Here is a 57,409-nt window from a genome sequence, read left to right on the forward strand (position 1 = left end):
CCTTGAATCGACAGCAGGTGGTAGAAGCCTTCGTAGCCTTCTGTATATTCAGGCGCTTCGTCTGCCGGCAGCAGGCTGTTCAGCTTCATTGCGATTTTTGCAGAGTTGATCATTTTCCCTTTTGCCGTGCCGGGATGTACGTTGTTGCCTTTGAGCGTGATTTTTGCGGCAGCGGCATTGAAGCTTTCGTATTCAAGCTCGCCGAGCGGACCGCCGTCAACTGTGTAGGCAAAGGACGCATTGAATCGTTTCACATCAAATTTGTGCGGGCCTCTCCCGATTTCTTCATCAGGCGTAAAGGCGACTCTGATTGTGCCGTGCTTGATTTCAGGGTGTTTGATGAGGTAATCCATGGCTGTCATGATTTCGGCAATGCCGGCTTTATTGTCTGCGCCGAGAAGGGTTGTGCCGTCTGTGGTGATGAGTGTGTGGCCCTTATAGCCGGACAGCTCAGGGAATTGATCAGGCGACAGGATGACCTGCAGCTGTTCATTGAGAACGATGTCTTTTCCATCGTAGCTTTCTACGATTTGGGGATTCACGTTTTTGCCGGTAAAGTCTGTGGCGGTGTCGACGTGGGCGAGAAAGCCGATTGTCGGCACATCTTTTTCAGTATTGGAGGGAAGAGTCGCCATGACATAGCCGTTCTCATCAATGGCTGCATCCTGCATGCCGATTGACTTCAATTCATCGACAAGCATGTTTCCTAACGTCAATTGGCCGGGTGTGGAAGGGCAGGTGTCGACGGATTCATCGGACTGTGTGTCGACCTTTACGTATGTAGTAAACCGTTCAATGATTTCTTCTTTCATTTCCAATCATCTCCTTTGTCTTATTTTATCATGGCGGGATGAGAGATTTCTATTGCACAATACCGTTTCGAATGGCAAAAACGACTGCCTGTGTCCGGTCTTGGGCGTTACATTTTTGCAGGATGCGGTGCACGTGGGTTTTCACCGTGCTTTCGCTGACGAAAAGCTTTTCAGCAATCTCTTCATTTCTCAACCCATAGGCCATTTGCTGAAGAACCTCGAGCTCTCTTTTGGTAAACGGCTCTGCCAGTTCTTCGGCTTGAGTCTGTTGCTTCGAGCGAAATGTCTCACTGATCATTTTAGCAGCTGTGGCCGTACGGAAAATCGCTTCGCCTCTGGCCGCGGCGCGAATGGCGTCTATCAATTCTTCAGGAAGCGTATTCTTTCAGCAAATAGCCGACTGCACCCGCACGGATGCCTTCAAATACATATTCTTCCGTGTCGAAGGTGGTTAAAATGACTATCTTTGTATCTGGGAGTGCGGACATAATGTCTTTTGCTGCTTCGATGCCTAAGCAATGTGGCATTTGGACATCCATGAGGATGACGTCGGGTTTTGTTTGCTTTGCCAGTGCAATGATGCCGTGACCGTCGCCGGCCTCACCGGAAACCGTCATATCCGGCTGTGCGTTGATGACATAGCGGAATCCTTCGCGCACCAGCGGCTGATCATCGGCAAGTGCGACGCGTATTTTATCTTTGTTCATCTTTTTGCTCCTTATTTGTTGTCGTGAGCGGCAATGCCAGCTCAATTTGCAGGCCGCTCGGCTGCACAGTGCTGAGGGACAGGGAACCGCCTGCTTTTTCAGCGCGCTATTTCATTCCTGTCAGGCCAAATCCATAAATAAGATTTCCGGTGAATTGTCCGTCTTATCGTATTGCCTACAAAAAATATGAAGAAACTATTAATAAACGATTAAACTTCTTAAAAATGGATGTAGGCCAGTTCTAAACACTATATAATAATATCAGGTCATTTTTTAGGAGGGTTTACATCATGGCAATACTTGTTACAGGCGGTGCCGGGTACATCGGAAGCCACACATGTGTGGAGTTATTGAACAGCGGCTATGAGATTGTCGTTCTTGATAATCTGTCCAACAGCTCGGCTGAGGCGCTGAACCGCGTCAAGGAGATTACGGGAAAAGATTTAACGTTCTATGAAGCGGATCTATTGGACCGGGAAGCGGTAGATTCCGTTTTTGCGGAAAATGAAATTGAAGCTGTGATTCATTTTGCGGGGTTAAAAGCAGTCGGTGAATCTGTGGCGATTCCGCTCAAATATTATCATAACAATCTGACAGGAACGTTTATTTTATGTGAGGTCATGGAGAAATACGGCGTCAAAAAAATCGTATTCAGTTCGTCTGCGACGGTGTATGGCGTTCCGGAAACATCACCGATTACGGAGGATTTTCCATTAGGTGCGACAAATCCTTATGGGCAGACGAAGCTCATGCTTGAACAAATTTTGCGTGATTTGCATACAGCCGACAATGAATGGAGCGTTGCGCTGCTTCGTTACTTTAATCCGTTCGGCGCGCATCCAAGCGGACGGATCGGTGAAGACCCGAACGGCATTCCGAATAACCTCATGCCGTATGTGGCGCAGGTGGCTGTCGGCAAGCTTGAGCAACTAAGCGTATTCGGAAATGACTATCCGACAAAAGACGGGACAGGCGTACGTGATTATATTCACGTCGTTGATCTTGCAGAAGGCCACGTCAAAGCGCTGGAAAAAGTATTGAACGATACAGGAGCCGACGCATACAACCTCGGAACAGGCACAGGCTACAGCGTGCTTGAAATGGTCAAAGCCTTTGAAAAAGTGTCAGGGAAAGAGGTTCCGTACCGTTTTGCGGACCGCCGTCCTGGAGACATTGCGACCTGCTTCGCAGACCCTGCAAAAGCCAAGCGGGAACTGGGCTGGGAAGCGAAACGAGGCCTTGAGGAAATGTGTGCTGATTCTTGGAGATGGCAGTCTTCTAATGTGAATGGGTATAAGAGTGCGGAATAAGAATAGAGGCCTTCTCAACAGAGAAGGCCCTTTTCAGCTATTATTTGATTTTCACAATAACATCATTACTGAATTTGAGTTTCCAAGTTCCTTTAGCGTAAGCATCCTTGTCCACTTCGAATGCTTTCACATCTGTTACTTTAATATTAGGATTTAGATCACTTAATATTTTAGAGTTGTCAACTTTTGTCTCAGTTGCATAGGTCGAAGAAGCATCGATATCGGAATCATAAGAAGTGCCATCGCTATCAACTAATTTAACAGTTGGAATTGAAAAAGAACTTATCGGCTTTTTAGATACGTTTTTAATTGTATATTGAACAGCTACAATAGTGCCTCCATCAGACGCTTTCTTTTCAATGTATTGAGTGCCGACAGAATCTCTGTCCTCTACTTTCGTAACCGTTACTTCAGTTTTTTCAGTTTTTACAGTATCACCGATATTGTATGTTTTTTCAGTTTCTGCTTTGCTGCTGCTTGATGTTTTGGAAGTGGCTTCTGAACCGCCTCCGCCGCCAATGTTAGCAATAATAATGATAACAACAACTGCGAGAATAAACGTAATGATCTTATGTCGCATAAAAAAGTTACGTTGATCCTTACCACAGTTAGGACATTTTTTTACACCCTTTGCAATTTCTTGACCGCAAGCTTTACAGGGTACTAGTTTTCCTGCCATTATATTTCCTCCTATGTAATTAAATGTACAAAACATATGTACTATAATGCCTATATTATTTCACTTAGTCAATATAAAATTATGAATTTCTTATAATTATTATCATTTATAGTTAATTTTACTTGTAAAATATATGCTATTTTTCTTATCGGTCATATCTATTATTTGTTAATAAATAAATCGCTTTATCTTGTAGCCCATCTGAATAAATCTCCGCAAATACCCCTTGAACCAATTCGAACCGTCCCTTATAATGCTAATATTGGAAAGTAAACAAGATATGATAAAAAACAGTGGTTTTCTAGGGTTCCGCAATGCAAATTGGTCTGTGACCGAGAGAAAACACATAACAGCCTGGCTGTTATGACACGGTGGGATAAAAGCCCAGGAGTTTCTGCTCTTTTGCGAGAGCGTACTCCTGGGTTTTTTTGTTGATACTATCTGGAGAAGGAGTGTTTTGTGATGAAAAAGAAAATGCTTGATGTGCTGATGCTTGTGATTGGTGCTTTTTTCTTCGCGCTTGCAGTGAATTTGTTTGCGATTCCCAATGACCTTGGGGAAGGCGGGGTCACTGGGATTACGCTGATTTTGTATTATGTGTTTCAATGGTCTCCCGGAGTAACGAACTTTATCTTAAATGCATTTCTGCTTTTAATCGGCTACAAGTTTCTAGACGGTAAAACCACTGTCTATACCATCATTGCCGTAGCGGCGAATTCGCTTTTTCTCCATCTGACACACGGGTGGAGCATTCCGTCTAATGAATTGATCATTAATACGATTTTCGCGGGTGTATTTGCGGGAGTCGGTATTGGCATGATTATTCGAGTCGGCGGCACAACCGCCGGTTCTGCGATTCTGGCCAGAATCGCTAATAAATATTTAGACTGGAATATCAGCTACGCGTTATTGTTCTTTGATTTAATCGTGGTATTTAGCTCTTATTTTATTATTGGTGCGGAAAAAATGATGTTTACGATCGTGATGCTGTATATCGGAACGAAAGTGATGGACTTCATTATTGAAGGATTGAATACGAAAAAAGCCATTACGGTCATTTCGGAAAATAAGAGTGAGATTGCGGAGCAGGTGAATACCTTGATGGATCGGGGTGTCACGATTTTATCAGGGAAGGGAAACTATACGGGCCAGTCGAAAGAGATTTTGTATATCGTCATTAACAAACAGGAGCTGTCCATGCTGAAGAAAATCATCAGAAGCTGTGACAAAAAAGCGTTTGTAATCGTTCATGACGTGCGCGATGTGTTTGGCGAAGGGTTTGTTGACATATCTAAATAATGAAAATCCCTCTGCACTTGAAGCAGAGGGATTTGTTCGTTTAGAACGGATATTTGCGGTATTGCTCCTGGATTGATATCCATTTCGTCACGGTAAATTCCTCGACTACCCATGGATTTCCGAAGCGGCCGACACCGCTTGCTTTGTTTCCGCCAAAGGCGATATTCGGCGAGTCATTAACGGACTGGTCGTTGACATGGGTCATGCCGCTGTCAATTTGCAGGGCAAACTTTTCGCCTTTTTCTAAATCAGAAGTGAAAACAGCCGAGCTGAGGCCGTATTCTGTATCATTTGCCATATCAATCGCTTCCTGATCGCTGGAGGCTTTGATAATGGTGGCAATGGGGGCAAACAGCTCCGTTTGGGCAATTTTGCTGTTGTTGTCTGCACCGACAAAGACATACGGTGTGAGCACGTTTCCGACGTGTTTTCCTTCAACCGCAAGCTCAATGCCGTCTGCCTTTGCCTGCTCAATGATCTCCAGCGCTTTTTCGATTTGGTGTTCGTTGATCAGCGGGCCGACAACGGTTTTCGGATCGGTTTGATCGCCGTACGGAAGCTGTTTGACACGGGCGGTGAATTTTTCAACAAACTCATCGTACACATCTTGATGAACGATGATCCTGTTGATAATCATGCAGATTTGTCCCTGGTGAATAAATTTCCCGAAAATCGCGGCGTCTACAGCACGATCGACATCCGCGTCTGATAGGACGGCAAATGGGTTGTTGCCGCCGAGCTCAAGGGCCATCCGCTTGAAGTTACGCCCAGCGATTTCACCGATGTGACGCCCGACTGCGGTTGATCCCGTAAAGCTGATTAATTTCGGGATTGGATTGGTCAGCATGTCGTCCCCGATTTCCTTTAAGTCCGTCAACATGACGTTGAGGACACCCGCAGGAAGGCCGGCGTGTTCAAATGCTTTTGCAATGATGGTTCCTCCGGAAAGAGCAGTTTGAATATCTGGCTTGTGAACAACACTGTTTCCCAGCGCAATCGCAGGTGCAATCGTTCTCATTGATAAATTCATGGGAAAATTAAATGGAGAAATTGATGAAATCACACCGAGCGGAAGGCGGTAAATCTTATTGATTTTTCCTTCAATGTTGGATGGAACCTCTTTGACGCCGCCCAACTCGCCGGTATACGTCATGGCTTCATCTAAAATCGCAATGGTTTGCTCAAGCTCGATCGTTGCTTTAATGATCGTTCCGCCGGTTTCGCGGGAGATCATCATGATGATGTCATCACGGTTTTCCTGTAAGTAGCCGCGCGCTTTTTGCAGGACTGCTTTTCGGTCTTCTGTTGTGCTCTTGGCCCACTCTTTTTGCGCCTGCTGTGCCATGTCAAACGCATCCTCCAGCTGTTTGCTTGTTGCCAACGATGCTGTTGTAATCACAGACTGGTCATATGGATTCAAAATGTTCTCCGTACGCCCGCTTTCCCCTTCTGTCCATTTTCCGTTGATAAAACTTTTGTTCAACGCTTCTAAACCCATTCATGATCACCCTCCTTTTTTTGTCCTGCATATCCTTTTCTATTTCCGCTGAAGCCAATATGTAAACGAACGAGGTTTCCCTTTCAGTTTCTCGTCTATCTATGCCGGATATACTCTTTTTTATTGGAGAACCTGTGCATTTCGCCTTATACTGAATATACAGATCCTTACATGAGAGAGGAGACCATATGAAATCGCTGCTGGCTATTTATCCCGGTTCGATTGTGTCTGATGAGCTTTGCGTAAAGGAAGACTGTCTATGCTTTTTTGATGAGAACAATAAGAGATATATCTTCATTCCGAAAAAGGAAATTAGCGAAAAAGAGACATTGCTGCTGCAGTCATTTTTGACGCCTGCGGATGAGGTCAATCAAATGTCTTTGAAGTCGCCGGAGGAAAACAAGTGGTTTGCGTTTCTTTTTTCTAAAGGGGAAGTGCCGGCGAACATAAAAAAGCGGACGAGATTTGTTCATTTTCATTTAATTGGCAAAATGGAGCGGGTGTCCTTTGCGGAAGCCGTTCGCCATTTTTGGCCGGTGTCTTTTGTCATTGTGTGGATGCATGAGGACAGAGGCGTGATTGTCGAGCAGGAAAGTGAAGCGGCGGCGGGGAAAGATGAACTGGAATCACTCGCTAAAGTTCTTGAGAGTGATTTCTACTTCAGTGTCCGTTTTTATGCCGGGAGATTTTATGAGCCGGATGAGAATCTGCGAACACATTACGCCCGTGAACAGACGTATTTCCTGTTTGCTGAAAAACGGCTGCCTCAGGTGCAGAGTGTGACCTTTGATATGATTTTTCCTTTTTTATTATTAGAAGCAGAAAAAGAAAAGCTGGAGACACTGCTCTCTGAAGAAGCGGAGCTTTTATTTGGAAATGAATCTGAGCTGAGGAAGACAATCAAGCTCTTTATTGAAAACAATTCAAACGTGACGTTAACGGCAAAAAAGCTGCATCTGCACCGCAACAGCCTGCAATATCGAATTGATAAATTTATTGAGCGGTCAGGGATAGACATTAAAACGTATAAAGGCGCGCTGCTCGCCTATTTTATCTGCCTGCAAAGCGAAGTTTCAGAATAAATTGGAAATATGCACGAAAAATGGCTGGCTGATTTTATGAACGCTGCCCATTCCAGCGATATGAAAAAGCTGTTACACTCAAATTAAGAAAGCGTTTACAATAACAAAGGGGGATGTTAGATGGCTGAATTGCGGATGGAGCACATTTATAAATATTATGATCAGAAGGAAGCGGCTGTTGATGACTTTAACCTTCACATTGCCGATAAGGAATTTATCGTATTCGTCGGCCCGTCAGGCTGCGGGAAATCAACGACGCTGCGGATGGTTGCAGGGCTTGAGGAAATTTCGAAAGGCGATTTTTATATTGAAGGAAAACGGGTAAATGATGTAGCGCCAAAGGACAGGGATATCGCGATGGTATTTCAAAACTACGCGCTCTATCCGCATATGACGGTCTACGATAATATCGCATTCGGGCTGAAGCTTCGAAAAATGCCGAAACCAGAAATCAAAAAAAGGGTAGAAGAAGCCGCTAAAATTCTCGGGCTGGAGGAATATTTGCACCGCAAACCGAAAGCGCTGTCAGGCGGGCAGAGACAGCGGGTCGCACTTGGACGGGCAATCGTGCGGGATGCAAAGGTGTTCCTGATGGATGAGCCTTTGTCGAATCTGGATGCGAAGCTGAGGGTGCAAATGCGGGCGGAAATCATTAAGCTTCATCAGAGGCTGCAAACCACAACGATTTACGTGACGCATGACCAGACAGAAGCGCTGACGATGGCGACACGGATCGTGGTCATGAAAGACGGAAAAATCCAGCAGATCGGGACGCCGAAGGATGTATACGAATTCCCTGAAAACGTATTTGTCGGCGGATTTATCGGATCACCGGCGATGAACTTTTTCAAAGGAAAGCTGACGGACGGCGTAATCAAAATCGGTTCTGCAGCATTAACCGTGCCGGAAGGAAAAATGAAGGTGCTGCGTGAAAAGGGCTACATTGGCAAAGAAGTCATCTTCGGGATCCGTCCTGAGGATATTCATGATGAATTAATTGTCGTGGAATCGTATAAGAACTCTTCGATTAAAGCGAAAATCAATGTCGCAGAGCTGCTCGGTTCTGAAATCATGATTTATTCGCAGATTAATAATCAAGACTTTATTGCGCGGATCGACGCCCGTCTCGATATTCAATCAGGTGATGAGCTGACGGTGGCGTTTGATATGAATAAAGGCCATTTCTTTGACAGTGAGACAGAAGTGAGAATTCGTTAAGTTCAAAAGCCGGACATGGAGACATGTCCGGTTTTTTTTGTGTACTCTTAAAGGTTTACAGAAAAAACCGCAGAGGGTAGTGGTTGGTAAGAAAGGGGAGATCGTGATGTGGCATGCGGCAATGTGGGGCGGGATCTCCGGCTCTGCAGTATTGCTGGGCGCGCTGGCGTCCATGTTTTTTTCGATTCGCAAACAGATCATCGGCTATATTATGGCTTTTGGCACAGGCGTCTTAATTGGCGCTGCCGCTTACGAGCTTCTTGGGGATGCAGTGGCAGAAGGCGGAATTGTGTCGACAGGCGCCGGATTTATTGCGGGGGCAGTCGTTTTTACGATTTTTGATTACGCGGTTTCCAAAAGAGGCGCGTCACAAAGAAAAAGATCGGGACAAGCAGCTGCCGGCGGCGGAGGAATCGCCATTTTTATCGGCACCATCATGGATGCTGTTCCGGAATCGATTATGATTGGCGCCAGCCTTCTCGAAGAAAAATCGGTCAGCTTCCTTTTGGTGATTGCCATTTTTATCAGCAACATACCTGAAGGGCTGTCCAGTACAGCAGGAATGAAAAACAGCGGGTATTCCAGAACGAAAATGATGCTGCTTTGGGCTGCAGTGTTCGTGATTTCGATTCTCGCATCATGGTCAGGATATTTCTTTCTCGACGGCGCTTCTGAAGAAGTGATGTCAGCAATCGCAGCGTTTGCGGGCGGGGGCATCATTGCAATGATTGCTTCGACGATGATGCCCGAGGCGTACGAAGACAGCGGTCCGATGACAGGTTTGATCGCTGCACTTGGCCTGTTAACCTCGCTGGTTTTGAATCAGTTTTCTTAAATGTGAGCCGGTCATGCTTCCATGTCCGGTTTTTTTGCTTGAAAATCTCAGAAACAAACCGATGAAAAAGGAGGAAGAAATAGACAGAAAGCAGGAGAACGATGAAACGATTGATTTTAAGCGCCTTTCTTTTAGGCAGCTGCTTTGCTCTCGCGGCTTGCGCTGATCAAGAGGCAAACGCGGAGCAGCAGATGCCGAAAGCAGAACAAAAGAAACCGGAAGAAAAGACAGTACATATTCAGAAAAAAGAAGACGATACATCCGCATGGATTAAAACAGAGAAACCGGCAAAGCTGCCGATTTTGATGTATCACAGCATTTCCTCAGGAAACAGCCTCCGTGTCCCGATGAAAGAATTCGAAGCACATATGAAGTGGCTGCACGATAACGGCTATCAGACATTAACGCCGAAAGAGGCGTATCTCATGCTGACGCAGGATAAAAAGCCGAGTGAGAAATGCGTGCTGATCACGTTTGATGACGGATACACAGACAATTATCAAGACGCGTATCCGGTGCTGAAGAAGTACGGGATGAGGGCGACGATTTTTATGATCGGCAAATCGATCGGACATAAACATCATCTGACAGAGGACCAAATGAAAGAAATGGCGAAGCATGGCATATCGATTGAAAGCCATACGATTGACCACCTTGAGCTGAACGGGTTAACGCCTGAACAGCAGCACAGTGAGATGGCTGATTCGAAAAAACTGTTTGACAACATGTTTCATCAGCAAACCTCTATCATCAGCTATCCGGTGGGGCGCTACAATGAGGATACGCTAAAGGCCGCCAAAGAAACGGGCTACCAAATGGGCGTGACGACAGAACCGGGCGCGGCATCGAGAGACCAGGGAATGTACGCCCTCCATCGCGTGCGCGTGTCCCCGGGCATGTCAGGCGCATCTTTTGGCGCGTACATCGAGTCGATGAAATAAAAAAGGAGGCGCTCAATCGCCTCCGCCGCCACAGCCGGAATCGCTGAAACCTCCGTCACTGCCGCATCCATCATGGTGCGAGCCATGATCTGAATAACCGAAAAACCCGTTGTCCGCCTGCTGGCGGCTTTTGTTTTCCAAGGGCTGCGGCTGAATGACTGAAAGAAAAACGATAATAGCTACAATCAATAAGATGATCACAATCATTTCTGGTCACTCCCTTTTTTCACCATATCTGTTATACGAATGAAACGCTGATCGGTTTCACTTCAAAGAGATCGATTGTTTCAGCCGGTCTCTGAGCCAGCGCATGAGGCAGGAACTTGCAAAAACACGGACATGCAAAAAAGCAAGCTCTTTCGTTTTACAAAGAACTTGCTTGCGGTATATCAATAAAACTGGTGAAGCAGCAATAAGGTTAAGGACACTGTAATCGCTCCCCCGATTCGGGTAGACACCTGGGCGAATGGCATCAGTTCAAGTCTTTCTGCGGCGCTTAAAATGGCGACGTCCCCGGTGCCGCCTTGCCCTGAATGGCACGCATTGATAATAGCTGTCTCAATCGGATACATGTTCAGCCATTTTCCAGTGAAAAAGCCGACGGCCATCATGGTCACAACAACAGACAGAATCGTAATGATATTGCTGAGGTTGAAGGCAGCGACAAGCTTGTCCCACGGCGTCATAGACACCCCGATCGCAAAGAGCAGCGGGTAGGTCACAGCGGTTGAAAAGAAGCGGGACACCCCAAACGCGCCATTTTCAATTGAGGCAGGCACCAATCTGAACAACTTAATCAGAACAGCCAGTAACAGCATGGCAACCGGTGCCGGAAATCCGAAAAAGTCGTGAGCGAGCATGCCGACTAAATATAAAGAAACGGCAAGGATACCACCTGACGCAAATAAAGAAAGGTTGAACATTTGCTGGCCGCTTTGTGATTCCTCCAGAGCAGGGGACACTTCTTCAGATCGGTCCACTTTGCCGTTGCCTGTCCATTCCGGTTTTTTCTTTCCAATTCTGTTCAGCAATCCCGCTAGAATGATCGCGCACAGGCTGCCAAGCATAATCGACGGCAGAACAAGTGCAAACGCTTCCCCTTGAGACATGGGCATAATGTCAGAATAACCGATGGACAGCGGGATAGCGCCTTCTCCGACTCCCCCTGCCATGATCGGAATGACAATGTAGAGCAGTGTATGCTGAAATCCGAGTCCGAGCAATGTGCCGACAGCCAGTCCGACAATAGCAGCCGCGACAGAACCGGCAATAAGTGGAATAAAAATTTTCATGAATGCTTTTACGAGTGTTTCTCTTTTCATGCCGAGGATGCTTCCCACAACAATTCCTGCGATAAATAAGTATAGAAAGTTTGAGTTTTCTGTAAATTCTGTGGTGGATTTGACGATATCATGAGGCAGCAGGTGATAGTAGACGACAGCGGACGGAATAAAAGTAGCTAGGATGGCCGGGCCGCCGATAGAACGAACAATCGGTATCGATTTGCCGATTTGGGCAAAGGTGAACCCGAAAAATGCCATGACGGCAATGGATGTCAAGATGTCACTTTTTACATCGTGATGCATAACAAAAACAGTGATTAATATAAACAGCAAGGCATACACAGGAAGCGGTATGATGCCTACTTTTATATTCATGGCTCTTGCAAACCAATTCTCTTTTCGAACCCCTTCGTGAATTGTATCCGTTTGCAATTGCATTTGTGTTTGAAGCTCTCCCATTGAAAAACCTCCCCTTTCTTGATGCAGTGAAATTGTTCACTACGTTAAGTATACTAAAAAATTGAAATTATTAATATATTAAAAATTTACTATTCAACTTTTCACTTCATCACGTTACTGATGAAAAGAGGCATTCTGACTAAAATCGATCTGTGACAGAATGCTGAGAAACGAGTGCTGGTGCCGGACAAGCATTTTATTCGCAAGGAACGATGTGTTGATGTACGATAATAAAGGGTCATTTATCCTAGCAGCCGTCATAAATCAGCAACGAAATAGACAATAATCCGTCACATCATTCAGGACTTTTTAGGTATTTTGGGCTTTATTTTTGAAATGAATCGTTGTAAAGTACTTAATATGAACCAGTCAGAGATTGTGTCATTTGGTCAGTCTGGCAATCTTGCATCATATTGAACGACTTTTTGACACATTTGTGAAATATTGAACAATATTTTTTTCGTCTATTTTGTGAATTACTGATCAAAGTTTCGGTTCTGCTTGTGAAGTAGTGAGCAAACTAACAGTTTCAACCGGAAATGGAGGATAAAGCATGAGTGAATTGGTATTAGCCCGTATTCAATTTGCATCAACAACGTTGTTTCACTTCTTGTTTGTGCCGATGTCTATCGGGCTTGTGTTTATGGTTGCGTTGATGGAGACTCTTTATCTTGTGAAGAAAAATGAGCTGTACCTCAAAATGGCAAAGTTTTGGGGGCACTTATTCTTAATAAATTTCGCAGTCGGTGTCGTAACAGGGATTTTGCAAGAATTCCAGTTTGGACTGAACTGGTCTGATTACTCCCGTTTTGTCGGAGATGTATTTGGCGCTCCGCTTGCGATTGAAGCATTATTGGCGTTTTTCATGGAATCTATTTTTATCGGATTATGGATTTTCGGCTGGGACCGCCTGCCGAAAAAAATTCACGCTCTCTGCATTTGGCTCGTGTCATTCGGAACGATTATGTCGTCTTTCTGGATTTTAACAGCGAACTCCTTTATGCAGGAGCCGGTCGGCTTTACGATCAAAAACGGCCGCGCAGAGATGAATGACTTTGGCGCGCTGATTACAAACCCTCAGCTTTGGGTTGAATTCCCGCACGTCATTTTCGGTGCGCTCGCCACTGGGGCTTTCTTTATCGCCGGAGTGAGTGCTTTTAAACTATTGAAGAAAAAAGAAGTGCCGTTCTTTAAACAATCTTTTAAACTCGCAATGATCGTCGGCCTTTGTGCCGGTCTTGGCGTCGGCCTTAGCGGGCACATGCAGGCTGAGCACTTGATGGAATCACAGCCGATGAAAATGGCTGCCAGTGAAGGCCTTTGGGAAGACAGCGGTGACCCTGCTGCTTGGACGGCTTTTGCCACAATCGATACAAAAAATGAAAAAAGCTCAAATGAAATCAAAGTTCCTTATGCCTTGAGCTACCTGGCATATCAAAAATTCAGCGGAAGTGTCAAAGGGATGAAAACACTTCAGGCTGAGTACGAAAAAATATACGGAAAAGGCGACTACATTCCGCCTGTCAAAACGACGTTCTGGAGCTTCCGCATCATGGTAGGAGCAGGTGTTGTCATGATTCTTGCTGCGCTAGGCGGCCTTTGGCTAAACCGCCGCAAAAAGCTTGAAAACAGCAAATGGTATTTGCGCATCATGATTGCTTTGATTTCCTTCCCGTTTATCGCGAACTCTGCGGGCTGGATTATGACAGAAATCGGGCGTCAGCCTTGGACGGTTATGGGCTTGATGACTACGGCTCAATCCGTGTCGCCTAACGTAACGGCGGGCTCCCTGCTATTTTCAATCATCGCCTTCGGAGTGATGTACTTGATTCTGGGTGTGCTGCTTGTCTTCTTGTTCATCCGTGAGATTAAAAAAGGTGCACATCATGATGAGCATCATGATGTGCCTGTATCAACAGATCCATTTAGTCAGGAGGTATACCATGGCATCTCTTCATGATCTTTGGTTTATACTCGTTGCTGTATTGTTTGTAGGATTCTTCTTTTTGGAAGGCTTTGATTTCGGGGTCGGCATGGCGACTCGTTTTCTTGGCCATAATGAATTAGAACGCAGAGTGCTGATCAACACGATCGGACCGTTTTGGGACGCGAATGAAGTATGGCTTTTGACTGGTGCAGGCGCCATTTTCGCTGCATTTCCGAACTGGTATGCAACGATGCTGAGCGGTTATTACATTCCGTTTGTCATTGTGCTGCTTGCGTTAATGGGCCGCGGGGTCGCATTTGAGTTCCGCGGCAAGGTCGATCATTTGAAATGGGTAAAGGTTTGGGACTGGGTCGTTTTCTTCGGCAGTCTGATTCCTCCGTTTGTGCTTGGCGTGCTGTTCACGACATTATTCCGCGGGATGCCGATTGATGCCGATATGAACATTCACGCGCATTTTTCTGATTATATCAATGTTTATTCTGTACTTGGCGGTGTGACTGTAACACTTCTTTGCTTCCAGCATGGATTAATGTTTATCACGCTGCGTACGATTGGTGATTTGCAAAACCGCGCCCGGAAAATGGCACAAAAGATAATGGGTGTTGTTTTTGTAGCGGTTCTTGCCTTCGCGGCCCTTTCTGCCTATCAGACAGACATGTTTACACGCCGCGGCGAGATTACCATTCCGCTTGTTGTTTTGATTGTCATCTGCTTTATGCTCGCGGCTGTATTTATCCGTAAGAAAAAAGACGGCTGGACATTCGGAATGACAGGCGCGGGGCTGGCGCTGACTGTAGGAATGATCTTTATTTCATTATTCCCTCGGGTAATGGTCAGCTCGCTTCAAAGCGCGTACGATTTAACAGTAGCTAACGCTTCTTCCGGTGATTATTCGCTTAAAGTCATGTCAATTGCAGCATTAACCCTATTGCCGTTTGTAATCGGCAGTCAGATCTGGAGCTATTATGTCTTCCGGAAGCGCGTCAGCCATAAGGAGCCTATGACTTATTAATGGGAAAAGACCTGTTTCGATATAAAGGAATGAAGCGGATTCTCACCGTGATTACTTGTTTAACGCTGATTCAGACAGCCGCCATCATTATGCAGGCAGAGTGGCTGAGTGAAGCCGTAACCGGGCTGTTCAACGGGAAGAGCATTGCCTCCCTGTTTCCGGTGATCGGCTTTTTCCTCATCGCTTTTGTCGCCCGGCAAGGGGTGACGGTGGCGCGCCAGAAAATCGTCTATCAGTATGCTGCCCGGACAGGAGCAGATTTGAGAAAGAGTTTTCTTGATCAGCTGTTCCGGTTAGGCCCCCGCTTTGTAAAGAAAGAGGGGACAGGGCAAATGGTGACGCTGGCAATGGAAGGCATCAGCCAGTTCCGGCGCTACCTGGAGCTGTTTCTGCCGAAAATGGTCAGCATGGCGATTGTGCCTGCGGCGGTTGTCATTTATGTATTTTTTCAGGATCGCACATCAGCCATCATTTTAGTCGCTGCTATGCCGATTCTGATTATTTTTATGATTCTCCTCGGCCTTGTCGCGCAGAGAAAAGCGGATCGTCAGTGGAAATCCTATCAGAGACTTTCCAATCATTTTGTTGATTCTCTTCGCGGGCTGGAGACATTGCGTTTCTTAGGTTTGAGCAAGTCACATAGCAAAAATATTTTCTACGTTAGTGAACGGTATCGCAAAGCAACGATGAGTACGCTTCGGGTGGCATTTTTATCTTCATTTGCCCTCGATTTTTTCACGATGCTGTCGGTGGCGACAGTTGCAGTGTTTCTTGGCCTGCGCCTCATTGACGGCGATATTTTGCTTGGGCCCGCTTTAACGGCGCTTATTCTCGCACCTGAGTATTTTCTGCCGGTGCGGGAGGTGGGAAATGATTATCATGCAACGCTAAACGGACAGGAAGCAGGCAAAACCATTCAAGAGATTTTGTCGCAGCCTGGTTTTAAAGAAGAGACGCCGCTTCAGCTTGGGACGTGGTCCGAACAGGATGAGCTGAAGCTGTCAGGTGTGTCAGTCGGCCGGTCGGTGTCCGATATTGACCTGTCATTCAAAGGCAAGAAAAAAATCGGCATCATCGGTGCAAGCGGTGCCGGAAAATCAACATTAATTGATATCCTCGGCGGATTTTTGGAGCCGGATGGCGGCATGATCGAGGTCAATGGTTCAGGGCGGTCCCATTTACAGGACGGCAGCTGGCAGAAAAACCTCCTCTACATCCCGCAGCATCCGTACATTTTTGATGATACGCTGGCGAATAACATTCGCTTCTACCACCCAAGCGCTTCGGCCGAGGATACAGCCCTCGCAGCTGCAGCGGCGGGACTGACGGAGCTGGTGGACAAACTTCCGGACGGATTAGAGGGCCGGATCGGGGAAGGCGGCCGGGCGCTCAGCGGCGGCCAGGCTCAGCGTGTCGCGCTGGCTCGCGCCTTTTTGGGTAACCGTCCGATTCTGCTGCTGGATGAGCCGACTGCCCATCTTGATATCGAAACAGAATATGAAATAAAAGAAACGATGCTGGATTTATTTGAGGATAAGCTCGTCTTTCTCGCGACTCACCGCCTTCACTGGATGCTCGATATGGACGAAATTATCGTGCTGGACGGAGGCAGGGTTGCGGAAGTCGGGACTCACGATGAATTGCTGGCGACAAACGGTGTGTACACCAAACTCGTGGAGGCACAACTGGGGGAAAGAGCATGAAGAAAGAAGAATGGATTCTGCCGTATATCAAGCAAAATGCCCGCCTGTTCGTTCTGGTTATCTTTTTGGGCGCGGTGACAATTTTTTCTGCTGCTTTTCTCATGTTCACCTCAGGGTTTTTGATCTCTAAGGCGGCGACAAGGCCGGAAAACATCCTGCTTATTTATGTGCCGATTGTCGCTGTGCGCACCTTTGGGATCGCGCGGTCTGTGTCACGATATGTGGAACGCCTCGTCGGCCATCACATCATTTTGAAAATCGTGTCCAACATGCGCGTCCGCCTTTACAACATGCTTGAGCCGGGTGCCTTGATGCTGCGTTCCCGTTTTCGTACGGGGGATATGCTCGGCATTTTGTCTGAGGATATTGAGCATTTGCAGGATGCCTTCTTAAAAACGATTTTTCCTGCGATCTCTGCCTTGCTTTTGTATGCTGTTTCAGTGATTGCACTCGGCTTATTTTCTTGGCCGTTTGCCATATTGCTTGCGTTTTATTTGTTTGTTCTTGTTGTGCTGTTTCCGGTTGTATCTTTGCTCGTGACGAGAGCGAGGAATGCGGAGCTGAAAAGCGGGCGAAATGTGCTGTACAGCCGTTTGACAGATGCTGTGATGGGTGTCAGCGACTGGATGTTCAGTGGACGCCGGCATGCGTTTATTGATTCCTATGAAAAAGAGGAGCATGATTGGTTTGAGCTTGAACGGGAAAAGCAACGCTTTACGAGATGGCGGGACTTTGCCGCGCAATGTCTTGTCGCCGGCCTTATTTTGCTGATGCTATTTTGGACGGCGGGTCAGCATACAGACGGTGAACTGTCCAAAACGATGATTGCGGCTTTTGTGCTTGTGGTGTTCCCGCTGACGGAAGCCTTTCTGCCGCTTTCTGATGCCTTGGGTGAAGTGCCCGGCTATCAGGATTCCATCAGACGCATGAACAAAGTGGCTCCTCAGCCGGAGGCGTCACAAACAGAATCAGCGGCTGAAACGCTCGATCTCCAAGATGTCACACTGTCCTTTCGTGATGTGACGTTTTCTTATGACGACAGCAGCCAAGTGCTGCACAGCTTTTCCTTTACGCTGCACCAAGGAGAAAAAATGGCGCTGCTTGGCCGGAGCGGGTCTGGGAAATCAACGTCGCTCGCATTAATCGAGGGCGCCTTAAAACCGGACTCAGGAACTGTGACGTTAAACGGAGTGGAGACAGCACTGTTAAATGATCAGATTGCTGATGCGGTGGCCGTGTTAAATCAAAAACCGCACCTCTTTGATACAAGCATTCTAAACAACATCAGGCTTGGAAACGGAGAAGCAAGCGACGAGGATGTGCGCCGCGCCGCAAAACAGGTGAAGCTGCATGACTACATCGAGTCACTGCCTGACGGATATCATACCTCTGTTCAGGAAACCGGCATCCGGTTTTCCGGTGGAGAGCGGCAGCGGATCGCACTCGCCCGTATTTTACTTCAGGATACGCCGATCATCATTCTCGATGAGCCGACAGTCGGCCTCGACCCCATCACCGAACGTGAGCTGATGGAAACGGTGTTTGAGGTGCTTAAGGGAAAAACGATTCTATGGATTACGCACCACCTCGCTGGAGTGGAAGCGGCCGATAAAATCGTGTTTCTCGAAAACGGAAAAACGGAAATGGAAGGAACGCATGAGGAACTGCTGGCGTCAAACGAACGGTATCGCCGCCTGTATCATCTTGACGTTCCTGTAAAATAGAAGACAGCCCCTGAGGCTGTCTTTCAGCATGTCGACAAACCCTCGCATTCGTTGTCAGTCCTGCGCGTTGGTGCTCCCGAATTATAACATTCGCTCCGCTCCAATGCTCGTCCTTCCTAGACTTCAAGGGTTTTCAATCACGCTGAAAAGATGACAAAATCCTAAAACAAAAACTGTTTCAGGATTTTGTCAACAATCTGGAAGACAGCCCCTGAGGCTGTCATTTTTTTGTTTGAAATAAAGAAGGTACAGGAAAAATAGGAAGAGAAAGAAGAGGAGGGATAGAGATGAATGTTCCAATTTGGACGGAAGAGCATGTGAGAGCCTCGCTCCCTGAAAGAGATGCGGAGAGCCATAAAGGAACGTACGGTACGGCTTTGCTGCTGGCGGGAAGCGACGACATGCCGGGCGCAGCGCTTCTTGCGGGGCTTGGGGCGATGCGGAGCGGTCTCGGAAAGCTTGTCATCGGCACGTCTGAAAGCGTGATCCCGCTGATTGTTCCTGTTTTGCCCGAGGCGACCTATTGGCGTGACGGCTGGAAAAAAGCAGCGGACGCTCAGCTTGAAGAGACGTACCGGGCCATCGCCATCGGATCAGGGCTTCCGCAAACTGAAAGCGTACAGCAGGCAGTTGATCATGTGCTTGCGGCGGATTGCCCCGTTATTTTGGATGCCGGAGCACTGGCGAAGCGTACGTATCCGAAACGGGAGGCGCCTGTCATCCTCACGCCGCACCCGGGCGAGTTTTCCCGCATGACAGGGGTGCCGGTGAAAGAATTACAAAACAAAAGAGCGGAATACGCAAAGGAATGGGCGGCTCAGCTTCAGGCTGTCATTGTGTTAAAAGGAAATCAAACCGTTATCGCGTTTCCCGATGGTGATTGCTGGCGCAACCCAACCGGAAACGGGGCGCTCGCCAAGGGCGGCACCGGCGACACGTTGACCGGCATGATATTAGGCATGCTCTGCTGCCATAAAGATCCGAAGCATGCCATATTAAACGGGGTTTATCTGCACGGTGCGTGCGCCGAGCTCTGGACGGACGAGCACTCCGCCCATACGCTGCTTGCTCACGAGCTTTCTGACATGCTGCCTCGCGTGTGGAAGCGGTTTGAATAATAAAAAGCTGTCTTCATAGAGAAGACAGCTTTTCTTGATAACCCGCTCGTTTTTTCAGGCGCGGTTTCATCAATACATAATAAAGAACAGAAGGAACGGCTAAGCCGACAATCCATGCGATGTCTCCGCCGCCAAACATTTTGGCCAGCGGTCCGATGTAAAAGGATGTATTGATAAACGGGATTTCCAGCAAGATGGACAGAACGAACGCAATCGTGGTGATCCAATTGACTTTTCCATACGGCCCGTTCACATCGAACATGGCTTTGACTTGATACTTTCCGTGGCGGACGAAGTAGTAATCGACTAGATTAATTGCCGTCCAAGGAATTAAGAAATAACTGATGAAAAAGATAAAATTCAAAAACAGCTCCATAAAATTGCTTTGCCCGAGAAGGCTTAAGACTGTGCCGACGAGCGTGACGCCGAGGATCATGATGATTCTGACTTTCGGCGTGACCTTTAATTTCAGAAACGGCTCAAGCGTTGTTGTCGTAGACATGAAAGCCCCATACAGGTTAAAGACATTGATCGCCATTTGCCCAAATAACACAATGATCAGCATAATGAACGAGAAGGGGCCGAACAATTGGACAATCTGGCTGCCTGAGTTTGCCGTAAAGTCAGGAAGTGCCGTCGTCAGTAAAGCACCGAGCAGCATCATCCAGATGGAGCTGACAGATGTACCTGCATAGCTGTACCAAAATGTTTGAGAAGCCGGTGTTTTAATTGGCAGATATCTTGAATAGTCGGCAACATACGGTGCGTATGCAAGCTGCCACGTCGCGACTGCGCTGACCGCCACCAAGAAAATTGGGAGATCAACCGCTCCGGGAATCCAGCTGCCTGCCGGAATCGGCAATTGAAAAATGAGTATCGTTGCAGCAAAAAATACAGCAAAAGAGGTCCAAGAAAGGATTTTTTGCATTTTGTGAATCAAATCATGGCCGAAAATGGTGAGCAAAAAACATACGGCACTTAAGCCTATAATGCTCCATGATCCCGGGATGGGAACAAAGCTGCTTAAGGTTCCAGCCGCCAGAATCGTACTGCTTGCGAAGAAACCAAGGTAGATAAACATGACTAGGAAGAGGGGAAGAATCGCTCCAATTACGCCGAATTGGGCACGGCTTTGAATCATTTGCGGGATGCCAAGCTGAGGGCCTTGCGCGGAATGAGACGCCATAAATATGGCACCGATTAAGGTTCCGCAAATAATAGCGGCAACACTCCAAAACAGATTAAGTCCCATTGCAACGGGAATCGTGCCAGTCACTAACGTGGTGATATGCATATTAGCCCCGAACCATACGGGAAATAAATCTTTCGCTTTACCATGTCTTTCTTCATTCGGAATATATTCAATCGTTCGCCTTTCTACTTTCAATGCATCGTCCTCCATATTGGATGTTTTTTTAAAATCGACATAAAGTCATAGCTTAACAGACTATGAGGGGGTTTACAAATACGGATGTGCAGCCAAACGATCGGGAAGCCTGATCTGTCAATGGCTGAAAAGAATTGTAAAAAAGCTGAACGCTTTTGAATCCGGTGTCGTCTTATAAGGCAGAAAAACAAAAAAAGGGGGGATCGCGGCCATTGGATACACATGAAGAACAGCAGCTGATTCAGCAGGCGAAAGAGGGAAACGACGAAGCGTTTACAGCTCTTTTTCACTATCATTATTCTTTTTTATATAAATATTTGCTGAAACTTTCCTTTCATCCTGACCTCAGCGAGGAGCTTGTTCAGGAAACCTTTTTGAAAGGGTACATTCATTTAAGAAGCTTCCAAGGCCGTTCCAAATTCTCCACGTGGCTGATTTCTATTGCATCCAGGCTCTACCTCGATCACCAGAAAAAGAGAAAGAGAGAATGGAAACGGAATCAGACAGTTACGGAGGAAGCAATCCGCAAGATCAAGTGGGACGTGTCAGTGAAAGGGGCAGAATGGAGCGAAACGCTTGATCTATTTTCAAAGCTGGACCCTAAACTGCGCACGCCAGTTTTATTAAGGCATTACTACGGCTATACCTACGCCGAAATCGGGCTGATGCTGCAGATCAAGGAAGGCACGGTGAAGTCCAGAGTGCATAAAGGGCTCCAGCAAATCAGAAAGGAGTGGGACGATGAATAAAGAAAAGCGATCTCTTCATTTAAAATCAGAATTGCAGAAAATTGATGAAACAGCCAATCCCTCTATACCGAATCAAAAAGAACTGCTTTACCAGCTGTCACAAATGAAAGCTGAACGCAGAAGAAAACTGCTAAAAGAGATCATCTTATTTGTATTCTGCGCGCTGATGGTTGTGAGTGCGGCGATCCTGGCATTCACTCAAGCTCCCGCTGTGTTTATTGTACTTCAGGTTTGTGTGCTTGCTACCCTGCCGATTTTGATTGTGGCCGAGAAAAAAAGACAGCTCGGGGAATGCGAGGTGGAGCGCCGATGACACAAACAGAAATGATCATAACGGCTGCGGCTTATCTCATCGTATTGGCGCAGGGAATCTTTTTATTTATTGATGCGAAAAAACGAAATCGTATGGCATGGGTTTGGGGGATTGTCGGACTGATTACAGCACCGATGCCTCTGATTTGCTATTACTTTTTTGTCATTAGGCCGGACCGGAAGAAAAGGGGGATTAAGCAATGAATATTTCTTGGGAAATGATTTTGCCGCTGATTGTATTGCAGCTTGTGCTGGCGGTGTTCGCTCTCATCAGCTGTATAAAGGAAGAGCGGACAAACGGGCCAAAGTGGATGTGGGCTGCAATCATTGTATGTATCAATATTATCGGGCCGATTTTATTTTTTACCGTCGGCAGAAAGCAAAGGTGAGCGGGCATGCTGTCTATTGAGTCATTATGTAAATCGTATCGGCATCATCGGGCTGTCAAGAATGTCAGTTTTCACGTGAATGAAAACGAGTGTGTCGCACTATTAGGCCCTAATGGCGCCGGTAAAACCACAACGCTGCAAATGCTGGCCGGGCTGCTTTCGCCAACCTCTGGAACCATCAAGCTGTTAGGGGAGAAAAAGCCGGACCGGCATTTGATTGGGTACCTCCCGCAGTATCCTGCTTTTTATTCATGGATGACCGCAAACGAATTTTTAACATTTGCCGGAAGACTGTCCGGTCTTTCGAAGAAAAAATGCCAAGAGGAAATCGGCGGGATGCTGGAATTTGTCGGCTTGCAGGAATCCGCGCACAAAAGGATCGGCGGCTTTTCAGGCGGCATGAAGCAAAGACTCGGTCTGGCACAGGCCCTGCTCCATAAACCGAAGCTTTTGATATTGGATGAACCGGTTTCTGCACTTGATCCGTCAGGACGGTTCGAGGTGCTGGACGTGATGCGGGAGCTGAAGAAGCATATGGCTGTTCTGTTTTCTACACACGTTTTGCACGATGCGGAGCAGGTGTGTGATCAGGTGGTGATCATGAAAAACGGAGAGGTTTCATGGAAAGGGGCGTTACAGCAGCTGAAAAAACAGCATCAAACGAACGTTTTCACCCTTACTGTAAAAGAGAAACTGAAGGGCTGGCTTGAAGAGAAGCCTTACGTATCAGCTATTGTCTATATGAATCCGTCCCAAGCTGTTTTCGAACTGCCAGATATACAAGCTGGCCGGACATTGTTGAGTGATTGTATCCGAACGGGATTGACCGTCACCCGTTTTGAACAGAAAACGGAGTCTCTTGAAGACGTCTATCTAAAGGTGGTGCACGCATGAAGGTGATGATGACGTTATTGCAGAAAGAATGGCTGGAAGGGTGGAAAAGCGGCAAGCTGATCTGGCTGCCGATTGCGATGATGATCGTGGGGCTCACACAGCCGCTGACCATTTATTATATGCCAGAAATCATTGAACACGGAGGAAACCTTCCTGACGGCATGAAAATCAGTTTTACGATGCCTTCCGGGTCTGAAGTGATGGTCAGCACGCTTTCCCAATTTAACACGCTTGGCATGGCTCTGATCATTTTCAGCGTTATGGGCAGCGTAGCGAATGAAAGAAATCAAGGCGTAACGTCGCTGATCATGTCGCGGCCTGTGACTGCAGCCCATTATATCGTGAGCAAATGGCTCACCCAAAGCGTGATCGGCATCGCGTCGTTTGCAGCTGGATACGGGCTTGCTTATTATTACATCTGGCTGCTGTTTGAGGACACATCATTCAGCCGTTTTGCCGCAAGCCTTGGACTTTACGCTCTTTGGATCATGTTTATTGTGACTGCTGGCCTTGCCGGAAGCACGATGTTTCGGTCTCTCGGAGCAGCCGCGGCTACCGGTATCGGGCTGACAGTAGCAGTTTCCTTTGCTGTTTCGCTATTTCCTGATGGTGCGAAATGGCTTCCGGCTGCGCTTTGCAAGCAGGCGGAGCATATCCTTCTTCATGGAGAGAGAGCGGATTTCTTCGGATGGTCGCTCACATTCTCCATTTTGTGCATCATGCTTCTGGCCATGTTTTCTGTGTGGCGCTTCCGGCGGTATGAAAGCTATTAATTGATCATGTTACGCATTTTCACGAGCATCACAAGAAAGGCGGCAAATGCCAGTAACCCGGCTCCATAAAAAACCTCCGCAAGCCCGAAAAGCTGTGCGGTTTTTCCGGCAAGAAGGGGTCCGAGGAAGATGCCCAGCGCATAAAACGATTGATAAAACCCCATCACTGACATTTTCAAACGGGCGAAACTGATATCGACGACACGGCTTAGCAGCAAAGGAAATATGAAACCGAGCGCAAGCCCGATGCAGGCGTGTGTGATGCAAACAGTGAACAATGTAGCTGAAAAAGGAACGAATAGCAAACAGACTCCGGTGACAGCAAAACTGATGAGCATCACAAAGTAAGCAATTCGGCTTGTGAAGCGCAGAAACACAAAGCTTAGTGTGGCGGCTGCGTGAGGGAGGAAAAAAGCGCTCATCACCCAAAGCAGCTCCGCGTCACCCATTCCGAGCTGATTAATGAAAAGCGGCGTAAATCCAAACACTGTCATAAATAACACCGCATGAGCTGTCATAGAGAGGATGGTGAAAAGCTTCAGCTTCGGCAGCCGCAATGTGTCTTTGATGTATTGCGGCACACGAATTGTGTCGCGGTTCACTGGAGGAGCCGACGGGTCTTTAATAAAGCAGCAGATCACCAGACCGGCTGCCGAGGCTGCCAGCGCCATCCAAAACGGGACCTGCCTGCCTAAATGGGCTGCCGCAAGCCCGCAGAACACAATGCTGACAAACTGAGGCATGACGGTGAAAAACTGCATGATGCCCATTGCTTTTGACGCATTGCTATTGTTGAAATAGTGCGCGTATAAAATGGTCGCCATTACCCACATAGAAGCGGTTATCCCCGCAAACAGCCGCGCGGCCAGCACGAAGAAGAAAGAGTCAAACATCAGAAAAAGCAGGCTGCTGAGGACGGAAAACCCAAACCCGGCAATTAACAATTGCTTGCGCAGAGAAAACAGGATGTCTGACAGAAGGCCGAGCGGGAATCGCAGAAGGATTTGCGTGACCCCGTAGCTGCCGAGGATGATGCCGATTGCGCCGTATGAAAAGTGCAGATCCTCCAAATACAGGCTGAATACAGGCACATAAATATAGCCTGAAAACCAAAAACAAAACACCATACATAAAAAAACGGCGTGATCTAAAGCGCCGATTGTTTTTTTCTGAGGAATCATATCCTGCTGTAATTCCATCGTTTCTCTCCACCCCCTTTCCTTCCAGTACAACACAACTGCTGAAAGCGTTTCAATAGAAAAATAAAAAAACAGGACTTCAAAAAAGTCCTGTTCGCTGTTTTTAATATGGGTCAGACGGATGGCTTTCCTGTTCAGCCTGTTTTGCAGCCTGTTCCGTTTCTGTTGTGCCGATCGGTCCGTTGCTGTTGTTCTCGGAGGCCTTTTTCAGTCCTTCTGCCACGCGTTTCCCGTAGTCCGGATCAGCTTTTGTGAAATTCTCAATCATCTGATCCTGGATTTCTTTGCGGCATGTAGAAAGCGTATTAACCAGGTTCGTGATCAATTCGTTCCGTTCAAATTCAGTAAATCTCCGGTATGTTTCTCCGGCCTGTCCGAAGTTGTTCGTTCTGTCGATCGCCTCACGCTTTACATCGCCCTCGACATGCGGCGTATGATCTTTTCCATCCTGCTTCGCTTCTTTCAGCCCGCCCATAATGGAGGGCTCATAGTTGACGTGCGGGTTTTGGCCTTCTGCTCTATCCACCCGATATTGCATTTGCCCGCCTTCCTGGTTGGTGGCGACATGTTTTTTCGGCGAGTTGATCGGAAGCTGCAGGTAATTTGCGCCTACACGGTAGCGCTGCGTATCAGAGTAGGCAAACGTCCGGCCCTGAAGCAGCTTATCATCTGAGAAATCAAGCCCGTCAACAAGCACTCCCGTTCCGAAAGAAGCTTGCTCCACTTCCGCATGGTAGTTTTCCGGGTTTTTATTAAGCACCAATTTGCCGATCGGCTTCCATGGGAAATCGTCTTTATACCACAGCTTTGTCGGATCGAGCGGGTCAAAGTCCAGTTCGGGATGCTCATCATCGCTCATAATTTGGGCATACACTTCCCACTCCGGATAATCTCCATTTTCAATCGCTTCATACAAATCTTGTGTTGCATGGTTAAAGTTTTTCCCTTGAATCTCTTCCGCTTCCTTCTGTGTCAGGTTGCGGATGCCCTGCTTCGGTTCGAAATGGTATTTCACGAGAACGGCCTTGCCTTCCTCATTCACCCATTTATAGGCGTGTACGCCTGAACCCTGCATTTGCCTGTAGTTGGCCGGAATGCCCCAAGGCGAAAACAAGAAGGTGATCATATGTGTCGCTTCAGGAGACTGAGAGATGAAGTCGAAAATACGTTCACCATCTTGGATATTGGTCACTGGATCAGGCTGAAATGCGTGCACAAGATCCGGAAATTTCAGCGGGTCGCGGATAAAAAAGATTTTCAGGTTGTTCCCGACTAAATCCCAGTTTCCGTCGTCGGTATAAAGCTTAACGGCAAAACCGCGCGGGTCTCTCAATGTTTCAGGTGAGTGTTTTCCATGATTCACCGTAGAAAAACGGACAAATGCCGGTGTTTTCTTGCCTTTTTCCTGAAAGAGCTTAGCCCGGGTGTATTTTGAAATCGGTTCGTCTCCAAAGCTTCCGTACGCTTCAAAATACCCGTGTGCACCCGCTCCTCTGGCATGAACAACCCGCTCAGGAATGCGTTCACGGTCAAAGTGGCTGATTTTTTCGAGAAAATCATAGTTCTCAAGTGTTGTAGGCCCTCTATTCCCGACAGTTCTCACATTTTGGTTGTCAGTGACAGGGTGCCCCTGTCTGTTCGTTAAGGTATCCTCTGACTCGTTTTTCCCGGACGTCTTATGAGAAAGCGTATCCTCGCTGCTTTGGGCATTTGTTCCGTGATGTTTTTTCTGATGATCATCATTCATTGGTTGACCCTCCTTTATTAACGGTAACAATATTCCCTGAATGGAAAGATTTTAAAACAGCCGTTTTTTTTCAGTTGCTTCGGGAATGGTACAATGTACAAAAATCGGTAAAAGGAGAGTTCGATTCGTGACGAGAGAAAAAAATCCGCTGCCCATCACGTTTTACCAAAAAACCGCTCTTGAGCTTGCCCCGTCGCTTCTTGGCTGCCTTCTGGTAAAAGAAACAGATGAAGGCACAGCGTCAGGCTATATTGTGGAAACAGAGGCCTATATGGGCGCCGGAGACAGAGCGGCCCACAGCTTTAACAACCGCCGGACGAAGCGGACTGAGATTATGTTTGCGGAAGCCGGGCGAGTGTATACATACGTGATGCACACCCATACGTTGCTGAATGTCGTTGCCGCAGAAGTGGATGTTCCGCAAGCGGTATTAATCAGGGCGATTGAGCCTCATGAAGGCCAGCTGTTAATGGAGGAGAGAAGGCCGGGCCGGCGTCCGAGGGAATGGACAAACGGGCCCGGAAAGCTGACGAAAGCGCTTGGCGTCACGATGAATGACTACGGACGCTGGATCACGGAACAGCCGCTTTACATTGAAAGCGGGTACACACCGGAAGAGATTTCTACCGGCCCGCGCATCGGCATTGACAACAGCGGAGAGGCGCGCGATTATCCGTGGCGTTTCTGGGTGACGGGAAACAGGTACGTGTCACGTTAGCATGTTTAAGCAAAAGGCAATCAGGGGAATGGTTGAGAAAAAAGAAGGGAGAATCGGAGCTTTGAAAAAGATGATCAAAACCGTTATCAAATGGGCGCCTGTCATTTACCCGATTGTTCGAAAAATCATGAAGGATCGCAAGGCGTCCAAACAAAAGAACATGTCCGCTTCCCGAACAGCCGGATGAATCCGGCTGTTTTTTTATGGGTCAGTTTTCCCTCTTGTCCCTCCGATGTTCATTGACTTGCCATTCGCCCCATTATAGAATTTATATACATTTCGCATTCCTTCATCATCCTTTCTGCCTATTCGCTTTATCCCTGCATCTACTTGATAGGAGGTTTTTCTCATGCTTCATGGGCGACTTCGTGATATTTTGCGCTTGCTGATGGCGGCTGAAGCCCCGGTGACAAGCTCGTTTTTTGCCGCGAAATTAAACGTGACGACGCGGACGGTCCGCAATGATATAAAGGAATTGCAAGGCGTGCTAAGCGGTCATGGTGCCTTTGTCCAATCGGTAAGAGGCTCTGGTTACAAACTCCGTATTCACGACGAGCAGACATTCAGAATGCTGCTGCAAGATGTGTTTCAGCAAAAAAAGGGCCTGCCGGTGTTGCCGGAGGAGAGAATGGCCTATCTCATGAAACGTCTGCTGCTGGCGGAGCATTACCTCAAGCTCGATGAACTGGCTGAAGAACTATTTATCTCAAAATCTACACTCCAAACGGATTTAAAAGAAGTAAAGAAACGTCTGCTGCCCTATCGCATCGTCATGGAAACACGCCCGAATTACGGCTTCAAGCTGCGCGGGGACGAGGTCCAGATGAGGTACTGTATGGCAGAGTACATTGTCGATGAAAGAGAAACAGAGATTGATGTTCTGAATGAAAAGGCTGATATATTGCCAGATGAAGAAATCGAAATCATCCGTTCCGCCATCCTGAAAAAAATCAAAAACGACCGCATCCCTCTGTCTAACTTAGGACTGAATAACCTCATCATCCATATTGCCATCGCTTGTAAACGGATCAGAACGGAAAACTACGTATCTCTTTTCCGGGAAGATATGGAGCATATCCTGGATCAAAAAGAATACCTGGCTGCCGAAGCCATCGTAAAGGAGCTGGAATCAGCACTTGCCGTTACGTTTCCGAAAGAGGAGACGGCCTATATCGCCATGCATCTCCTCGGCACAAAGCGAATGACACAACCACAATGCGGGGAGGATACATTTTCAATAGACGAAGAAACCGATCAGCTGACATTTGCTATGATAAAGGCCGTTGATCGTGAGCTGAAGCTCGGAATCCTGCATGACAAAGAGCTGAAAATTGGCTTAGCGCTCCATATAAAGCCGGCAATCAGCCGCAACCGATATGGCATGAACCTGAGAAATCCGATGCTGGCAGCGATCAAGGAACACTATCCTCTCGCTTTTGAAGCCGGGATCGTTGCCGGAATGGTGATAAAGGAACAAACGGGCATCGACATTCATGAAAACGAAATTGGTTATTTGGCCCTCCACTTTGGCGCAGCGATTGAACGAAAAAAAACAGAAAGCCCGCCGAAACGCTGCATCATTGTGTGCGCATCAGGTGCCGGGAGCGCTCAGCTACTGCGTGAAAAACTCCGCTCCCATTTCGGCAAACGGCTCGATATTCTAGGAACTGCTGAGTATTACAGTCTTGACCAGATGTCCTATGAATCTATTGATTTTGTCATCAGCACCATCCCGATCAAAAAAGAGCTCCCTGTACCAGTGCTGAAGGTCAACACACTCTTGGGCGGAACCGACTTTACAAAAATAGAATCCATTTTGAGTGATGAAAAAGAAAAAGCAGCCCGCTACCTGAAAAAAGAACTCGTGTTTTTCCAGAAGGATCTGCGCTCAAAAGAGGAAGTGATTCAATTTTTAGGGCAGAAAGCAGTTGATTGCGGCTATGCTGAAAACGAAATCATAGAATCCATTTTTGAACGAGAAGACATGTCGCCAACGTGTTTTGGCAATCTTGTTGCCATACCGCACCCGCTCGTTCCGCAGACAAAAACAACATTTTGGGCCGTTTGTACGCTCAAAAAACCGATAGATTGGGAGAATCAGCGTGTTCAATTTGTCTGTTTGCTTTGTGTCGAAAAGGAGAACAAAGCGGATTTGCAAAGCATGTATAAACTGCTTGGCAGCATTTTGGATGACCCGGCGGCGGTGAACCAGCTGATCAAATGCCGTTCGTATCAAGAGCTTTCGGATGTGTTTGACCAAAAAATGCTGAACTGACAGCCTGTATATACCTTTTTTCCGTTTCCTGCGGAAAAACCTTGAGTGTTTATGAAAGCGATTTCATAATATGATGATATCAACAACAGGACATGACAAAATTGATCAAACTCTAGGGGGTCTTTTACATGAATATATTACTCGTTTGTGCAGCAGGCATGTCTACTAGCTTACTGGTGAGCAAGATGGAAAAAAGTGCGCAGGAACAAGGAAAAGACTATACCATTTGGGCAGTTTCAGGTGATTCTGTACAAAATCATATTGATAAAGCGGATGTATTGCTTCTCGGCCCGCAAGTCCGTTATATGCTTCCGCAGCTGAAAAAACTAGGAGAGTCAAAGGGGGTTCCGGTAGACGTCATTAATACCGTCCATTATGGCACGTGCAACGGGGCAGAAGTGCTGAAATCGGCTGAACAGCTTGGACATGTGTCATAGAGAGGGGCGGGCTATGTGAATAAAGTCAATCAGATCTTAGAAGAAAAGGTCATGCCTATAGCGGGAAGAATTGCGGGACAGCGCCATTTACAGGCGCTGCGTGACGGTATCATTCTTACGATGCCGCTGATTATCATCGGTTCCTTTTTCCTCATCATCGGCAACCTCCCGATCCCGGGATACGCTGAGTTTATGGCAAAAACGTTTGGCAGCGCCTGGTCTGAAAAGCTGGCCTACCCAGTTGACGCCACCTTTGAAATTATGGGTCTGGTCGCCGCGTTCGGCATCGCCTACCGGCTCGCCGAGAAATACGGTGTTGATGCCTTGTCGGCCGGAGCTATTTCACTTGCGGCATTTTTGTTAGCGACACCGTATCAAGTGCCGTTTACGCCTGATGGTTCGACGAAAGAGATGATGGTCAGCGGCGGGATTCCGCTTTCACTCATGGGAAGCAAAGGCCTGTTTGTCGCCATGATTATCGCGATGGTATCAACAGAGATTTACCGCTTCATTATCCAGCGCAATTTGGTCTTCAAAATGCCGGACGGCGTTCCGCCGGCAGTCAGCAAGTCATTTGTCGCGTTAATCCCCGGCTTTGCCGTCGTCTTCCTGATTTGGGCAGCCCGGCTGATTGTTGAAGCAACACCGTTTGAAAGCCTTCATAATATTGTAAGCGTTTTACTGGGAACGCCGCTTTCCATTCTTGGCGGAAGTCTAGGGGGCAGCCTCGTTGCGGAAGCCGTCAAAATGCTTTTATGGGCCTGCGGCCTTCACGGCGCCAATATTGTCGGCGGCGTCATGGCACCGATTTGGTACGGCGCCATGGATGCCAACCGAATCGCGTTCCAAGCCGGTGAGGAACTGCCTAAGATTTTCACCCAGCAGTTTTTTGATATCTGGATCAATATCGGCGGAAGCGGCGCTACGTTGGCACTGGTTGTCACGATGTTCCTGCGCGCACGAAGCAAACAAATGAAGCAGCTCGGAAAGCTTGCGATCGGGCCTGCCATCTTCAATATTAACGAACCGATTATTTTCGGAATGCCGATCGTCATGAACCCGATGCTCTTGCTTCCGTTTATCATCACGCCGCTTGTCACAGTGACACTCACATACATCGGAATGAGCACCGGCCTTGTTGCCAAACCGGCGGGTATCGCAGTTCCATGGACCATGCCGCCGATCTTTTCAGGCTATCTGGCGACAGGGGGAAAAGTCTCAGGTGCGGTCATGCAAGCCATTAATATCGCCGTATCCTTTGTTGTCTACTACCCGTTCTTTAGAATGTGGGATAAACAGAAGCTGAAAGAAGAAAACGATCTGGAGCTCGTCCAAACGCCTGCAGCATCAGATGACAAAGAAGCGGCTCTGTAGAGAAAGGAAGTGAATCGCGTGAATGAGAAAATGGAGCAAATCATTTTTCAAATTATCCTTCACGGAGGAAACGGAAGGAGCTCCGCAATGGAGGCCATTGCCGCTGCGAAAAGCGGTGACGCAGAAGAAGCGCGGAAAAAGCTTCAAGAATCCGGAGAAGAATTAACAAAAGCCCATCATTATCAGACAGAGCTGATCCAAAATGAAGCGGGCGGAGAAAAAACGGAAATGACGCTTCTGATGGTGCACGCACAGGATCATTTAATGAATGCGATGACAGTGAAGGATCTGGCGGCGGAGTTCATTGAGTTATATGAAAAAATCACTGAGCAAAGGGGAGCAAGCATATGACAAAAGGATTGAAGATTGTAACGATTGGCGGAGGTTCAAGCTACACGCCAGAGCTCGTGGAAGGGTTCATTAAAAGGTATGATGAGCTGCCTGTCCGTGAATTATGGCTCGTCGATATCCCTGAGGGCGAAGAAAAGCTGAATATTGTCGGCACGCTCGCCAAACGGATGGTTGAAAAAGCCGGCGTCCCGATCGACATTCACCTTACGCTCGACCGGAGAAAAGCGCTGAAAGACGCAGACTTTGTCACGACTCAATTCCGCGTCGGTCTTCTGCAGGCAAGAGCCAAGGATGAACGCATCCCATTAAAATATGACGTCATCGGCCAGGAAACGAACGGCCCGGGAGGCCTGTTTAAAGGGTTGCGAACGATTCCGGTCATCCTTGAGATCGCAAAGGATATCGAAGAGCTCTGCCCGAATGCATGGCTCGTCAATTTCACAAACCCTGCCGGCATGGTGACAGAGGCCTTGCTTCGCTACTCTAACCTGAAGAAAGTCGTCGGTCTCTGTAACGTTCCGATCGGCATCAAAATGGGTGTAGCCAAAGCGCTTGACGTAGATGTGAACCGCGTAGAAGTCCAATTCGCCGGATTAAATCACATGGTGTTCGGGCTGGATGTTTTCTTGGACGGCGTCAGTGTGAAGGATCAAGTAATCGAAGCGATGGGTGATCCGAAAAACGCAATGACGATGAAAAACATCTCAGGAGCAGAGTGGGAGCCGGAATTTTTAAAAGCGCTCGATATCATCCCTTGCGGCTACCACCGTTACTACTTCAAAACGAAAGAGATGCTGGAGCACGAACTAGAAGCATCACAAACGGAAGGCACCCGGGCTGAAGTTGTGCAGAAGGTCGAAAAAGAGCTGTTCGAACTTTACAAAGATCCGAACCTTGCGATCAAACCGCCGCAGCTGGAAAAACGGGGCGGTGCTTACTACAGCGATGCAGCGTGTAACTTGATCAGCTCCATTTACAATGATAAACACGACATTCAGCCGGTGAACACGGTCAATAACGGCGCAATCGCCAGCATCCCAGACGATTCCGCGGTTGAAGTGAACTGCGTGATGACGAAAAACGGCCCTAAGCCAATAGCTGTCGGCGACTTGCCGGTGTCTGTCCGGGGCCTCGTTCAGCAAATCAAATCCTTTGAGCGTGTCGCGGCAGAAGCGGCGGTCACAGGCGACTATCAAACAGCACTCCTCGCCATGACGATTAACCCGCTCGTTCCATCCGACACTGTGGCCAAACAGATTTTAGACGAAATGCTGGAGGCGCACAAAGCGTACCTGCCGCAGTTCTTTAACAAAATTGAAGCGTAAAAAAAGCCGGCCCAGTGGCCGGCTTTTTTCTTATTTGCTTTCAGTCAGCGCTGCAACTTCAGTCGTCCATCCGAACTCATCCGCGACAGTGCCTTTTTGAATGCCTGTAATCGTGTCATATAGTTTTTTTGCGATTTCTCCTGTTTCACCGTTGTTAATCGACAGTGTTTCATCCTGCCAGATCAGCTCACCGACCGGGGAAATAACAGCAGCTGTACCGGTTCCGAAGGCTTCTTCAAGGATGCCGTCTTTATGGGCTTGGATGACCTCATCAATCGCAATTTTCCGTTCTGAAACGGAAAGGCCCCAATGCTTAAGCAAGGCGATGACGGAATTGCGCGTAATGCCTTCCAGGATGCTTCCGTTCAGCATTGGTGTTACAATTTCACCGTTGATTTTGAAGAAGATGTTCATGCTTCCGACTTCTTCGATGTATTTCTTTTCAATCCCGTCCAGCCAGAGTACTTGAGAAAATCCTTTCTCTTCGGCTACCTGCTGCGCTTTTAAGCTTGAAGCGTAGTTCCCTGCGGTTTTGGCATTTCCCGTTCCGCCTTTTACCGCACGGACAAATTCACTTTCAACAGCGATTTTGACCGGCTTGATGCCTTCTTTGTAATATGAGCCGACCGGAGAAAGAATGATAAAGAGCTTATACGTATGAGATGCCGCAACACCAAGGAAAGGCTCGGTGGCGATGATGAACGGACGGATATAAAGGGACGTGCCCTCCGCATTCGGAATCCAGTCTTTATCGATCGCAACAAGCTGTTTTAAGCCTTCGAGAACCTGTTCTTCATCGATTTGCGGGATGCAGAGGCGGTCGTTTGATTGATTCAGGCGCTCCATATTTTTTCCCGGTCTGAAAAGCAGGACATGGTCATCCTCTGACACGTAAGCCTTTAACCCTTCAAACACGGTTTGGCCGTAGTGATATACCATTGCCGCTGGGTCCATTGAAATAGGTTGATAAGGAATGATTCTTGGGTCGTACCATCCTTTATCCGCCGCGTAGTCCATTACAAACATGTGGTCTGTAAACACTCTTCCGAACGAAAGCTGATTTGGGTCTGGTTTCGGTTTTTTTGTTGATGTCAATTCAACACGAATCGTTTGTTTAGTCATGGTCAATCTCCCTGCTGTTAAATTGTTTATATTATCAAACTTATTTGAAAATAATTTATATTCTATTGTATACCTTCAACAAATATTCGCAATAGGTTTGCTCAAATTTGTAAGAAATTCATAAGAAAAAAGCAGGAGAAATTAATTCTCCTGCGTGTTCATTTGTTCGAACACCCTGTCATAATCGGCGCGAGTGGCATTCCGAAGGCCTTCGACACGTTCATTTGTAATCTCTTGTTTGCCTTCTTTCAAGCCGTCCAAGAAATATTGAACATATTCTTCAGCTGAAATGCCCCGGTATGTCAGGCCTTGTTTATCGCGTGATTTTTGGTTTAATCCCGTGTCCACCATAGGAGGCGCCATTTCAATCACTTCCACGCCCGTATCGCGAAGCTGGTGTCTGAGCGTAAGCGAGAATGAGTGAAGCGCCGCTTTTGTTGCACAGTACACCGGATAAACAGCTAACGGGTTAAACGCAAGCCCCGACGTGACCTGAACAATTGCCGCGTCGGGCTGCTTCATCAAATGAGGTGTGAAAAGAGCTGATAAATGGACAGGCGCTTGGAAATTAAGTTCAATTTCATCTCCGTCCTCAAAAAGCTCCTCTGTCCCTTTTTTGAAGTCGATCTCCTTTTGGATGCCGGCGTTGTTGACGAGAACATTCAGGTTCGGAAATTCCTTTAGAGCCCATTCAAACAATGCTTCCCGCTGTGAACGGTCTGCAACATCACATTGCTTTGTATGGATGTTTGGGAGCTGCTGCTTCGCTTCTGAAAGCCTCGCTTCGCTGCGTCCGCAAATAATGACTTCATTGCCAAGTTCCAGCAGGCGCTTGGCCAGTTCAAGCCCGATGCCAGCGGAACCCCCTGTAATTAAAACCGTATTGCCTGTCATCTTCATTGATGTACACCTCTTACTAGTTGGCTGTGATTCCTTTACTATTTCAAATCTTAGCAGGAAATATGCAGCCGCGTCCTACGAGATGCTCAGGATGAAGTGACTTTTCCGGTTTTATAAAATTCGTCAATTGCTTTATCGACGTACACCCAGCCTTTCCAGCCGATGTGGATGGTATCTTTCATGAAATACGGGTCATATTCATGTCCTGAAAAATCAGCAACCTGGAAGCCCTTCGCTCTAATCTGTTTATTCACTTTTTTGTAATAGTCGGTGCGGCCTTTTTTCGGGAAGCCTGTGTAGTCGTACCATTTTCCGTTAACAGGGATGGTGACAAACATAGGCTCTGCACCCGCATCCTTCAGGATATCAAGCATCATTTCAAAGTCGCCGTATTCCGGTGACACCGCATACGATCTTCCTTTGTTTTTCCCTTTCAGCTTTGGCACTTTCGGCTTCAGCTTTTTATAAACTGGATTGTCGATATGAAAATCGTTAGATCCGGAGTGGCGTTTGCCTGATTGATCTGCGAGTTTATTTAATTCAGACCATGACTTATCCTTTACTGACTGCGAGATATAACGCTTTGGCCCGGATGATTCCGTCGCTGAATAATACATGTCTTTCTTTTCCAGCATGCTGTAATAGACTTTTGCCGCCGGCTTCAGCGCGTTTGCTTTCCATGTCTGGCCGTTTACCATTGCTTTGTACAGCTCGGAAAGAATCGCATCGTTTTGCACGGCCTTAAAGCGCAGCATGCGTTTCATCATTTTCTTTTTCACATCAGGGTCGATCTGCTCGTTAAATGCCAAATCTAGCCCTTGCAGCGCAGAATAGTTCGGCGCGAAATGCTGTTCATCAGACCCGCGCTTAATAAACCATTGCGGAGACACGATGAATACGATTTTTTTGCCTTTCAGCTGATCCATATGGGCAGCGAAGTTTAAAGAATGAATCAATGACTGGGACCCGCCTTTGCCGACAAGGTATGGCGTGAACCCCTCATTGTTTACTTGAAAATAATTAGATGGGTGGAACTCGTCCAGCCGGGAAAGCTCAGAAGACCCGTAAATCGGAAGATATGCCGGATCTTTGAGCATTTGATCTTGTAAATAAAGCCCTTGAAACATACTTGGGTTCAAGGCTGTTGCTGACTCTTTCACCCGTTTATCGGTGATGAAGCCTGTCAGCCATGAAGATGGAATTGCGATGGCGCCTGCGAATAGAATAAACGCCAAAATAATTGGACCGAAAAAACGCTTTTTCATTATTTCAACTCAGACAGCTGATTTACAATGTTGTTAGGCGTATTCCAAACATCCCGGTCAAATTCAGTGATCGGCACTAAAATATCAAAACGGTTTTCAATCGCAAGCAACAATTCTACTGTTCCAAAAGAATCAAGCAAACCTTCTTCAAAAATTTCAATATCAGGATTTTCCTTTACGATGTCATCCTGGCAAACCTCTGCTAAAACGTCTAATACCTCTTGTTTAAAATCCATAGCTTTCTAATCTCCTTTAATGGTGGTGATGAAATAATTTTCCTGAGAAAATATAAAACCCGAAGCAAACAAAGTGGAACGTGATCACAATAGCGAGAACGGTTGTCCAGCGGTTGGACGGCAGCCATTTATATTTCTTATTCCACTTCTCGAAAAAGTTGTAACACGTCATCAGCACGGCGTGATAGAGGCCGTAGATGATATATTGCGGCGCAAGCCCGTGCCAAACCCCCATCAGCATAAACAGCAGGAAATACCCGATGTTTGAGACAGCCATACGGTTTTTGATCCACTTTTTCTTTGTCATCCAAAATACGAATCTCATAAACACATAATCTCTAAACCAAAATGACAGAGACATATGCCAACGATTCCAGAAATCTTTAATATTTTTACTGATAAACGGTTTATTAAAGTTTTCCGGTGATTTAATGCCCATGATATAGCTGACCCCGACGGCAAACATCGTGTAGCCGGCGAAATCAAAGAATAAATACATGCTGTAGCCGTACATGTACAGCAGGTTCCCAAGAATCTTATTGTGCGTGATCGCGGGAAGATTCATGATGAAGTACGTATTGATTGCATAGCCGATAATAAACTTGTACAGGAAACCGATAAAGATCTTATGAATCCCTGTATACAATAGGTCGGCGTATTCTTCTTTCGTCCAAGCCTTCTGTTCATCCTTGACGAACCGGCGGTATCTGTCGATCGGGCCGGAGGAAATCGTCGGGAAAAACAGGATGAAATACAGCAGGCGGTGCAGCGGCAGCTGTTCCTTCAGCAGACCGTCTCTTGCTTCCATAATCAGCTGAACGCCTTTAAAGGTTAAATACGAAATCCCTAAAAAGCTGATCAGGTTATGCGGCGGGTGATGCGGCTGCGGGTGTGAAAGAAACGGCCATATTTTTGACAAGAATAAAGGCAGAATCGCCGCGATAACAGCTCCGCAAAAGACAAAGCCGCTGTTCGCTTTCTGCCGGTACGCCAGATAGCCGCTGATCAAGAGCACCTGCCATATCGTAAACAGACACAGTGCGATGACCCCATGTAAGTCGTGCGAAAAAATTAAAGCCAATATAATGATAGATATGAACATGTTGTATGCTTGAAATCTTTTTCCGTTCAGGCCGAGAATGATCGTCGGCAGAAGAAGAATGCCAAGCAGTATAAAGAATAAAAACGAGCTGTAAGGCGTCATACAAGAACCTCTTCGCCGATGCGCTTCCGGTCAATTTTGCCGTTGGCCGTCATTTGAATGTGATCCTGATAGATGAATTTTCTCGGGATCATATACGCCGGAAGGGAAGCGGCAAGCTCTTTTTTAATGGCGCTTGTCAGCTGGAACTCCTTCTGGAACTCATGCTCTTCAGGCACAACAGCAGCGATCAGGTACTCGACTGTTCCGTTTGGCTGATACGGAATCACAACAGCAGAACGAACGTACTGAGACTGTCTGACATGGAACTCAATTTCCTCAAGCTCCATTCGGTAGCCGTGAAGTTTAATTTGGAAATCCAAACGTCCTTGGCAGAAAATCTGACCATCTTGGATATAGCCAGCATCGCCAGTCCGGTATGCCCACTGTCCTTCATAAGAGAAAAACGCTTTTTCCGTCAGCTCCGGCTCACCAAGGTAGCCTCGGCTTACGCTCGGCCCTGCAATGACGATTTCTCCTTTTTCTCCATCAGGAAGCGGCTGTCCCTGTTCATCCATAATGAAAATGTTCATATCTGGCTTGGCGAAGCCGACTGGAAGCGATTCGTTGCGGCTGATGACGTCACTTGTAATTTCAACGGATGTGACAGCCACTGTCGCTTCAGTCGGACCGTACGTATTAAAGATTTTTGCTTTCGGGAAACGCTCAAGCAGCGCATTTGCCACAGAAACCGGTAGAACCTCTCCGCAAAACATAAATGTGTCTGCATCTGGCAGCAGGTCTTGTGAAAAACCTGGGTCCATCAGGCACATCTGCACAAAGGAAGGCGTTGATGTCCACACATTCAGCCCGGACTTCTTCAGCTCTTCGAATAAGATTTTCGGCTTATTCACAGCATCCTTTGTCACGCAGTGTAAAGTCCCGCCTGATTGAAGGCATGGATAAAGATCCATGACAGATAAATCAAATGAAAACGGCGCTTGGTTTAAAAATGTTTTTCCTCCGTTGACTGGAAAGTCTGCACAAATCCAGTCTGTGAAGCTTTGAAGATTCGCCGCGGAAATCTGAACGCCTTTTGGATTTCCTGTGCTTCCGGAAGTGTAAATGATATAAAACGTCTCGTGTTCCTTGACCCATTGATCTTGGCTGACAGAGCCGCCTTCGTTTTCCAGCAGTTCTTCTGCTGAAACCGTCTGAATCTGCTGGCTGTCTGTATCAATTGGAAGCCCGGCTGCATTGATCAGCAATTCTGCTCCAGAGCTTTCGATAATTTTCGCAATCCGCTCGGACGGAATGGACAGATCAACCGGAATATAAGGATGTCCCGCTTTGACGCTTCCTAAGAAGGAAACGATCATGCAGGGCTCCATATGGCCGTACACAAGGATAGGAGATTTCTTTTCCCCAGAAATGCGTTTTTGAATCGCGGCAGCCGCTCGGTCAGACTGCTCCCATAATTCCTGATACGTGAGCGACTGGCCTTGAGAGCGGAAGGCATCGGTTTGCGGATAAGATTCCGCATGTGTTTGAATAGCATGTAAAAGTTTCATAGTTATTCTCTCTCCAATTAGAAATCGTTATAAATATATGAACCGGTATTCGCGGTGTGAAAACCATACATAAAAAACAAAACAAGCAGTATCATCAAATAAAATCCTGTATGACATGTCCACTTGACAGCGGGCTTTTCATACAGCTGTTTCATCAATTGCAGCATATCAAAAATTCCCTTCCCGTTTTTTCGACAATCACATGAGTATTTGACGATTAGATGCTCAAAAAGTTTCATTTTTTCCCTAATCTCCCTCAAATTAATATATCGGCGTCTGCTTTTGAAAATGAAACTTTATACCTGCAAGGGCAAGAATGGAAAGTCTCGAGCTGATTTATAATAAAGGAAAACCTACATGGAGTCAAAAGATCTTTTTAACTTTTAAAAAGCGTAATGTACTTAAAAAAATTTTTCTGTACCTATTCGTTCGGGTGAAAGCAGAAACCTAATGAAATCGGGGCGGAAAGAGTATAATAAGAAAGAAAACGCCTTCTTGCGGTATCTTGTGAAATGAGGGAGAAGTCATTATGATAGATAAGGAAGCAAAAGGAGTTTTTATCAAGCTGCCGGCTGAAAAAAAGTAAGCCTTTTAATAGAAAGGAAGAGGAAGATGAACCAAACAAATAAGGGTGAGGGTCAGACAGCGCCGGAAAAAGAAAGCATGGGGCAGATCCTTTGGCAGTTAACCCGTCCTCATACGTTAACCGCATCGTTTGTGCCTGTGCTGCTCGGAACGGTTTTGGCGATGTTTTATGTGAAGGTTGATCTGCTGCTGTTTCTGGCTATGCTGTTTTCTTGCTTATGGATCCAAATTGCGACGAACTTATTTAATGAATACTACGATTTTAAACGCGGGCTAGATACAGCAGAATCTGTCGGAATCGGAGGTGCGATTGTACGCCACGGAATGAAGCCAAAGACGATTTTGCAATTAGCCCTCGCATCATACGGGATTGCCATTCTGCTCGGTGTCTATATTTGCGCGAGCAGCAGCTGGTGGCTCGCTGTGATCGGCCTTGTCGGCATGGCGATCGGATACCTGTATACAGGCGGGCCGCTGCCGATTGCATACACGCCGTTCGGCGAGTTATTCTCAGGCATTTGCATGGGTTCAGTGTTTGTGCTGATTTCGTTTTTCATTCAGACAGATATGATCAACACACAAAGCATTTTGATTTCGATCCCGATTGCGATTCTTGTCGGCGCGATTAACCTGTCGAACAACATCCGCGATATTGAAGAGGACAAAAAAGGCGGACGCAAAACATTGGCGATTTTGATGGGGCATAAGGGAGCTGTCACTCTCTTGGCTGCGTCGTTTGCTGTCGCTTATATTTGGGTTGTCGGCTTGGTCATTACCGGTGCCGCAAGCCCGTGGCTGTTTGTCGTCTTTTTGAGCGTGCCTAAGCCAGTTCAGGCAGTAAAAGGATTCGTCCAAAAAGAATTGCCGATGAATATGATTGTTGCAATGAAATCAACAGCCCAAACGAATACATTTTTCGGATTCCTGCTATCGATCGGATTATTGATCAGCTACTTCCGATAAAAAGAAAGACCGCCCGTTTCGTGCGGTCTTTTTTTGTTACAATCGACCGCAATTTGTAAAATAATTCATAGAACCTTGCAGCAGGCAGGCACGTCTAGTACATGGACAGCGGATAAAGATCCGTTAAAGGAGATGACGAAAATGGATTTATCTGTAACACATATGGACGATTTAAAAACGGTAATGGAAGATTGGAAAAATGAATTATTAGTTTATAAATTTGCGCTCGATGCGCTGGATACAAAGTTCTCGATTATCAGCCAGGAATATAACCTCATTCACGGACACAACCCGATTGAACATACGAAATCCCGTGTCAAAAGCTTTGAAAGCATCGTGAATAAATTAATGAGAAAGGGCTGCGAGATTACGACAAAGGAAATGAAGGAGCACATCCACGACATTGCCGGTGTGCGTATCATTTGTTCCTTTATTTCTGATATTTATAATGTCGTGAATGTGTTGAAGCAGCATGAAGATTTGAGAATCGTAAAGGTGAAGGATTATATCCAGACGCCAAAACCGAACGGCTACCGAAGCTTGCATTTAATTATTGAGATGCCTGTGAATTTAACAAACCGTGTGGAATACGTCAAAGCAGAAATTCAAATCAGGACAATCGCGATGGATTTCTGGGCGAGCCTTGAACATAAAATCTACTATAAATTGAACAATGACGTTCCTAAGCAATTAACAGATGAGCTGAAGGAAGCCGCGGAGATCGCCCATTATTTAGATGAGAAAATGCTTGGGATTAAGAAAGAAGTGGATTGATGAACGTTATATTTTACAAAAGCGAAGCCTGACAAGGTTTCGCTTTTTTGCTTTGCTAGTACTTTCTATACCAGTATAAACTCACTTCTGTTTCTATGATTGCACCTGCTTTATCATGCATGAAGAAAGGAGGCAAACATGAAACATTCCATTTCATTATCGAGAGGTTTGATCTTTCTGATGGCGGTGACTAGCGGGTTTACTGTCGCTAATGTCTATATCAATCAAACATTGCTTGTCAGCATGGCAGGCACGTTTCATGTGACAGCGGCACAAGCTGGGATGATTGCTACATTGGCGCAGATCGGCTATGCAGCGGGGAATCTGCTGCTTGTTCCATTAGGAGATCTATTTGAACGCCGCCGCTTCATTGTGGGCCTGCTGTTCTTAGTGGGAGTTTGCTCAGCCGCTTCAGCGTTAGCTGTAAGCTTTTCATGGCTGGCCGTCACAAATTTATTGCTGGGGTTCTTCACGATTATTCCTCAAATCCTTGTGCCGTTTGCGGCAGGTTTAGCAAATGACAAGAACAGAGGAAAAGTACTCGGAAACGTAGCTATCGGCTTGGTTTGCGGAATATTAGGTGCGAGAGTGGTCAGCGGGGCGATAGATGCCCGATATGGCTGGCGTGTGATGTATTGGATTGCCTGTGCAGCAGCCGTCATCATTATGCTGATCATTCGCTTCTGCTTTCCGAAAAGCAAAGGGACACATGCCGTTGGTTATGGAAAACTCATTTCTTCATTATTTCCGCTTTTGATCAAGGAGAAAGCATTAAGAAAAGCATGTGTAAACCAAGGCTTCATGTTCGGCGCCTTCAGTTTATTTTGGACGACGTTAGTGTTTATGGTGAGTGAACCGCCATTCTCGTTTGGCAGCCAGACTGCCGGAACAATCGGTTTGGTGGGGATTGGCGGGGCTTTTGCGACTCCTCTGATCGGCCGGACTATTGATCAAAAAGGAGCGGCTTTTGCCAACAAGCTTTGTATGTCTTTTACCTTATTGTCATTTGTATTGTTAATGGCGGGCCGGACCTCAATAATTGTGATTGTGCTGGGCGCTTTATTCATCACTATGGGCATTCAAGCGAACCAGGTGGCATGTCAGGCGGAGATTTTCCAGTTGTCCGCTGATATGAGAAGCAGATTGAATGGCATCTTTATGGTCAGCACGTTTTTAGGCGGCGCCTTGGGGTCGTATGCAGGCGGTGCAGTCTGGATGCTGTTTCATTGGAACGGCGTTTGTATTCTGGGGATGATCATGATTGGTATTGCCTTCAGTTCAAGGATTACCATAAATCGAGCTGCGAAACAAAGCGATATCAGAAGGGAGATAGAAGCTGGTGCAAACAAGTGAACATTATAAAAAAGGGTTAGATATTCTGAAGCAAATAGATGAGGAGAACTACGAAGCGATCGTAGACAGTTTTAAACAATCCATCGCTCCGGACCTTGGTGTGCTCGCTGTGGAGTTTAATTATGGACAGATTTTTTCAAGACCGGGCCTTGATCTGAAATCCAGATTATTAGCAACAGTTGCCGGATTGACTGCATTGGGCAATACGCAACAGTTAAAATTCTATATTAACGGAGCCCTGAATGTCGGATGGACACAAGAAGAACTCATAGAAGTGATGATGCAGATGATTATTTACTCAGGATTCCCGAATGCGCTGAATACCATTTTGCCTGTGGCTGCGGAAGTATTTGCAGAACGAAACAAATAATATAAAAACCTTCTCCTTTTTTATGTAGAATACAAATAGGAAATTCTATGCAGGAGGAGAGTGTTTATGTGGACGGTATGGCAGAAAAACGGAAAGAACTTGGTGAGTTTTTAAAATTAAAAAGGGCGCAGCTTTCTCCGCAAGAATTTGGATTGCCTTTAGGCACCAGAAGGAAAACGACAGGCTTGAGAAGAGAGGAAATGGCCCAGCTGTCCGGTATTGGTGTCACATGGTACACATGGCTGGAGCAGGGAAGGGATATTCGGGTATCGGCACAGGTACTGGAAAGCATATCAAGAGTGCTCAAATTGAATTACGAGGAAAAACGCCATGTCTTTCTGTTAGCAGGACATCATGTTCTTTTAGATGATCAGGATGAGGAAAACAAGAGCCTTCCTCTGGCTGTGCGGCACTTTATTGATCATTTAACCAATTGCCCTGTTTATGTGACTGACGAAAAGTGGGACGTTATTGCTTGGAACACGGCGGCGTGTGCTGTGTTCGGCGATTTTGGCCAAATGGGCAGAAAGGAAAGGAACGCCATATGGCGATGTTTCACGTCGAAAGAGTACCGGAATCTGCTGGACGACTGGGAAAGCCACGCCAAAAAACTCATCGCACAATTTCGATCGACAGCCAGCCGGTTTCTCGGGGAAGCATGGATAAAAGAGCTGATCGATGAGTTAACTGAAGTAAGCCCAGAATTTAAAAAATGGTGGAACCACCACGAAGTGTTAGGCACACACGCAGGCGAAAAAGTGCTTCATCACCCGTCAGCGGGCACAATGGTGATGGAGCATATGACATTGCAAATTTATGACTCACCGGATTTGAAACTGACCATTTATCGGCCGTTAGAGAAAGAAAATACGGCAGATAAACTGAAAGCTTTACTTATAGACAGCTAAATAGCTCATTACCTTAAAAAGACGGCATCAAGTGCCGTCTTTCTTATTTAATATCTTCATAAATGTCAGAGGCTTTGGCCTTCATTTGTTTCTTATTGGTTTTCGGTTTCTTCTCTTTTTTCACAGCTTGATAGACAGCGGCTGTCACAAGATCGCCGGCCTGCTGGAGGCGTTCTTTGCTGATATGTTCGATCGAGTCTTCAGGGGTATGATACCACGGTTCAACTTCTTCGGTTTCCGGGTCTCCCCAAATAAAGTTGGCGGAATCAATGCCGGCTTCGTGGAACGGCACATGATCAGATGATCCTCCCTGTGTCAGAGACAGGCTGTCAAACCCAATTCTTTCAGCGGCTGTATGGCTGGATTCCCAAACATCGTTAGATTGGCCGTCCAATGTGTTGACATACAGCTCAGACGCATTCTCCCAGCTTGTGCCTACCATGTCTAAGTTGAAGTTCACTTCACTTCGTTTCAGCTCTTTTTCCGATAGATGTTCTACATAATGAGAGGAGCCGAGCAGGCCGAGCTCTTCAGCGCCGAAAGCGATAAAGCGGATTTCTTTGTCAGAAGGAATGCTTTTTAAGACGCGTGCCATCTCCAGCATAACAGAGGTTCCTGAGCCATTGTCATTTGCCCCGGGCGAAAAAGGAACACTGTCGTAATGGGCCGTGACGTACACAATGTCTGGGTGTTTGATGTTCTTTGGTTTTTTGATGCCAATGATGTTCTGGGAGGTTTGGTTTGCGAATGCGTTTAGTTTTAAGGTGGCTTCTTTTTGCTGGGCAAGGGCTTCACCGTCTTCTTTCTTAATGCCAACGACAGGAATGCCGGCTTTATTTCCCGACAGGTTTGGCGTCACAGGCACGAGGCTTTCTTTGTTGTTATAAATGATGACAGCCTTCGCTCCGGCGTCTTCGGCATTTTTGGCTTTCTCGTAATATGTCAGGTCTCCTCTGGAAATCAAGGCGATTTTGCCCTTGGCGTCAGCGGTGAAGTCCTTTGGATAGCCTAAGCCAGCATTGTAAAGCGGAGCCGTCAGCCCTTTTTCCTCAGTCGGGGCTGAGCCGGATGCCGCCCGGAGAAGAATGTCGCGTCCTTCTGAAGACAGCGTTCCCTCAAGCCGGTCAGGGATACCGAATCGTTGAACCTTCACATCAAGCTTTAATTTTCTCAAGGTTGAGGCGATCAATAAGGCACTCTTTTTTTCAGCGGCAGTTCCGGCTATTCTGGGGCCGATTGCTTCACTGAGCTGAGAAATGGTGGAATACGCACGCTTTCCTTTGAATGGGAGCTCTCGCTCGCTATCTGATATTTGAACAGCGCGGGCGGCAGGGGTGACACTCTGTGCCGGCAAGAGAACCGTTCCGGCAGTTAAAACAGCCATCGTCATTACAGTCAAAAGCTTTTTCATCGAAAATAAACCTCCCCTAATGTATGGATGAGGATTATTTCGGGATGCTAAAGGTATTTCCTGCAAAATGGAGAGCGTTTTTGAAAAGACAGTGCTTTATACCTGCAAAAAAACGCTTATGAATAAAGGGTCATAAGCGTTTCTGGATATCAGACTATTGGAGTTTTAAAAACTTGCGTTTGCCGACTTGGATGATCATATTTTCCTTTATCTCTGCATCAGCGTGGATATCTGTTATTTTCTCTCCGTTAATTCGGACACCGCCGTTTTGAATCATGCGGCGCGCTTCGCTCTTCGAAGAGAGAAGCTTCAATGTGACGAGCAGATCGACAACCGCTGGCGCTTTCTCGCCTTCCCATTTCACAGCCGGAATATCCTCAGGCAGGCTGTTTTCCTGAAAGACTGTTTTAAACGAGTGTTCGGCAGCTTCAGCGGCTTCTGCTCCGTGATACATTCGGACAATCGTTTTGGCTAAAAGCATTTTGGCATCCCTTGGATGAACGGCGCCGGTTTCTAAGTCTTTCACGAGCTGTTTTTTCTCTTCAAGCTCTAAGTCCGTTGCCAAATGAATGTATTTTTTCATGAGGCTGTCGGGCAGTGACATTGTTTTTCCGTACATGTCGTTTGGATGTTCGTCAATGCCGATGTAGTTGTTTTTTGACTTCGACATTTTTTCAACGCCGTCCAAGCCTTCCAAGAGCGGCATAAGGATGACAACTTGTTTTTCTTTGTCGTATCGTTCTTGGAAATGCCGTCCCATCAGCACATTGAAATGCTGGTCTGTTCCGCCTAATTCAATATCGCTTTCGAGAACGACGGAATCGTATCCCTGCATCAGCGGGTAAAAGAATTCATGGAGTGAGATCGGTTTTTGCATGGCGATGCGTTCTTCAAAGTCGTCGCGCTCCATCAGGCGGGCTACCGTTATTTTGCCTGCCAATTCAATGACATCCTCCAGATGCAATGTTTTCAGCCATTTCGAGTTGTAGTGAAGCTCGACTTTTTCTTGATTAAGCACTTTTCCAAATTGCTGAAAGTATGTTTTGGCGTTTTGCTGAACTTCTTCATCAGTCAGCTGCTTTCTGGCTGCTGATTTTCCGGTCGGATCCCCGATTTTTCCTGTGAAATCCCCAATTAACAGCTGAACAATGTGGCCGTTTTCTTGAAATTGGCGAAGCTTGTTTAACACAACTGTATGGCCCAAATGCACATCTGGTGCAGATGGATCTAATCCGAGCTTAATTTTAAGCGGTGTGCCTGTGGAAACGGATTTGACTAGCTTGGCCTTTAATTCTTCCGGCGGTATGACCTCATGGGCGCCTGTCATGTATAGCTGAAGCTGTCTTTCGACTTCTTTTTGCTGTGCAGCTGTAAGCTGATCAAATGTTTTCATCGTTCATCCTCCTTTTTTAGAAACACAAAAAAGAGCCCATCCCGATAAGGGACGTGGCTCAATGCACGCGGTACCACCCTGGTTGAAGACATCGTCTTCCGCTCATTCGAATAACGGTTTCCCGTTCTTTGCTACTAAGGTTCACAAAGAAAGCTCGGGGAGGTAATTCACGTTAGCCTGTGTGCCGGCTCGCACCTTCCGCCGGCTCTCTGAAACAGGGAGACAAACCGCTACTGGATTCCCGTCAAAGCTTATGTTGTATGAAGATTGTCAGCTACCTTTCTAAGCAGCTCTGTCAGTGTTTTCTGTTCGTCCTTCGTCATTCCCGCAATGAGCTCTGTTTCCCCTTTGTGAAACTCCGGGTAGAGTTCTTCGATCGCTTGTTTGCCGGAATCGGTGATGGAGACAAACACGAGTCGTCGATCTCTTGTGTCGATGCTTTTACGGCAAAAACTCTTTTTTTCGAGCGTTTTGATCACGTTGCTTGCTGTAGCTGTTGAAATGCCTGACAGCTCAGCAATTTTTCTCGTTTCGAGCTTCCCCCATACCCATAGATCATAAAGAATGGAGAAAGCGGTCCAAGAAAGTTTATAAGAAGAAAGAACCTCAGTCTCCATTTTGACACGGAGCTTTTGCGCAGACCGATACAGGTTCGTCGCAATCGATATGGCTTCCAGGTTCAGTGACTCAACGGGCATTTGTTTAAGCTTAGATAGTGTGTCATGTTCTTCTTTCCGAGGCTGCTGATGTTGATAGGAACGTTCCATTTTTTAGGCCTGCCTTAAATTATCAGAATCATTAGCTATGAAATGAATTGTAACAGAGTTTGATTTGAACTTCAAGCCAAACTATATCGCTTGAATAAAAAATGCCGCAAGAACCACAAAATAAAGAAAAGACCACAAACGGGGGTGCAATCTTGCAAAAATATGTTCAATCCGTCTATAAACATGATCCGTTTCACCTTTTTTCAGCAGAGCATGTGGTGACGTTAGCGATTATCGCTCTTTTGGCCACTCTGTTGTTTCTGTTCCGCAAGGCGGTCAAGCGGCCTAATGTCAGCCGGTTTCTGCGCTATTTGTTTGTATTTCTGTTGCTTGGTTCGCAAATCGGCTATCAAATATGGATGATTGCCACGGGCAGGTGGTCGGTGCGCACTTCATTGCCTCTCCAGCTTAGTGACCTGTCGGTGTATTTGTCAGCCATCATGCTGGTGACCAAAAGCAGGAGGCTGTTTGTATTTTTATATTTTGTCGGCATCGGCAGCTCGATTCAGGCTCTTTTGACACCTGACCTCGGTATGTTTTCATTTCCGCATGTGCGATATATCCTCTTTTTTATTTCGCATGGGTCTGTGTTTTTATCCTGCCTGCTGATGGCGGTGGTCGGCACTTACAGAATGGGCCAGCGCTCTTTATGGGTGACCGTCCTGATTGTCAATGTGTACGGAGTCTGCATTTATCTGCTTGACCGCTGGATTGGCGCGAATTACATGTATTTGACGAAAAAACCGGGCGGTTCTTCTCTCCTGGATGTTCTCGGGCCGTGGCCGTGGTATATCGCTTCGGCTGAAGCTATTACGATCGCAAGCTTTTTTGTCCTTTATTGGCTATATCGCATGTTCAAAAAGTGACACCTTTTTTGTTGTATAGCACATTCTGTCTAAAAAAATATTGAAGAATAGTGTTTAATTTTCTGAAATCGGGAATGTAACTTGTACAACACAAAGGGAGATGAATACCATTGAAGAAAGATGAAATTATGCATATCGTGTCATGCGCAGATGATAATTATGCTCGTCATTTAGGTGGGATGTTCGTTTCTTTATTGACAAATATGGATCGGGAGAGAGAGATAAAATTATACGTCATTGATGGCGGAATTAAGCCTGATAACAAAAGAAGACTAGAAGAAACCACATTGAAATTCGGCGTCCCGATTGAATTTTTAGAAGTGGATACCAATATGTATGAACATGCGGTAGAGAGCAGCCATATTACAAAAGCGGCGTATTACCGCATTTCGATTCCTGACTTAATTAAGGACGAAAGCATCAAACGAATGATTTATATCGACTGTGATGCGATTATCCTTGAGGATATTTCGAAACTGTGGGACTTGGATATTGCGCCATATACGGTTGCTGCTGTTGAGGATGCGGGGCAGCATGAACGCCTGAAAGAAATGAATGTCAGTGATACAGGGAAGTATTTTAACTCAGGTATCATGATTATTGATTTTGAACCTTGGAGAAAGCAAAACATCACAGAAAAAGTCATCAACTTTATCAATGAAAACCCGTCTGAAGACTTTCTTGTGCTGCACGATCAAGATGCACTGAATGCGATCTTGTATGATCAGTGGTATGAACTTCATCCGCGCTGGAACGCTCAAACCTATATCATATTAAAACAAAAAACGCCTGCGACGCTGTTAGGACAGAAGTTTTATAGAGAAACGAGAGAAAACCCGGCCATTGTCCACTTCTGCGGCGGAGAAAAGCCTTGGAATTCCAATACGAAACACCCATATCGCGATCAGTATTTCCATTACATGTCGTATACAAAGTGGAATACAATCAGCAATCCGGCGATCAACCAATAAATCGGATATAAAAAACGCTTTTGATCAGCTCAAAAGCGTTTTTTTGTTTGCCTCAGCGTGCGACTGACCGTTGGTAAAACCGCTGAATATGCATGGCGATATAGCACAATTCTTTCTCAGGAAACTCAAAGCCGTATTCCTTCTTCACAAATGTGCCGATGCTTAGGGCACACAGGAAGGCATCCTTAAACTTCTCTTTAATAATGTCGATCATTTCTGCATCCAGCTCGTAAATGGATTCACCCGCTTTGATATGCTGAATGGCAAAGCGGAGATGGGTCACAAGCCGTTCATAAGAAATGGTATCTTCAACAATATTGATTGACAGCTGAATTTCAATAATCTCGATAATATCACGGATCATTGTTGTAATATCAAGCGTCTGTGTCATATCACCGGCATTGTTTCTTGCTGTGTGGATATGCATGGCAATATTGCCGATTTCATCATCAGGAATGTGAATCCCAAGTTTATCTTTAATTAGCGTTCTGGCCCACAAGCCGATTTGGAATTCCTTCGGATAAAGAACTTTGATCTCATTCAGCAGCGGATTTTTGATGACCATTCCATTGCTCAGGCGTTCGATCGCAAAGGAAAGATGGTCTGAAAAAGCGACGTGAATGCGCTCGTTGATTTTGATGTTCAGCTCTTTTTCGGCATGGGAGATAATTTGCTCGGAAATTTGAATATGGTCTTCCGGCAATGTTTCTAAAATCTCTTCGAACTGCTTATAGTCAGGTGTATCTTTTCTGACAAAGGTTTTTTCTATTTTTGACGGATCGACAATATCATTCTTCTTTTTATCGAACGCAATTCCTGCACCTAAGAGAATCTTCTCTTCATTTTGATCCTTTACGACGATAGCATTATGATTTAAGATTCTTTTAATTTTCATAGCTTTTTTTGTCCTTTCATCCCCCGTTTTATGAATGAAAACGAATAAATCCAGTTATTCTGTCTCTTCTTTAAACCCGAGAAACAATGTAGCTATAAAAGCAGAGACGGCCGCGATCAAAAAACCGATCATATAATGAACAAAATTAGCTGCGCCGAACGGCAGCACGATTGAAATCATCGGAATGCCTGTCAGTCCGTAGGAATTCGACACGACATGTACCGCAACCACGTATGCTCCGCCAATAGCGCCGCCGATGGCAGCTCCGATAAAGGGGCGGATCAGTTTGACATTTACTCCGAATACAATCGGCTCCACAATCCCTAAAAACGCGGTCAGAGAAGCAGGGAGCGCAATTTTCTTCAGGCTTGATTGTTTCGTTTTGAAGAAAACCGCAAGCCCCGCTCCGCCTTGGGCCACATTCGCCATCGACCATATCGGCACTAAAAAGTTCACTCCGACATGCGGGTCAGCAAGCAGCGTTGCCTCTATCGCATAAAAGCTATGATGCAAGCCAGATAGAACGATGGTGGAGTAGATGCCGCCGAACAGGGCTCCGGCGGCAATGCCGGCGTGATCGTAAATATAGACAATCGACTGTGTCATGATCTGGCCGATGATAGACGCGGCGGGATTCATCACAATCAGCGCGAGGCACCCTGTCATCATGACCGTAATAAAAGGAATGATGACGACATCGAGCGACTTCGGCACAATCGATTTTAACAGCTTCTCGATTTGGCTCATGACATAAACGGAGAGAAGAATCGGGATAATGGAGCCCTGATAGCCCATCATTGGTATATGCAGCCCCCAGATGTCTAAGGAAGCGGGGGTTTTACTGCCGAGCATAGACGGGTCCAGCAGATCAGGATGCGTCAGGAGCCCTGCTATCACTGCCCCTAAATATGGGTTGCTGCCAAATTGTCGTGCGGCACTGAAGCCGACCAAAATCGGCAGCAAAATAAAGGCTGTACTGGACACGAGGTCGAGCACTTTGATCCACGGGCTGTCAGCTGCGAACCAGTGAAACACCTTAATCATTCCGATCAGCCCCATGAGCAGGCCGCTTGCTGTTATTGCCGGGATAATCGGCACAAAAATATCGGACAGTGTTTTTGCAAATGCTGCGACAGGGTTCAGCTTCCGGCTGGCCTTTTTCTGTTGAACAGGCTCTTCAGAAGGCGCGGTCTCCCACACGTGAACAACTTCTTTATATATTTTGTTGACGATGCCTGCTCCGAATATAATCTGGAACAGCCCATATCGGAAAAAGGTGCCCTGTACACCTTGCAGATTTTCTATGGCATGTATATCGATTTTCGTCTCGTCTTTTACCTCAAAACGAAGGCGGGTCGTACAATGGCTGATGCTGATAATATTGCTTTTTCCTCCTGCGAGGAGCAATAATTCTTTTGCAATCTCTTTTTGCAAGCAATCAAAACCTCCTTTGCTGAAGAAAAGTCGGCTTGTTCATCGTATCAAATGAAAAGTTGACAATCAAAATGAAAAAAGTGAGAAATACCGGCTGATAATGACAAAACGTGCAGGGACAACAAAAAATGCCCGCGTCGGTGACGGAGCATGAGAATAGGGGTTGTCCATGTCGCCGTTATAAGCCCAACACGAAAAGAAGAGTTAGAATGCCCTGATTTTTTGGACACACTAATACTCCCTTTGCATCATTGGGTCTTGCCTGCCTGACCAGTCACAATCCCGCCATATGTGGTGATAACTGTAATAACGTTCATTTTATGCTGTTCATGGCTGGATAGCAATAGTATGAAAAGCCTGTGCGGTGAATGGGAAAAAGGTTGTGCGTGGTGTTTTTAGGGATGTAAAAAAGCCTGTAAGACTTAGAATACAAGTTTTACAGGCTTTTTGGTTACTTTTTCGGTTTGACGGCATTCAGCCGTTTTTGCAGCTTTGTTTTTTCATTGGATGCTTGTAATTGATTCACTGCAGACTGAGCGGATGCCTTTGCTTGTTTTGTTTTGTCTTTTTCCGCTTTCTTCACTTTGGCTTTGGCAGTTTCAACTTTTTTTGCTTCGGCGGCCGCTGCTTTTTTCTTCACTTTGTCTAACCGTTTTTGCAAGGACGTTTTGTCTTTGCCTGATTGAAGCTGATTGACTGCTGATTGTGCTTTTGTCGCATTTGCATTAGTTGATTTCTTTTCTGCTGCTGCGACTGATTGCTGCGCCGTTTTCAAATTGGCGCTTTTCACTTTGGTAAGGCGCTTCTGCAGGGACGTTTTTTCTGAACCTGCCGGCAGCTTGCTGACTGCTGATTGTGCGCTGTCTACATCTGATTTCTTTTTGCTTTTTTCCGCTTTCTCCACTTTCTCTTTCGCCTGCTTAGATGCGATATAGCGTTTTACTTGGTCTAAGCGTTTTTGCAGGTTCTTTTTGTCTGTTCCGTTCGGCAGCTTGTTAATGGCAGCTTGGGCTGTATCGACGGTTTGCTGTGTTTTATACTTTTCTGCCTTTACGACTTTGTCTTTCGCATCTTTTACATTTCTGTATGACTGTATTTTATCCAGTCTTTTTTGCAGGGCTGTTTTGGCGTCAGAATCCGGCAGCTTGCTGATGAGTTCTCTCGCTTTGTTGATATCGGTTTGTGTTTTTGTCTGTTCCGCTTTTTTCACCGCTTGCTCTGCCGCCGCGTACGCTGAATCTGTTGCCTGCGCTTTATACTGGATGAAGCCGTAGCCAAACTGCTGATCGCGGCCTGTTGTTCCAAGATCAACGATATTTTTCTGCATATTTGCACGAAGCTGCACGTTTGTCTCGGCAGGATCACGCTGTTTTAACAAAGCAAACATGGCAGCGGCGTGCGGTGTCGCTTGGGATGTTCCGCTTCCTGTCGCATAAAATTGGTTTAAGTAAGTGCTCGTGATGTTTGTTCCCGGCGCTGAAAATTCAACTTCATCTCCAGTTGTGGAGAAGGAGGCAAGCTGATTATTTTCGTTTGTTGCTGAAACCGCAACGACGCTGCTGTATGCCGCCGGATAGTTCACTGGCTTACCGTTCCCATCGTTCCCGCTTGCGGCAACAAGCAGAACGCCTTGTTCATAAGCTTTGTCCATGGCGTCATGAAGGATTTGGCTGTCTGACGTCGTGCCAAGGCTCATATTGACGATGTCCATTCCGTTTGCGATCGACCAGTCAATTCCTTGGAGAAGGCCTTGAAGATCCCCCGAGCCGTTCTGATCAAGCGCTTTAACCGCGTATATTTGTGCTTCCGGTGCGATGCCGTCAATTCCGTAGCCGTTATGCTTGGCTCCGATAATCCCTGCGACATGTGTTCCGTGGCCGTTATCATCTTTGTAAGAAGAGGTGTAACTGACAGCTGAAAACCCGCCGGCAATCGACAGGTCATCGTGGGGGGAGATCCCGCTGTCAATGACTGCAATTTTGACATCTTTGCCTGTCAGTCCTGCCTTCCAAGCCTGTTTCACCTGAATGGGCTCAAGGTTCCACTGCTCGAAGTTGTCAGAGGTGTCAGTGCCGTCTGACAGCACTTTGAAATCCGTGCTGCCTGCTGCGGTGAAGGAGACATTGTTTTCGACATACAAAATATCAGGATCCTGTTTTAATTCTTTCACTGTCTCCTGATCTGCTGTGGCCGCTACCGCCGGCAGATGCTTATATTGCTGTTCAACCTCAGCGTTGCTGTCCAGAACGGTTTCCTTGCCCGCTTTGTTTTTATAAACCACAATAACCTCTTTCTCACTGCTGTTTTGCCCATGAGCGAGAGGGCCTATGGCGAGAAAACTAAAAAACAGAGTGGCTGCTACAATGAGTTTGTAAGACATGTTTTTCATGGTTCATCTCCTTTTTTCTATGATGTTTGATATATATATCGGAGAAAATAGAGAGTTTGATAGTAAGGAGGAAAAAATATTTTCATGGACAGGATTGTTCAGCCCATGCAGATTTTTTCCGCAGGAAGAGGAAATTTTCCAAATGAATTTGTAAGCGTTTTCAAAATAAGATAAAGAAAACATTGCGAAGGTTGTTCACAAAGCAATGAGAAAAGGGGGCTTTTCAGATGAGCGCATTCACTCGGGTGATGGAAGAAAAAATAATGCCTGTCGCTGGGAAAATTGCCGGGCAGCGGCATCTCAGCGCTTTGCGTGACGGAATTATCCTGACCATGCCGCTGATTATTATCGGGTCTGTCTTTTTGATTTTAACGAGCCTGCCGATTCCCGGTTATGCTGATTTCATGACGAGTGTGTTTGGGAAAGAGTGGGCGGATAAGCTGGGTTATCCCGTTAATGCTTCATTTGATATTATGGCGATGATCGCCGCGTTTGGAATCGCCTATCGGCTGGCAGAAAGCTATGGTGTCGATGCCCTATCAGCCGGTGCGATATCAATTGCCGCATTTCTGTTGGCAACGCCGTTTGAAGTGCCGTTTACGCCGGATGGCTCAACGGAATCCATCATGGTCGGGGGCGGAATCCCGATCACACTGCTTGGCAGCAAGGGTTTATTTGTCGCCATGCTGATCGCCTTGTTTTCGACTGAAATCTATCGGTACATTATTCAAAAAAATATCGTCTTCAAAATGCCAGACGGCGTGCCGCCGGCGGTAAGCAAATCATTTGTCGCGCTGATTCCCGGCTTTATCATTGTTTTTCTAGTGTGGCTGGCGCGTCTTCTGATTGAAATGACGCCTTTTCAGAGCCTGCACAATGTCGTAGGAGACCTGCTTGGCACACCGCTTTCCATTCTTGGCGGCAGTCTGGGCGGAAGTCTGATCGCGGAATTTGTGCAGATGCTGCTTTGGTCGTGCGGGATTCACGGGGCTTCAATCATTGGCGGAATCATGGCGCCGATTTGGTACGGCGCGATGGATGCCAACCGTCTCGCGTTTCAGGCTGGCGAGGCGCTGCCGAGTATTTTTACGACTCAGTTCTTTCAAATTTGGATCAATGTCGGCGGGAGCGGAGCGACGCTGGCGCTTGTCCTGACGATGCTTGTGCGCTCCCGGAGCAAACAAATGAAGCAGCTTGGCCGACTAGGGATTGGCCCTGCGCTATTTAATATCAACGAGCCGATTATTTTCGGTATGCCGATTGTCATGAACCCGCTCCTCATCGTTCCGTTCATCATAGCCCCGCTCCTCACAATTACCGCAACCTATATCGGCATGAGCACCGGACTGGTGGCAAGGCCGGCCGGAATCGCCGTGCCATGGACGATGCCGCCGCTCATATCAGGCTACCTGGCGACAGGCGGAAAGGTATCGGGTGCCGTTATGCAGCTGGTGAATCTGCTGATCACCTGCGCCATCTACTATCCGTTTTTCAGAATATGGGATCATCAAAAATGGAAGGAAGAGAGTGCGGTTGAATCTGGGGGTGAGAATGTTTCGTGATTTTGTAAGCGTTTAAATAATAAAAAAAGCAGCGTTACGCTGCTTTTTTCTTAACGCTGAAAGAACTCAATCCACTCGCCATCAGGACCTTCAATATAGAAGTAACGGTACCCGTTTGGAAGAGTTGTGATCTCTTCGTCGATAAATTTCGCGTTCATTCTTTCCGCTTTTGTATATTCAGCCGCGATATCATCCGTCAGCAGGGCAATGTGGTGCACTTTTCCTTCGACGGGAAGCTCACTGCTGTAGCCCTGAATCAGTTCGATTTCTGTTTCCGGACCGTCTTCAAAACCAAGAAAAGCAAGCTCGATTACGCCGTTCGTATGTGTGATGCGATCCTTCAATTTCATGCCGAGAACCTCTTCATAAAATGTGATGGACGCGTTGATATCCCTTACCATAATGCCTGTATGGTCAATTCGTTTTGCCATGCTGCTCCTCCTCGTAACTCTTTTTGTCTATCGTAGAAAAACCTTTCCTTTCTGTCAATGCAGACATCTTGGCGTTTTGTGGTACGATAAGAGAAAGCAAACAGAAAGAGGACGAAATATATGAAGCTACTCACCCTAAAGAAAGCACATGCTGCAAAAATCAAAAAAGGCTATCCGCTCATTGAAAAGGAAGCTCTCGCAGGGAGTGCGGGGCACGTGAAAGAAGGAGACCTCGTTGATATCGTGTCTGAGAGCGGCGAGTTTCTTGCGCGGGGCTATTATGGCCTGCAAAACAAAGGGGTCGGCTGGACGCTTACCCGCAATAAGAATGAACAGATTGACCAAGCATTTTTTCTCAGCAAATTAACAAAAGCGGTTCAAGCGCGCGCCAAACTTTTCGCGGCCCAAGATACAACGGCTTTTCGCATGTTCAATGGTGAGGGAGACGGCGTTGGCGGCGTCACGATCGACTATTATGACGGCTACCTGCTGGTTCAATGGTACAGCAAAGGCATTTACGCCTTTAAAGACATGCTGATTTCCG

General features: G+C 46.6%; 56 protein-coding genes, 2 pseudogenes, 1 riboswitch and 1 other annotated feature (2 of these 60 cut by a window edge). Of the genes and pseudogenes, 34 read left to right on the forward strand and 24 right to left on the reverse strand.

The window, feature by feature from the left end; all coding sequences use genetic code 11:
* The 3 genes and pseudogenes from pepT to CVV77_RS09895 form a co-directional block, all read right to left on the reverse strand.
* Positions 1–812 carry the 5' portion of a peptidase T gene (pepT, locus tag CVV77_RS09885; RefSeq protein ID WP_100275292.1) on the reverse strand. The gene continues 421 nt to the left of window position 1, outside the view, so 812 of the gene's 1,233 nt are visible here — the first part of the coding sequence; the start codon lies at positions 810–812; its stop codon lies beyond the left edge, outside the window.
* Between the two features lie 49 nt (positions 813–861).
* Positions 862–1,519: pseudogene (gene yxjL, locus CVV77_RS09890) on the reverse strand (two-component system response regulator YxJL).
* Positions 1,506–1,682, reverse strand: a pseudogene (locus CVV77_RS09895) (ATP-binding protein); the annotation flags it as partial. The pseudogenes CVV77_RS09895 and yxjL, both read right to left, overlap by 14 nt.
* 127 nt (positions 1,683–1,809) lie before the next feature.
* Between CVV77_RS09895 and galE the strand changes: the two are divergent.
* Complete coding sequence (gene galE, locus CVV77_RS09900) at positions 1,810–2,829, forward strand: UDP-glucose 4-epimerase GalE (protein WP_100275293.1); 1,020 nt, start codon at positions 1,810–1,812, stop codon at positions 2,827–2,829.
* 40 nt (positions 2,830–2,869) lie between these two features.
* Here the strand turns inward: galE and CVV77_RS09905 are convergent, their stop codons facing one another.
* Positions 2,870–3,409 (reverse strand): DUF4352 domain-containing protein, encoded by a 540-nt coding sequence (locus tag CVV77_RS09905; RefSeq protein WP_142397318.1) that lies wholly within the window; start codon positions 3,407–3,409, stop codon positions 2,870–2,872.
* A gap of 389 nt (positions 3,410–3,798) precedes the next feature.
* Positions 3,799–3,901, forward strand: a riboswitch (guanidine-I (ykkC/yxkD leader).
* 69 nt (positions 3,902–3,970) lie between these two features.
* On the opposite strand from CVV77_RS09905, the gene CVV77_RS09910 reads away from it, so the two are divergent.
* On the forward strand, positions 3,971–4,807 hold the full coding sequence (locus CVV77_RS09910; protein WP_003236173.1) for a YitT family protein: 837 nt from the start codon (positions 3,971–3,973) through the stop codon (positions 4,805–4,807).
* A 40-nt stretch (positions 4,808–4,847) separates the two neighbouring features.
* Here CVV77_RS09910 and CVV77_RS09915 read toward each other — a convergent pair whose 3' ends face one another.
* Positions 4,848–6,305, reverse strand: coding sequence for an aldehyde dehydrogenase family protein (locus CVV77_RS09915; protein ID WP_100275295.1), 1,458 nt, complete (start codon positions 6,303–6,305; stop codon positions 4,848–4,850).
* A 188-nt stretch (positions 6,306–6,493) separates the two neighbouring features.
* Between CVV77_RS09915 and CVV77_RS09920 the strand changes: the two genes are divergently transcribed.
* The 4 genes from CVV77_RS09920 (at position 6,494) to CVV77_RS09935 (ending at position 10,381) form a co-directional block, all read left to right on the forward strand.
* Complete coding sequence (locus tag CVV77_RS09920; RefSeq protein WP_100275296.1) at positions 6,494–7,387, forward strand: PucR family transcriptional regulator; 894 nt, start codon at positions 6,494–6,496, stop codon at positions 7,385–7,387.
* Positions 7,388–7,507: 120 nt separating this feature from the next.
* On the forward strand, positions 7,508–8,605 hold the full coding sequence (gene msmX, locus CVV77_RS09925) for a maltodextrin ABC transporter ATP-binding protein MsmX (protein ID WP_100275297.1): 1,098 nt from the start codon (positions 7,508–7,510) through the stop codon (positions 8,603–8,605).
* 106 nt (positions 8,606–8,711) lie between these two features.
* On the forward strand, positions 8,712–9,440 hold the full coding sequence (locus CVV77_RS09930) for a ZIP family metal transporter (RefSeq protein ID WP_100275298.1): 729 nt from the start codon (positions 8,712–8,714) through the stop codon (positions 9,438–9,440).
* 101 nt (positions 9,441–9,541) lie between these two features.
* Positions 9,542–10,381 carry a polysaccharide deacetylase family protein gene (locus CVV77_RS09935; RefSeq protein WP_100275299.1) on the forward strand — a complete coding sequence of 280 codons (840 nt, stop codon included), beginning with the start codon at positions 9,542–9,544 and terminating at the stop codon, positions 10,379–10,381.
* A 12-nt stretch (positions 10,382–10,393) separates the two neighbouring features.
* Here CVV77_RS09935 and CVV77_RS09940 read toward each other — a convergent pair whose 3' ends face one another.
* Complete coding sequence (locus CVV77_RS09940; protein WP_100275300.1) at positions 10,394–10,588, reverse strand: hypothetical protein; 195 nt, start codon at positions 10,586–10,588, stop codon at positions 10,394–10,396.
* Between the two features lie 182 nt (positions 10,589–10,770).
* On the reverse strand, positions 10,771–12,123 hold the full coding sequence (gene cimH, locus CVV77_RS09945) for a citrate/malate transporter CimH (RefSeq protein ID WP_100275301.1): 1,353 nt from the start codon (positions 12,121–12,123) through the stop codon (positions 10,771–10,773).
* Between the two features lie 553 nt (positions 12,124–12,676).
* On the opposite strand from cimH, the gene cydA reads away from it, so the two are divergent.
* The 5 genes from cydA to CVV77_RS09970 all read left to right on the forward strand — a co-directional run bounded on the left by cydA (position 12,677) and on the right by CVV77_RS09970 (position 19,628).
* On the forward strand, positions 12,677–14,083 hold the full coding sequence (gene cydA, locus CVV77_RS09950; RefSeq protein ID WP_088111820.1) for a cytochrome ubiquinol oxidase subunit I: 1,407 nt from the start codon (positions 12,677–12,679) through the stop codon (positions 14,081–14,083).
* Positions 14,067–15,083 (forward strand): cytochrome d ubiquinol oxidase subunit II, encoded by a 1,017-nt coding sequence (gene cydB / locus CVV77_RS09955; protein ID WP_100275302.1) that lies wholly within the window; start codon positions 14,067–14,069, stop codon positions 15,081–15,083. The genes cydA and cydB overlap by 17 nt, the downstream gene beginning before the upstream one ends.
* Positions 15,083–16,786: a thiol reductant ABC exporter subunit CydD gene (gene cydD / locus CVV77_RS09960; RefSeq protein ID WP_100275303.1), complete on the forward strand. Its 1,704-nt coding sequence runs from the start codon at positions 15,083–15,085 to the stop codon at positions 16,784–16,786. Before cydB ends, cydD begins: the two co-directional genes overlap by 1 nt.
* Positions 16,783–18,510 carry a thiol reductant ABC exporter subunit CydC gene (cydC, locus tag CVV77_RS09965; RefSeq protein WP_100275304.1) on the forward strand — a complete coding sequence of 576 codons (1,728 nt, stop codon included), beginning with the start codon at positions 16,783–16,785 and terminating at the stop codon, positions 18,508–18,510. Before cydD ends, cydC begins: the two co-directional genes overlap by 4 nt.
* Positions 18,511–18,797: 287 nt before the next feature.
* Positions 18,798–19,628: an NAD(P)H-hydrate dehydratase gene (locus CVV77_RS09970; protein ID WP_100275305.1), complete on the forward strand. Its 831-nt coding sequence runs from the start codon at positions 18,798–18,800 to the stop codon at positions 19,626–19,628.
* Between the two features lie 13 nt (positions 19,629–19,641).
* On the opposite strand, the gene CVV77_RS09975 is transcribed toward CVV77_RS09970, so the two are convergent.
* Positions 19,642–21,015, reverse strand: coding sequence for a cytosine permease (locus tag CVV77_RS09975; RefSeq protein ID WP_100275306.1), 1,374 nt, complete (start codon positions 21,013–21,015; stop codon positions 19,642–19,644).
* Between the two features lie 212 nt (positions 21,016–21,227).
* Between CVV77_RS09975 and sigY the strand changes: the two genes are divergently transcribed.
* From sigY to CVV77_RS10005, 6 genes are read left to right on the forward strand one after another with little or no spacing between them, the layout of a single operon-like run.
* The gene (sigY, locus tag CVV77_RS09980) at positions 21,228–21,764 is read left to right on the forward strand and encodes an RNA polymerase sigma factor SigY (RefSeq protein WP_100275307.1); all 537 of its coding nucleotides are present in this window, start codon (positions 21,228–21,230) and stop codon (positions 21,762–21,764) included.
* The gene (locus CVV77_RS09985; protein WP_088111825.1) at positions 21,757–22,077 is read left to right on the forward strand and encodes a YxlC family protein; all 321 of its coding nucleotides are present in this window, start codon (positions 21,757–21,759) and stop codon (positions 22,075–22,077) included. The genes sigY and CVV77_RS09985 overlap by 8 nt, the downstream gene beginning before the upstream one ends.
* Positions 22,074–22,280: a sigma Y negative regulator YxlD gene (gene yxlD / locus CVV77_RS09990; protein ID WP_019259859.1), complete on the forward strand. Its 207-nt coding sequence runs from the start codon at positions 22,074–22,076 to the stop codon at positions 22,278–22,280. The genes CVV77_RS09985 and yxlD overlap by 4 nt, the downstream gene beginning before the upstream one ends.
* Positions 22,277–22,465 carry a sigma Y negative regulator YxlE gene (gene yxlE / locus CVV77_RS09995; RefSeq protein WP_003218770.1) on the forward strand — a complete coding sequence of 63 codons (189 nt, stop codon included), beginning with the start codon at positions 22,277–22,279 and terminating at the stop codon, positions 22,463–22,465. The genes yxlD and yxlE overlap by 4 nt, the downstream gene beginning before the upstream one ends.
* Before the next feature lie 6 nt (positions 22,466–22,471).
* On the forward strand, positions 22,472–23,359 hold the full coding sequence (locus CVV77_RS10000) for an ABC transporter ATP-binding protein (RefSeq protein WP_003236133.1): 888 nt from the start codon (positions 22,472–22,474) through the stop codon (positions 23,357–23,359).
* Positions 23,356–24,132 carry an ABC transporter permease gene (locus CVV77_RS10005; protein WP_100275308.1) on the forward strand — a complete coding sequence of 259 codons (777 nt, stop codon included), beginning with the start codon at positions 23,356–23,358 and terminating at the stop codon, positions 24,130–24,132. The genes CVV77_RS10000 and CVV77_RS10005 overlap by 4 nt, the downstream gene beginning before the upstream one ends.
* Here the strand turns inward: CVV77_RS10005 and CVV77_RS10010 are convergent.
* Both CVV77_RS10010 and katX read right to left on the reverse strand, forming a co-directional pair.
* Positions 24,129–25,331 (reverse strand): MFS transporter, encoded by a 1,203-nt coding sequence (locus tag CVV77_RS10010; protein ID WP_100275309.1) that lies wholly within the window; start codon positions 25,329–25,331, stop codon positions 24,129–24,131. The genes CVV77_RS10005 and CVV77_RS10010 overlap by 4 nt on opposite strands.
* Before the next feature lie 103 nt (positions 25,332–25,434).
* Positions 25,435–27,078, reverse strand: coding sequence for a catalase KatX (gene katX / locus CVV77_RS10015; protein WP_100275310.1), 1,644 nt, complete (start codon positions 27,076–27,078; stop codon positions 25,435–25,437).
* Positions 27,079–27,205: 127 nt separating this feature from the next.
* On the opposite strand from katX, the gene CVV77_RS10020 reads away from it, so the two are divergent.
* The 7 genes from CVV77_RS10020 (at position 27,206) to licH (ending at position 33,558) form a co-directional block, all read left to right on the forward strand.
* The gene (locus tag CVV77_RS10020; protein WP_003236124.1) at positions 27,206–27,796 is read left to right on the forward strand and encodes a DNA-3-methyladenine glycosylase; all 591 of its coding nucleotides are present in this window, start codon (positions 27,206–27,208) and stop codon (positions 27,794–27,796) included.
* A 28-nt stretch (positions 27,797–27,824) separates the two neighbouring features.
* Positions 27,825–27,983: a hypothetical protein gene (locus CVV77_RS10025; protein ID WP_009968374.1), complete on the forward strand. Its 159-nt coding sequence runs from the start codon at positions 27,825–27,827 to the stop codon at positions 27,981–27,983.
* Between the two features lie 162 nt (positions 27,984–28,145).
* Positions 28,146–30,071, forward strand: a complete 1,926-nt coding sequence (gene licR / locus CVV77_RS10030; RefSeq protein WP_100275311.1) for a transcriptional regulator LicR — start codon at positions 28,146–28,148, stop codon at positions 30,069–30,071.
* A 128-nt stretch (positions 30,072–30,199) separates the two neighbouring features.
* On the forward strand, positions 30,200–30,508 hold the full coding sequence (gene licB, locus CVV77_RS10035; RefSeq protein ID WP_003218755.1) for a PTS lichenan transporter subunit IIB: 309 nt from the start codon (positions 30,200–30,202) through the stop codon (positions 30,506–30,508).
* Positions 30,509–30,523: 15 nt separating this feature from the next.
* Complete coding sequence (gene licC, locus CVV77_RS10040; RefSeq protein ID WP_019259851.1) at positions 30,524–31,882, forward strand: PTS lichenan transporter subunit IIC; 1,359 nt, start codon at positions 30,524–30,526, stop codon at positions 31,880–31,882.
* An 18-nt stretch (positions 31,883–31,900) separates the two neighbouring features.
* On the forward strand, positions 31,901–32,233 hold the full coding sequence (licA, locus tag CVV77_RS10045; RefSeq protein ID WP_019259850.1) for a PTS lichenan transporter subunit IIA: 333 nt from the start codon (positions 31,901–31,903) through the stop codon (positions 32,231–32,233).
* Positions 32,230–33,558, forward strand: a complete 1,329-nt coding sequence (gene licH / locus CVV77_RS10050; RefSeq protein WP_019259849.1) for a 6-phospho-beta-glucosidase LicH — start codon at positions 32,230–32,232, stop codon at positions 33,556–33,558. Before licA ends, licH begins: the two co-directional genes overlap by 4 nt.
* Positions 33,559–33,588: 30 nt before the next feature.
* Here the strand turns inward: licH and CVV77_RS10055 are convergent, their stop codons facing one another.
* The 7 genes from CVV77_RS10055 to CVV77_RS10085 all read right to left on the reverse strand — a co-directional run bounded on the left by CVV77_RS10055 (position 33,589) and on the right by CVV77_RS10085 (position 39,960).
* The gene (locus CVV77_RS10055; RefSeq protein WP_100275312.1) at positions 33,589–34,680 is read right to left on the reverse strand and encodes a branched-chain amino acid aminotransferase; all 1,092 of its coding nucleotides are present in this window, start codon (positions 34,678–34,680) and stop codon (positions 33,589–33,591) included.
* Between the two features lie 141 nt (positions 34,681–34,821).
* Entirely contained in the window at positions 34,822–35,580 is a 759-nt protein-coding gene (locus CVV77_RS10060) for an SDR family oxidoreductase (protein ID WP_100275313.1), read from the reverse strand.
* 86 nt (positions 35,581–35,666) lie between these two features.
* Positions 35,667–36,845, reverse strand: a complete 1,179-nt coding sequence (gene dltD / locus CVV77_RS10065; protein WP_100275314.1) for a D-alanyl-lipoteichoic acid biosynthesis protein DltD — start codon at positions 36,843–36,845, stop codon at positions 35,667–35,669.
* A complete protein-coding gene (dltC, locus tag CVV77_RS10070) occupies positions 36,845–37,081 on the reverse strand; it encodes a D-alanine--poly(phosphoribitol) ligase subunit DltC (protein WP_003227325.1) in 237 nt (78 codons plus the stop codon). The genes dltD and dltC overlap by 1 nt, the downstream gene beginning before the upstream one ends.
* Before the next feature lie 16 nt (positions 37,082–37,097).
* On the reverse strand, positions 37,098–38,285 hold the full coding sequence (gene dltB / locus CVV77_RS10075; protein ID WP_003236105.1) for a D-alanyl-lipoteichoic acid biosynthesis protein DltB: 1,188 nt from the start codon (positions 38,283–38,285) through the stop codon (positions 37,098–37,100).
* Complete coding sequence (gene dltA / locus CVV77_RS10080) at positions 38,282–39,793, reverse strand: D-alanine--poly(phosphoribitol) ligase subunit DltA (RefSeq protein ID WP_003236103.1); 1,512 nt, start codon at positions 39,791–39,793, stop codon at positions 38,282–38,284. Before dltA ends, dltB begins: the two co-directional genes overlap by 4 nt.
* A gap of 17 nt (positions 39,794–39,810) precedes the next feature.
* Positions 39,811–39,960 (reverse strand): teichoic acid D-Ala incorporation-associated protein DltX, encoded by a 150-nt coding sequence (locus tag CVV77_RS10085; RefSeq protein ID WP_003227330.1) that lies wholly within the window; start codon positions 39,958–39,960, stop codon positions 39,811–39,813.
* Positions 39,961–40,109: 149 nt separating this feature from the next.
* Between CVV77_RS10085 and CVV77_RS22010 the strand changes: the two genes are divergently transcribed.
* The 6 genes from CVV77_RS22010 (at position 40,110) to CVV77_RS10115 (ending at position 44,746) form a co-directional block, all read left to right on the forward strand.
* Positions 40,110–40,244: a hypothetical protein gene (locus CVV77_RS22010; protein WP_032731716.1), complete on the forward strand. Its 135-nt coding sequence runs from the start codon at positions 40,110–40,112 to the stop codon at positions 40,242–40,244.
* Positions 40,245–40,405: 161 nt separating this feature from the next.
* On the forward strand, positions 40,406–41,341 hold the full coding sequence (locus CVV77_RS10095; protein WP_003236099.1) for a 1,4-dihydroxy-2-naphthoate polyprenyltransferase: 936 nt from the start codon (positions 40,406–40,408) through the stop codon (positions 41,339–41,341).
* 141 nt (positions 41,342–41,482) lie between these two features.
* Entirely contained in the window at positions 41,483–42,115 is a 633-nt protein-coding gene (gene ywaC, locus CVV77_RS10100) for a GTP pyrophosphokinase YwaC (protein WP_003244564.1), read from the forward strand.
* 138 nt (positions 42,116–42,253) lie between these two features.
* Positions 42,254–43,468, forward strand: a complete 1,215-nt coding sequence (locus tag CVV77_RS10105) for an MFS transporter (RefSeq protein ID WP_100275315.1) — start codon at positions 42,254–42,256, stop codon at positions 43,466–43,468.
* The gene (locus CVV77_RS10110; RefSeq protein ID WP_019259841.1) at positions 43,455–43,838 is read left to right on the forward strand and encodes a carboxymuconolactone decarboxylase family protein; all 384 of its coding nucleotides are present in this window, start codon (positions 43,455–43,457) and stop codon (positions 43,836–43,838) included. The genes CVV77_RS10105 and CVV77_RS10110 overlap by 14 nt, the downstream gene beginning before the upstream one ends.
* A 68-nt stretch (positions 43,839–43,906) precedes the next feature.
* Positions 43,907–44,746 (forward strand): helix-turn-helix transcriptional regulator, encoded by an 840-nt coding sequence (locus CVV77_RS10115; protein ID WP_100275316.1) that lies wholly within the window; start codon positions 43,907–43,909, stop codon positions 44,744–44,746.
* Between the two features lie 43 nt (positions 44,747–44,789).
* Here CVV77_RS10115 and ywaD read toward each other — a convergent pair whose 3' ends face one another.
* The 3 genes from ywaD to ywaE form a co-directional block, all read right to left on the reverse strand.
* Positions 44,790–46,157: an aminopeptidase YwaD gene (ywaD, locus tag CVV77_RS10120; RefSeq protein WP_100275317.1), complete on the reverse strand. Its 1,368-nt coding sequence runs from the start codon at positions 46,155–46,157 to the stop codon at positions 44,790–44,792.
* A 154-nt stretch (positions 46,158–46,311) separates the two neighbouring features.
* Positions 46,312–47,550, reverse strand: coding sequence for a tyrosine--tRNA ligase (tyrS, locus tag CVV77_RS10125; RefSeq protein ID WP_100275318.1), 1,239 nt, complete (start codon positions 47,548–47,550; stop codon positions 46,312–46,314).
* A 44-nt stretch (positions 47,551–47,594) separates the two neighbouring features.
* Positions 47,595–47,807, reverse strand: a binding site (T-box leader).
* Positions 47,802–48,317 (reverse strand): tyrZ transcriptional regulator YwaE, encoded by a 516-nt coding sequence (gene ywaE / locus CVV77_RS10130; RefSeq protein ID WP_100275319.1) that lies wholly within the window; start codon positions 48,315–48,317, stop codon positions 47,802–47,804. Its footprint overlaps the feature before it by 6 nt.
* A 152-nt stretch (positions 48,318–48,469) precedes the next feature.
* Between ywaE and CVV77_RS10135 the strand changes: the two genes are divergently transcribed.
* Positions 48,470–49,183 (forward strand): YwaF family protein, encoded by a 714-nt coding sequence (locus CVV77_RS10135; RefSeq protein ID WP_100275320.1) that lies wholly within the window; start codon positions 48,470–48,472, stop codon positions 49,181–49,183.
* 110 nt (positions 49,184–49,293) lie between these two features.
* Positions 49,294–50,154, forward strand: coding sequence for a glycosyltransferase family 8 protein (locus CVV77_RS10140; RefSeq protein WP_100275321.1), 861 nt, complete (start codon positions 49,294–49,296; stop codon positions 50,152–50,154).
* A gap of 52 nt (positions 50,155–50,206) precedes the next feature.
* Here the strand turns inward: CVV77_RS10140 and sacY are convergent, their stop codons facing one another.
* The 3 genes from sacY to CVV77_RS10155 all read right to left on the reverse strand — a co-directional run bounded on the left by sacY (position 50,207) and on the right by CVV77_RS10155 (position 54,872).
* Complete coding sequence (gene sacY, locus CVV77_RS10145; protein WP_019259836.1) at positions 50,207–51,049, reverse strand: transcription antiterminator SacY; 843 nt, start codon at positions 51,047–51,049, stop codon at positions 50,207–50,209.
* Positions 51,050–51,103: 54 nt separating this feature from the next.
* Entirely contained in the window at positions 51,104–52,483 is a 1,380-nt protein-coding gene (gene sacX, locus CVV77_RS10150; protein ID WP_100275322.1) for a SacY negative regulator SacX, read from the reverse strand.
* Between the two features lie 451 nt (positions 52,484–52,934).
* Complete coding sequence (locus CVV77_RS10155) at positions 52,935–54,872, reverse strand: minor protease Epr (protein WP_100275323.1); 1,938 nt, start codon at positions 54,870–54,872, stop codon at positions 52,935–52,937.
* 227 nt (positions 54,873–55,099) lie between these two features.
* Between CVV77_RS10155 and celB the strand changes: the two genes are divergently transcribed.
* Positions 55,100–56,434 (forward strand): PTS cellobiose transporter subunit IIC, encoded by a 1,335-nt coding sequence (gene celB, locus CVV77_RS10160; RefSeq protein WP_019259832.1) that lies wholly within the window; start codon positions 55,100–55,102, stop codon positions 56,432–56,434.
* A gap of 50 nt (positions 56,435–56,484) precedes the next feature.
* Here celB and glxA read toward each other — a convergent pair whose 3' ends face one another.
* On the reverse strand, positions 56,485–56,865 hold the full coding sequence (glxA, locus tag CVV77_RS10165) for a glyoxalase GlxA (protein ID WP_003236077.1): 381 nt from the start codon (positions 56,863–56,865) through the stop codon (positions 56,485–56,487).
* Between the two features lie 120 nt (positions 56,866–56,985).
* Between glxA and CVV77_RS10170 the strand changes: the two genes are divergently transcribed.
* Positions 56,986–57,409 carry the 5' end (the start) of a class I SAM-dependent rRNA methyltransferase gene (locus CVV77_RS10170; protein ID WP_100275324.1) on the forward strand. Its footprint extends 764 nt past the window's final position, so 424 of the gene's 1,188 nt are visible here — the first part of the coding sequence; the start codon lies at positions 56,986–56,988; its stop codon lies beyond the right edge, outside the window.

The organism is Bacillus sp. SN1, from assembly GCF_002796895.1.
Lineage (GTDB): Bacteria > Bacillota > Bacilli > Bacillales > Bacillaceae > Bacillus > Bacillus inaquosorum.

Excerpts from the sequence above, each read along its gene's own strand:
- CVV77_RS10010 (WP_100275309.1), bottom strand. The coding sequence starts at position 25,331 with ATGGAATTACAGCAGGATATGATTCCTCAGAAAAAAACAATCGGCGCT.
- CVV77_RS09905 (WP_142397318.1), bottom strand. The coding sequence starts at position 3,409 with ATGCGACATAAGATCATTACGTTTATTCTCGCAGTTGTTGTTATCATT.
- CVV77_RS10005 (WP_100275308.1), top strand. The coding sequence starts at position 23,356 with ATGAAGGTGATGATGACGTTATTGCAGAAAGAATGGCTGGAAGGGTGG.
- yxlE (WP_003218770.1), top strand. The coding sequence starts at position 22,277 with ATGAATATTTCTTGGGAAATGATTTTGCCGCTGATTGTATTGCAGCTT.
- cydA (WP_088111820.1), top strand. The coding sequence starts at position 12,677 with ATGAGTGAATTGGTATTAGCCCGTATTCAATTTGCATCAACAACGTTG.
- CVV77_RS10060 (WP_100275313.1), bottom strand. The coding sequence starts at position 35,580 with ATGAAGATGACAGGCAATACGGTTTTAATTACAGGGGGTTCCGCTGGC.
- yxlD (WP_019259859.1), top strand. The coding sequence starts at position 22,074 with ATGACACAAACAGAAATGATCATAACGGCTGCGGCTTATCTCATCGTA.
- CVV77_RS09930 (WP_100275298.1), top strand. The coding sequence starts at position 8,712 with ATGTGGCATGCGGCAATGTGGGGCGGGATCTCCGGCTCTGCAGTATTG.
- msmX (WP_100275297.1), top strand. The coding sequence starts at position 7,508 with ATGGCTGAATTGCGGATGGAGCACATTTATAAATATTATGATCAGAAG.
- CVV77_RS10055 (WP_100275312.1), bottom strand. The coding sequence starts at position 34,680 with ATGACTAAACAAACGATTCGTGTTGAATTGACATCAACAAAAAAACCG.
- cydB (WP_100275302.1), top strand. The coding sequence starts at position 14,067 with ATGGCATCTCTTCATGATCTTTGGTTTATACTCGTTGCTGTATTGTTT.
- tyrS (WP_100275318.1), bottom strand. The coding sequence starts at position 47,550 with ATGAAAACATTTGATCAGCTTACAGCTGCACAGCAAAAAGAAGTCGAA.
- CVV77_RS09935 (WP_100275299.1), top strand. The coding sequence starts at position 9,542 with ATGAAACGATTGATTTTAAGCGCCTTTCTTTTAGGCAGCTGCTTTGCT.
- dltA (WP_003236103.1), bottom strand. The coding sequence starts at position 39,793 with ATGAAACTTTTACATGCTATTCAAACACATGCGGAATCTTATCCGCAA.
- CVV77_RS10095 (WP_003236099.1), top strand. The coding sequence starts at position 40,406 with ATGAACCAAACAAATAAGGGTGAGGGTCAGACAGCGCCGGAAAAAGAA.
- licH (WP_019259849.1), top strand. The coding sequence starts at position 32,230 with ATGACAAAAGGATTGAAGATTGTAACGATTGGCGGAGGTTCAAGCTAC.
- CVV77_RS09915 (WP_100275295.1), bottom strand. The coding sequence starts at position 6,305 with ATGGGTTTAGAAGCGTTGAACAAAAGTTTTATCAACGGAAAATGGACA.
- CVV77_RS09985 (WP_088111825.1), top strand. The coding sequence starts at position 21,757 with ATGAATAAAGAAAAGCGATCTCTTCATTTAAAATCAGAATTGCAGAAA.
- celB (WP_019259832.1), top strand. The coding sequence starts at position 55,100 with ATGAGCGCATTCACTCGGGTGATGGAAGAAAAAATAATGCCTGTCGCT.
- ywaC (WP_003244564.1), top strand. The coding sequence starts at position 41,483 with ATGGATTTATCTGTAACACATATGGACGATTTAAAAACGGTAATGGAA.
- galE (WP_100275293.1), top strand. The coding sequence starts at position 1,810 with ATGGCAATACTTGTTACAGGCGGTGCCGGGTACATCGGAAGCCACACA.
- CVV77_RS09940 (WP_100275300.1), bottom strand. The coding sequence starts at position 10,588 with ATGATTGTGATCATCTTATTGATTGTAGCTATTATCGTTTTTCTTTCA.
- CVV77_RS09920 (WP_100275296.1), top strand. The coding sequence starts at position 6,494 with ATGAAATCGCTGCTGGCTATTTATCCCGGTTCGATTGTGTCTGATGAG.
- CVV77_RS10025 (WP_009968374.1), top strand. The coding sequence starts at position 27,825 with ATGGTTGAGAAAAAAGAAGGGAGAATCGGAGCTTTGAAAAAGATGATC.
- dltC (WP_003227325.1), bottom strand. The coding sequence starts at position 37,081 with ATGGATTTTAAACAAGAGGTATTAGACGTTTTAGCAGAGGTTTGCCAG.
- licB (WP_003218755.1), top strand. The coding sequence starts at position 30,200 with ATGAATATATTACTCGTTTGTGCAGCAGGCATGTCTACTAGCTTACTG.
- cydC (WP_100275304.1), top strand. The coding sequence starts at position 16,783 with ATGAAGAAAGAAGAATGGATTCTGCCGTATATCAAGCAAAATGCCCGC.
- dltB (WP_003236105.1), bottom strand. The coding sequence starts at position 38,285 with ATGACGCCTTACAGCTCGTTTTTATTCTTTATACTGCTTGGCATTCTT.
- CVV77_RS09910 (WP_003236173.1), top strand. The coding sequence starts at position 3,971 with ATGAAAAAGAAAATGCTTGATGTGCTGATGCTTGTGATTGGTGCTTTT.
- CVV77_RS10155 (WP_100275323.1), bottom strand. The coding sequence starts at position 54,872 with ATGAAAAACATGTCTTACAAACTCATTGTAGCAGCCACTCTGTTTTTT.
- licR (WP_100275311.1), top strand. The coding sequence starts at position 28,146 with ATGCTTCATGGGCGACTTCGTGATATTTTGCGCTTGCTGATGGCGGCT.
- cydD (WP_100275303.1), top strand. The coding sequence starts at position 15,083 with ATGGGAAAAGACCTGTTTCGATATAAAGGAATGAAGCGGATTCTCACC.
- CVV77_RS10085 (WP_003227330.1), bottom strand. The coding sequence starts at position 39,960 with ATGCTGCAATTGATGAAACAGCTGTATGAAAAGCCCGCTGTCAAGTGG.
- glxA (WP_003236077.1), bottom strand. The coding sequence starts at position 56,865 with ATGGCAAAACGAATTGACCATACAGGCATTATGGTAAGGGATATCAAC.
- sacY (WP_019259836.1), bottom strand. The coding sequence starts at position 51,049 with ATGAAAATTAAAAGAATCTTAAATCATAATGCTATCGTCGTAAAGGAT.
- dltD (WP_100275314.1), bottom strand. The coding sequence starts at position 36,845 with ATGAAAAAGCGTTTTTTCGGTCCAATTATTTTGGCGTTTATTCTATTC.
- katX (WP_100275310.1), bottom strand. The coding sequence starts at position 27,078 with ATGAATGATGATCATCAGAAAAAACATCACGGAACAAATGCCCAAAGC.
- CVV77_RS10000 (WP_003236133.1), top strand. The coding sequence starts at position 22,472 with ATGCTGTCTATTGAGTCATTATGTAAATCGTATCGGCATCATCGGGCT.
- CVV77_RS22010 (WP_032731716.1), top strand. The coding sequence starts at position 40,110 with ATGGAAAGTCTCGAGCTGATTTATAATAAAGGAAAACCTACATGGAGT.
- CVV77_RS10105 (WP_100275315.1), top strand. The coding sequence starts at position 42,254 with ATGAAACATTCCATTTCATTATCGAGAGGTTTGATCTTTCTGATGGCG.
- cimH (WP_100275301.1), bottom strand. The coding sequence starts at position 12,123 with ATGGGAGAGCTTCAAACACAAATGCAATTGCAAACGGATACAATTCAC.
- CVV77_RS09970 (WP_100275305.1), top strand. The coding sequence starts at position 18,798 with ATGAATGTTCCAATTTGGACGGAAGAGCATGTGAGAGCCTCGCTCCCT.
- ywaD (WP_100275317.1), bottom strand. The coding sequence starts at position 46,157 with ATGAAAAAGCTTTTGACTGTAATGACGATGGCTGTTTTAACTGCCGGA.
- ywaE (WP_100275319.1), bottom strand. The coding sequence starts at position 48,317 with ATGGAACGTTCCTATCAACATCAGCAGCCTCGGAAAGAAGAACATGAC.